Consider the following 43,268-nt stretch of genomic DNA (forward strand, 5'->3'; position numbering starts at 1 on the left):
AGAACGGGGTGAACCCCCGTCACTATCTGATCGATGTGCTTGAGCGCATCCAGGATCATCCCGCCAATCGCCTCCAAGAACTGCTGCCCTATCACTGGGCACCGCTGGCCCAGAGTTGCGGGGAGCATGCCAGCCCCGACTGACGGCTGGCTATACGGGGGCTACCGGACGGATACGACGATTCCATCATCCCCGGGGCGTGGTCAAAACCCTTTTGCGACAGGGCGCATCACCCGCACTTGCTCTCCCCGCAGTTGAGGCAGGTGAGGCAGTTGTCCATCATCACCACCGCGCGGGTGTGGCACTTGTTGCAGAGCTGGGCGCCGGCGGGGAAGCCGTCCTGGCCTTCCGGGGTCTGGCCGGCCTGCTCCATGGCGGTCTCGTACTGGGCCCGTTTCTCCTCCACCAGGCGGCGCTGGTGCTCGTCCAGGCCGTCGTCCTTGATGAGCCCGATCATGCGCATGTGGCTCTCGATGGCATCGCCGATCTCCGCCACCAGGGAGGGCATGTACTTGCCCCCCTTCTTGAAATAGCCCCCGCGGGGATCGAACACGGAGCGCATCTCCTCCACCAGGAAGGTGACATCCCCGCCCTTGCGGAACACGGCGGAGATGATGCGGGTGAGGGCCACGATCCACTGGAAGTGGTCCATGTTCTTGGAGTTGATGAAGATCTCGAAGGGGCGGCGCAGTTCGTATTCCGTACCCGGATTGAGGATGATGTCGTTGATGGTCACGTACAGGGCGTGTTCGGACAGGGGGGTCTTGAGCTTGTAGGTGGAGCCCAGGAGCATCTCCGGCCGTTCCAGCTTCTCGTGCATATGGATCACCTTGGGGGCGGCCTCCCGTTCCGCCGCCGGTTCCGGCTGCTGACCCTGTTCCTTGCCCGCATCCCCGGTGGTCGGCTTCGGGGCCTCCTCCTGCGGGTTTTCTTCCTTGTAGATTCCGAAATCCACGATGGGTTTGTCAATCTTGATGCTCATCTCGGTTCGCCCCGGTTTCAGAATTTGCCGTAGTACCCTTCTTTGAGGGCCTCGTAGAGGTTGGCGGCGTTGTGCATCTCGCCGTCGTATTCGATCTCTTCGTTCCCCTTGGCCAGTACCACGCTGCCATCCTCCAGCACGAAGCGGTAGGTGGTGTTCTCCAGGTCCTTTTCCTTCACCAGCACCCCCTGGAAGGCCTCGGGGTTGAAACGGAAGGTGGTGCACCCCTTGAGCCCCTGTTGCCAGGCGTAGACATAGATGTCCTTGAAGTCCTCGAAGGGATAGTCCGAGGGGACATTGGCGGTCTTGGAGATGGAGGAGTCGATCCATTTCTGTGCCGCAGCCTGCACGTCCACATGGGCCTTGGGGGTGATGTCATCGGCGGTGATGAAGTACTCCGGCAACTGCGCCTCGGGTTCCTCCGAATAGGGCATGGCCTTTTCGTTCACCAGGGTGCGGTAGGCCAGCAGTTCGTAGGAGAAGACATCCACCTTTTCCTTGGTCTTGCGCCCGGAACGGATGATGTTGCGGGCATAGTGGTGCGCGAACGAGGGCTCGATGCCGTTACTGGCGTTGTTGGCCAGGGACAGGGAGATGGTCCCCGTGGGGGCGATGGAGCTGTGATGGGTGAAGCGGCAGCCCTCATGGGCCAGGGCCTCCACCAGCTCCGGGTCCACCTGGGCCATGCGGCGCATGTAGCGGCTGTAGCGGGCGTGCAGCACCCGCCCCTGGACGCGATCCCCCACCTGGATGCCGTCCTCGGCCATCTCCGGGCGCAGGCGCATCATGGCCGGGGTGACCTCGAACTCCTCCTCCATGATGGGGGCGGGGCCCTTCTCCCGGGCCAGTTCCAGGCCGGCCCGCCAGCCCGCCAGGGCCATCTCCCGGGTCACCTCCTCGGTGAAGGCCAGGGAGTCCGCATCGCCGTACTGCATGCGCAGCATGGTGATGGCCGAACCCAGGCCCAGATAGCCCATGCCATGGCGGCGCTTGCGGGTGATCTCCTCCCGCTGCGGGCCCAGGGGCAGACCGTTGATCTCCACCACGTTGTCCAGCATGCGGGTGAACACCGCCACCACCTCGCGGAAGGTCTCCATGTCGAAGCGGGCCTGGTCGGTGAACGGGTCCTGCACGAAGCGGGTCAGGTTGATGGAGCCCAGCAGGCAGGCGCCGTAGGGCGGGAGGGGCTGTTCACCGCAGGGATTGGTGGCGCGGATCTGCTCGCACCACCAGTTGTTGTTCATCTCGTTGACCTTGTCGATGAGGATGAACCCCGGTTCGGCATAGTCGTAGGTGGAGGTCATCACCATGTTCCACAGGTTGCGCGCCGGGATCCGCTTGTAGATGCGGCAGGCCACCAGACCTTCGTCATTGGTGATGTAGCCCTCCTTCAGGGGCCATTCCCGCCACAGCACCTGTTCCGGGTCGTCCAGGTCGATGCCGTCCTGCTCCGCCTCCTTGGGGCCCAGGGGGAAGGCCAGGGGCCATTGGGCGTCGTTCTGCACCGCCTCCATGAAGTCGGCGGTGATGAGCAGGGAGAGGTTGAACTGGCGCAGGCTGCCGTCGCTGCGTTTGGACCGGATGAAGTCCATCACGTCCGGGTGGCCGATGTCGAAGGTGCCCATCTGCGCCCCGCGGCGCCCCCCCGCCGAGGAGACGGTGAAGCACATCTTGTCGTAGATCTCCATGAACGACAGCGGCCCGGAGGTGTAGGCGCCGGCACCGGAGACATAGGCACCCCGGGGACGCAGGGTGGAGAAGTCATAACCGATGCCGGCGCCCGATTTCAGGGTCAGCCCCGCCTCGTGCAGCTTTTCCAGGATGTCGTCCATGGAGTCGCCGATGGTGCCGGAGACGGTGCAGTTGATGGTGGAGGTGGCGGGCTTGTGATCCCAGGCGCCGGCATTGGCGATGATGCGCCCGGCGGGGATAGCCCCGTGGCGCAGGGCCCAGAGGAATCGCTCATACCAGGTCTCCCGCGCGCTGGGGTCCTGTTCCACATCCGCCAGGGCACGGGCCACGCGCTTCCAGGTGTCGTCCAGGGAGGCGTCCAGCGCCTCCTCCGTGCGGGTCTTGAGCCGGTATTTCTTGTCCCAGATGTCCAGGGAGGCGGGCTGCATGGCCACCTCGCCCGAAAAGGGGGCGGAAAGGGGTTGTACGGCCTTGAGTTTCATGGTGCGGGGGTCCTCTCTTGGTACCACTTGTTGTGCCTTGCGCACAGGAAAGACACAACATGATGGCTTTTGGATCCCCGAAGGCTAGAGGCTGGGAGGGGAGATTTCAATCTGGACAAACCTCCCCCTTTCTGTTCCGCGGACACGATCCGAAACGAGAATCCCGGCATTTCAGGGGGTTCCGGCGAAGACCGGTGATGGCAGGAGGAGCCATGGATCCGACGAACGGTCGGGATCCCTTGTACGGGGGGGCATCGGGAGGGGGATGGAGGACCCGCGCCTCCTGCTGGGGCGCGGGTCTGGATGGCCCTCCCTCCCCGTCGGGAGGGAGGGCGATGCAGCGCCTCAGGCGCTGGTGATGAGGGTATTGAGACGGCGCACGAAGTCGGCGGGGTCCTCCAGCTGCCCCCCCTCCGCCAGGATGGCCTGGTCCAGCAGCAGCCGGGCCCAGCCCCCGAAGCGTTCCGTGTCGGTCTCCTGGTCCATGCGCTGGATGAGGCGATGCCCGGGATTCACCTCCAGCACCGGCTTGGTATCGGGCAGGCTCTGGCCCGCCTGCTTGAGCAGCTGCTGCATGTACAGGGCCATCTCGTTCTCCGAGAGGACGATGCAGGCGGGGGAATCGGTGAGCCGGTGGGAGAAGCGCACCTCCTGCACCCGTTCGCCCAGGGCCTCCTGGATGCGCGGCAGCAATTCCTTGACCTGTTCCTCCGCCTCCTGCTGGGCCTTCTTCTCCTCCTCGGTCTCGGTCTCGCCCAGGTCCAGATCCCCCTTGGCCACGGACTTGAGGGCCTTACCCTCGAATTCCGTCAGGTGGGCCACCAGCCATTCGTCCACCCGGTCGGAGAGCAGCAGCACCTCGATGCCCCGCTTGCGGAAGACCTCCAGGTGGGGGCTGTGCAGGGCCGCCGTGTGGTTGTCGGCGGTGATGTAGTAGATGGTGTCCTGCCCCTCCTTCATGCGGGCCACGTAGTCGGCCAGGGAGACGTTCTGCGTGGCCTCGCCGGTATGGGTGCTGGCAAAGCGCAGCAGCCGGGCGATCTGTTCGCGGTTGGCGTAGTCCTCTGCCGGTCCCTCCTTGAGGACACGGCCGAAGGCATCCCAGAAGGTCTGGTATTTCTCCGGTTCATTCTTGGCCATGTCCTCCAGAAGCCCCAGGACCTTCTTCACCGAACCGGAACGGATGCCGTCGATGATGCGGTTGTTCTGCAGGATCTCCCGGGAGATGTTGAGGGGCAGGTCGTTGGAGTCCACCACCCCGCGCACGAAGCGCAGGTAGGCAGGCATGAGCTGCTCGGCGTCATCCATGATGAAGACCCGCTGCACGTAGAGCTTGATGCCGTGGCGCCGGTCCCGATCCCAGAGGTCGAAGGGGGCCCGCTTGGGGATGTACAGCAGGGAGGTGTACTCGTGACGCCCCTCCACCCGGTTGTGGGTCCAGGCCAGGGGCTCCTCGAAGTCGTGGGCCACGTGCTTGTAGAAGGCCTGGTACTCCTCGTCGGAGATCTCGCCCTTGGGCCGGGTCCACAGGGCCGAGGCCCGGTTCACGGTCTCCCATTCCTCCGTGGCGTTGCCCTCGTCATCCCGCTTGGGCATGCGGATGGGCAGGGGGATGTGATCGGAGTAGCGGGTGATGATGTGCCGCAGCCGCCAGTCGTCCAGGAACTCGTCCTCCCCTTCCTTCAGGTGAAGCACCACCTCCGTGCCCCGTTCGGGCCGTTCCACCGTCTCCACAGTGAACTCCCCGGTGCCGTCGGAGCTCCAGCGCACGCCATGCTCCGCCCCCATACCGGCGCGGCGGGTGGTGAGGGTGACCCGGTCGGCGACGATGAAGGCGGAATAGAAGCCGACCCCGAACTGTCCGATGAGATGCGCATCCTTCTGCTGGTCGCCGGTGAGCTGACCGAGGAATTCCCGCGTGCCGGAACGGGCGATGGTGCCGATATTCTCGATCACGTCGTCCCGACTCATGCCGATGCCGTTGTCCCGGATGGTGACGGTGCGGGCCTCCTTGTCATAGGCCACCTGGATCTGGAGCTCCCCCTCTCCCTCCATGAGGGCATCATCGGAAAGGGCCTCGAAGCGCAGCTTGTCGCAGGCATCGCTGGCATTGGAGATGAGCTCGCGCAGGAAGATCTCCTTGTTGGAGTACAGCGCGTTGATCATCAGGTGCAGCAGCTGGCTCACCTCGGTCTGGAAGGATCGGGTTTCCTTATGGGTGTCGACGCTCATGGATGCTCCACTGGATGGGGATGGGTTTTGGATGTCGGCGCAAGACATGGGGATGACGGCAGGGATTTCAAGGGGGCGATGCAAAAAGGCCCGGGGATCCCCGGGCCTGATGGCCTTGGTGGCGATGTCCGTCCCTGGGCGCAGCGGGGCTCACAACCCCCTGCGCTCCCCTTCCCCGGGCTCGATGCCGGGGTTGACCGGGGATTCCGGGTCCAGGAGATAGGCCATGATATGGGAGATGGACTCCTGGCTGAGGAAGTCGTTGACCCCGAAACGCGGCATGTTGGTGCACGGGAAATAGGCGTGGGGATTGTAGATCATCTCGTACACGAAACGCCGCACCGACTCGCCCTGGCCCCGCAGTTCGCCATAGTTGGTGAGGCTCGGCCCCAGGTTGCCGTAGCCCAGTTCGTCGGGATCCATCTGATGGCAGGCGTAGCAATTGCCCCCGGCGGTGCGATCGGGATCGTCGTTGCGGTGGCCGACGCGGTAGCCGTAGCCGCTGCGCGCCAGTTCCGCCCCCTTGCGCCAATCCCCCAGCTGGATGCCGTCCTCGGGATAGCGGATGCTCTCCCGGGCCCTGCGTACGATGCGCCCGGCCACATCCGCTGGGGGACGGTTGCGGGTCTCGCTGCACAGACGCTGGATCTCGTCCTGTTCCATGCGCTGACGGGCATCGCCCCCCTCTTGCACGGGCTGGTCCAGACGGAAGCTACCGGATTCGAACACCAGGTATTCGGCGTAGGCCTCCGGTGTCATCTCCAACGGATCGGGCCCCTGGGACCGCTCCGATGTCTCCTGCTGGGCGCAGCCGACGATCCCGGCCAGGGCCAGGAGAGCGGTGACCATCACGGTTCGATGATTCCATGGATACATGCTCATCCCCCCTCAACGCTTCAGATCCGGCAGGGTGGCCACATGGCCCCGGGCCCGGTCTGTCCAGAAGGACAGGATGGCGATGGAGGCCTCCGAGCCGAAGTTCAGGCCGGCCTGGCGCATCTGCCAGTAGCAGCCCCGCACACGATGCTGCGAGGAACGCACCACGCCGTGGCCGATGCGGTAGGCGGGCCAGGAGATGGCCTTGGCCCATTCCTCGGGCTGATGCACCGAGGGCAGATAGGAGAGACGGATGCGCTTGCGCTGCTCGCTGTGGCAGCTGACGCAGCCGAAATCCATCTTCCCGGCACGGCGGTAGAACAACACCTCGCCGGCGTCCCGGGTGAGCTTCTCCATGGGATGCTCCATGGGGGGATCCCACTTCATGCCATCGGACTGGCTGGCGATGTAGGTGTAGAGGGCCACCAGGTCGGCGGTGTGGTCGGCGGAGGAGTGCTTGCGGGCGATGGGCTCATCCTCCTCGGTGAAGCCCTGAAGGGTCTTCATGCAGTAGATGATACGGCTCTCCAGGTCCATGACCCGGCTGGCGTCCTCAAAGTAGCGGGGCATCTGCACATAGGCCCCTTCGAGCACCCCCGGCCCGAGCCCGAAATCGCAGGCCTCCAGGGAGGCGTTCTTCGGGCCGCGCTTCTCGTGGAACAGCTCCTCCCCCTTCCACAGGGTCAACTCCGCCGGATTGCTCTCCGCCAGCATCATGAGCTGCTGGCGCTTGGTGAGATACGGCGAATCGGATGCCACCGCCGGGACACAGGCCAGTCCCGACAGCAGGATCGAATACCACAGCAGTCGCCTGAGCATCTTTCTCTTCCTCCGCACATGTATGGACATGTGGCCCCCCTGAGGTCTCCCTGGTGCCGAGGGGACCGGGACTGCGGCTGGCCACGGCCCCGCCCGGCAGACGGGATTCGGGCAGACCCGGGAACAAGGGTGCGAGGATGATTGAAAAATGTCAATCCCTAAAGGAATAAGATCATAACCGGGGCGCATGGAGGATCAGCGGGCGACCCCTTCATGCCCCAGCAACCATCGCTTCACCGCCAGGGGACGGCCACTGACGGCCCCGGCATAGCCGCCGGGCCCGTCGGCGGCGACGACACGGTGGCAGGGAACGATGATGGGCAGGGGATTGGCGCGGCAGGCCGCCGCCACCGCCCGCGGGCCGGTGCCCAGCACCCGGGCCAGTTCGCCGTAGGTGCGCACCTGCCCCGGGGGGATCCGCCCCAGGGCGGCCCAGACGCGGCGCTGGAAGGCCGTGCCGCCGGGGGCAAGGGGCAGAAAGAAGGGGGATAAGGGATCCCGGAAATAGTCATCGAGTTGCACCAGGGCCCGCTGCACGGGGGGCGTCGTCGCCTCCCGGACCCCCAAGGCTGGGGCCTGCGGGGACAGGAACTCGAGGCGGTACAGGGCCTCGGCGTCGGCGTACAGGGCGATGGGACCCACTGGGGTGTCCAGGATGGCGCCGAGGGGGCGTGCATCCGCTGGCGGGTTGGGGGCCTGGGTCATGGGGTGTGCATCCATGGGAACGGATGCGCTCACCATACAACATTGCCCGCCCGGACCTTTGGGTCCGGGCGGGCAATGGGGGACGCTAGTTGCTTCCCTGGGGGGAAGGACGTTACTTGACGTCTTCCTTGATGCGGGCGGCCTTGCCGGTACGGCCACGCAGGTAGTAGAGCTTGGCCCGGCGCACCTTACCGCGGCGCTTCACCTGGATGTCTGCCACGGACGGGCTGTAGGTCTGGAAGACCCGCTCCACCCCTTCCCCGTGGGACATCTTGCGCACGGTGAAGGCGGAGTTGATGCCGCGGTTGCGCTTGGCGATGCACACGCCCTCGAAGGCCTGCAGACGCTCGCGGTTGCCCTCCGTCACCTTGACCTGCACGACCACGGTATCGCCGGGCGTGAAATTGGGCACCTCGCGGTTCATCTGCTCGGCTTCCAGTTGTTGGATGATGTTGCTCATGTTTCGACCCCTGTCAGTCACTGCTCGGCGCGGCCTGCGTGCTCGCGCGGTCGCGTTGATAGTCTTCCAGCAGGCGGCGGTCCGCCTCGCTCAACTGCATTCCGTCCAGCAGATCGGGCCTGCGCTCCCAGGTCCGCCCCAGGGCCTGCTGTCGCCGCCAACGGGCGATGCGGCCATGGTCGCCGCTGAGCAGCACCTGGGGCACCGCCCTGCCCGCATACATCTCGGGACGGGTGTAGTGGGGGCAGTCCAGCAGGCCCTCGGAGAAGGAGTCCTGCGCCGCCGACTCCGCATCCCCCAGCACCCCGGGGAGGAGGCGGGCGCAGGCGTCCACCATCACCATGGCCGCCAGTTCCCCGCCGGAGAGGACGTAGTCCCCGATGGACCACTCCTCGTCCACCTCCAGCTGGATCAGGCGCTCGTCGATGCCCTCGTAGCGGCCCGCCAGCAGGATCAGCCGTTCGGTCTGGGCCAGGCGGCGCACCGCCTCCTGATCCAGCACCCGCCCCTGTGGGCTCATGTACAGCACCCGCGCGGGACGGGGATCGGCCCCCCGGGCCGCCTGGATGGCCTGGCGCAGGGGTTCCGCCTTCATCACCATGCCGGGTCCGCCGCCGTAGGGGCGGTCGTCCACCGTGCGATGGCGGTCGTGGGTGTAGTCCCTGGGGTCCCAACAGTGCAGGGACAACCGCCCCTGCTCCCGGGCCCGGCCGGTGACGCCCCACTCGGCCACCGAAGCGACCCAGCGGGGAAAGACGCTGACGATATCGAAGCGCACGCCTAGAAGTCCGGGTCCCAGTCCACCCGAATCTCCCCTGCCTCCAGCTGCACGCTCCGGATCACTGCCTCCCGCACATAGGGGATCAGCCGCTCCCGATCCCCGTGCACCACCAATACATCGTTGGCACCGGTCTGCAGGAGATGGTCCACCCGACCCAATTCCAGCCCCTGGAGATTCACCACCCGCAGGCCCACCAAGTCGGCCCAGTAATACTCATCCTCGGGCAGGGGGGGCAGCTGCTCCCGGCCGATGGCCAGATGGCAGCCGATACAGGCGGCTGCGGCATCCCGGTCGTCCAGCCCCTGGAACTTGGCCACCAGTCCCTTGCCGTGGGCCCGCCCCGCCTCCACGTGCACCTCCGACCACTGGCCGTTTCGCTCCATGTACAGCGGGTTGTACTGGATCAGCTGGGTGCGTGGCTCGGTTTCCGAAAAGATCCTGAGCCAGCCCCGCACGCCATAGACACCGGCGATGTGCCCCACGACGATGCGGTCCATCCGGCCCTTACCCCTGCCTGCGGGCGCCTCAGGCGCCGGCGTTCTGCTTCTGGAATTCCTTGAGCAGCTTGGAGACGCGCTCGGAGGCACGGGCCCCCTTGGACAGCCAGTGCTGCACGCGCTCGGCGTCCATGTGCAGGCGCACCTCCTGACCGCGGGCCACGGGGTTGAAATACCCCAGCCGTTCGATGTAACCGCTGTCCCGGCGACTGCGGGAATCGGTGACCACGATCTTGTAGAAGGGCGCCTTCTTGGCGCCTCCGCGAGCGAGTCGAATCGTAACCATCTGCGCTTAGCCCTGCTTGATCTGGTATCTGGACAGGGGGCGACCCCCCGAGAAACCGGGCATTATACACGCGCGGCGCCCGGGAACAAGTGGCCCCCGGAGGGGGGTGGCGCCTCAGAACGGCAGGCGCCCCCCGGGCATCTGCCCCTTGAGGGATTTCATCATCTTGCCCATACCCCCCTTGGAGAACTGCTTGACCATCTTGCTCATCTGCATGTGCTGCTTGAGCAGGCGGTTGACGTCCTGCACCTGGGTGCCGGAACCGGCGGCGATGCGGCGCTTGCGCGAACCCTTGATAATCTCCGGATGGCGCCGTTCTTTCGGGGTCATGGAATTGATGATGGCCACCATGCGGCCCATATCCTTGTCATGGGCCTTGTTGCGCACGGCCTCAGGCAGATCCCCCGCCCCGGGCAGCTTCTCGATGAGGGAGTTGACCCCGCCCATCTTCGACATCTGCGTGAGCTGATCGCGCAGGTCTTCCAGGTCGAAGCGCTTGCCCTTCTTGATCTTGCGGGCCAGTTTCTCCGCCTTGTCCTGGTCCACCTGACGGGTGGCCTCCTCCACCAGGCTGACCACATCGCCCATGCCGAGGATGCGTGAGGCCACGCGCTCGGGGTGAAAGGGCTCCAGGGCCGTGGGCTTCTCCCCCATGCCCAGGAACTTGATGGGCCGGCCGGTGATGTGGCGCACCGACAGGGCGGCCCCGCCGCGGGCATCCCCGTCCGCCTTGGTGAGCACCACGCCGGTGAGGGGCAGCGCGTCGCTGAAGGCCTTGGCGGTGTTGGCGGCGTCCTGCCCCGTCATGCTGTCCACCACGAACAGGGTCTCCACCGGGTTCAGGCCCTCGTGCAGCCGCCGGATCTCCTCCATCATCTCGGCGTCCACGTGCAGGCGCCCCGCGGTGTCGATGATGAGCACGTCGCGGTACTGGCGGCGGGCATGGTCCAGGGCCGCCTCGGCGATGGCCAGGGGGTCGTCGCCGGCGTCACTGGGGAAGAACTCCACCCCCACCTCCCCGGCCAGGGTCTCCAACTGGCGGATGGCCGCCGGGCGGTAGACGTCGCAACTGGCCACCACCACCTTCTTGTCCTGGCGCTCCCGCAGCCAGCGGGCCAGTTTGGCCACCGTGGTGGTCTTGCCGGCCCCCTGCAGCCCGGCCATGAGGATCACGGCGGGGGGCTGGGCGTTGAGGTGGAGGCCGTCGTTGGCATCCCCCATGACGTGCACCAGCTCGTCGTTCACCACCTTGATCAGGGCCTGACCCGGGGTGATGCTGGCCACCACCTCCTGACCCACGGCCCGCTCCTTGACCCGGGAGATGAACTCCCGCACCACCGGCAGGGCGACGTCCGCCTCCAGCAGGGCCTTGCGCACCTCGCGCACGGTGTCCTGGATGTTCTCCTCGGTGAGCCGGGACTGGCCACGGAGGCGCTTGAGGGTGCCTTGAAGGCGTTCGGATAGGCTATCGAACATGACGCATCACTGACGGGACGGTGTAGTGGGCCATTGTATCGGGAAACGCCTCCGCTGCCGAGACAAGGGTGGACGACCGCCTTCACCGGTGGGGTGTTTTGTGCAATGATTCCCCTTTGGATTCCAAGGTTTGGTGCCTTCCATGCTGCTTGCCACCATCGGTTTTGTCGCCACCGTGCTCTACTTCACCGGCGGGGCCCTGCTCATGCAGCGGCTGCGCCTGGCCGCCGCCGGCGGTCGCGCGAGCACACGCAGCCGCATCGCCCTGTTCTCGGTCTGGGGCGGTGCCATCCTGCTGCACGCCCTCATTATCTATAGCTTCAGCTTCTCCCCCGGGGGGCCGGGCATGGGGGTCTTCGGCATCGTCTCCATGACCGCCTGGATCATCGCCGTCTTCCTCTTCCTCTGGTCCCTGAACCACCCCATCCATGTCCTTGGCATCGTGCTCCTGCCCTTCGCCGGGGTGACGGTGGCCCTGGAGATGGCCCTGGCGGGGGCGACCCCCATGGTGGACGTGATGGAACCCGGCCTGCGGGCCCACACCCTGCTGTCCATGATCGCCTTCAGCCTGCTCACCATCGCCGCCATCCAGGCGGTGCTGCTGGCGGTGCAGAACCGCAGCCTGCACAATCACCGCCCCGGCGGACTCATCCGCGCCCTGCCCCCTTTGTCCATGATGGACTCCATGCTCTTTCACATCATCGGCTGGGGGTTCGTCTTCCTCACCGCGGCCCTGATCACCGGCGTCTTCGTCTGGGACGACGTGATGACCCGCTCCCTCATGCACAAGGTGTTGTTCGCGGTCATCGCCTGGTTCGTCTTCGCCATCCTGCTGTTCGGCCGTTTTCGTTTCGGCTGGCGGGGGCGCAAGGCCGTGCGCTGGACCCTGGCCGGCTTTGCCTGGCTGGTGGTGGCCTACGTGGGCAGCCTGGTCATCGTCGAGATGATGATGCCCGCCTGATCCCCATGGCATGCTTGACAGGCCACGACCCCGATCCGTCTAATGCCCTGCATGGACCGCCCATCGCCCTGCGGATAAACGCGTCTTGAACGAACTCCCCCTGAGCGTCCTCGCCCTGGTCCTGGTGGCGCTGTTCTTCTGCTCGGCCTTCTTCTCCGGGTCGGAGACGGCGCTCATGTCCCTCAACCGCTACCGCATGCGCCACCTGGCGCAGGCGGGTCACGGCGGTGCCCGCCGCGCCCAGAGGCTGCTGGAGCAGCCCGACCGGCTCATCGGCCTGATCCTCCTGGGCAACAACTTCGTCAACATCCTCATCACCCAGGTGGCCACTTACATGGGCTACCGGGTCTACGGGGACGCCGGGGTCGCCATCGCCACCGGGCTGCTCACCCTGACCCTGCTGGTCTTCGCCGAGGTGGCCCCCAAGACCCTGGCGGCCACCCATTCCGACCGCGTGGCCTATCCCGCCTCCTACGTCTATGTCCCCCTGATGGTGGTGGCCTACCCCCTGGTGTGGACCGTCAACATGGTGGCCAACGGGGTGCTGCGGGCCCTGGGGATGCGCCCCCGGGAAGGGTCGCACCACGCCCTCTCCAGCGAGGAGCTGCGGGTGGCGGTGAACGAGGCGGGCACCCTCATCCCGGCACGGCACCAGCGCATGCTGGTGAACCTGCTGGACCTGGAGAAGGCCACGGTGGAGGACATCATGGTGCCCCGCAACGAGATCGTGGGCATCGACCTGGAGGACGACTGGGACGAGATCGAGGCCCAGATCATCCACAGCCAGTACACCCGTCTGCCGGTCTACCAGGGAAGCATCGACCATATCCTGGGGTTCATCCACCTGCGCCGTGTGCTCCCCCTGGTGCACCAGGGGGATTTCGGCCGGGAGCAGCTCCGCCGACACCTGCGGGAGCCCTACTTCATCCCCGAGGGGACCAACCTGAACCGCCAGCTGCTCAACTTCCAGCGGGAGCGTCGGCGCATCGGGCTGGTGGTGGACGAGTACGGCGACATCCAGGGTCTGGTGACCCTGGAGGATCTCCTGGAGGAGGTGGTGGGGGAATTCACCACCGACCCGGCGGACGTCTCCCCGGAGATCACGCCCCAGGCGGACGGCAGTTACCTGGTGGATGCCTCCATCCAGCTGCGGGAGCTGAACCGGGTCCTGGGCACCACCTTCCGTCTCGACGGGCCGCGCACCCTCAACGGGTTGCTGCTGGAATACCTGGAGACCATCCCCGAGGCCAGCACCAGCGTGCTCATCGACGGCTACCCCGTGGAGATCGTGCACGTGAAGAGCAATGCCGTGAAGACGGCCCGCATCGGGCCGCGGCTGAAGCGCCCGCCGGCGGAAACGGACAGCGCCTGATCCCTATGGCCCGACCCCGCACCCGCTACCAGTGCACCGCCTGCGGGGCCGTATCCCCCAAGTGGATCGGCCAGTGCCCGGAGTGCGGCGCATGGAACCGCATGGAGGAGATGGTGGAACCCGCCGCCGGGGAGGGGCGTTTTGCCGGTTACGCCGGCGACGCCCCCTCCCGGGTGCAGCGCCTGGGGGACGTACAGGGAAGTGGCCAGACCCGCCTGGCCACGGGCATCAGCGAGCTGGACCGGGCCCTGGGGGGCGGACTGGTGGCCGGGTCCGTGGTGCTCATCGGCGGCGACCCGGGCATCGGCAAGTCCACCCTGCTGCTGCAGACCCTGGCCACCCTCCCCCAACTGCCCAGCCTCTATGTCACCGGCGAGGAATCCCCTGAGCAGGTCTCCCTGCGGGGCCGACGCCTGGGGCTGCCCTGCGACGACCTGCGCCTGCTCACGGAGACCTGCGTCGAGCGTATCGTGGCCCATGCCCGCAGCGAGGCCCCCGGGGCCATGGTGGTGGATTCCATCCAGACCCTGTACTCGGAGCAGCTGCAGTCGGCGCCGGGCTCCGTATCCCAGGTACGGGAGAGCGCCGCCGTGCTGGTGCGCCACGCCAAACAGACCGGCACCGCCCTGTTCATCGTCGGCCACGTGACCAAGGAGGGCCAGATCGCCGGACCCCGGGTGCTGGAGCACATGGTGGACACGGTGCTCTACTTCGAGGGGGACCCCGGAGGCCGCTACCGCATCCTGCGGGCGGTGAAGAACCGCTTCGGGGCGGTGAACGAGCTGGGGGTCTTCGCCATGCTGGAGACGGGCCTCAAGCCGGTGAGCAACCCCTCGGCCATCTTCCTCTCCCGCCATGAGGAACCCGTGCCGGGCAGCGTCATCATGGTCACCCGGGAGGGGACCCGCCCCCTCATGGTGGAGGTACAGGCCCTGGTGGCGGAGAGCCACGCGCCGCAGCCGCGGCGCATCACCGTGGGCCTGGAACAGAACCGGCTGGCCATGCTCTTGGCGGTGCTGCACCGCCACGGGGGGCTTGCCCTGTTCGACCAGGATGTCTTCGTCAACGTGGTGGGCGGGGTGCGGGTGAGCGAGACCGCCGCCGACCTGCCCATGCTCCTGGCCGCCCTCTCCAGCTTCCGCGACCGGCCCCTGCCCCACGACATGGTCAGTTTCGGCGAGGTGGGCCTGGCGGGGGAGATCCGCCCCGTGCCCAACGGCGAGGAACGACTGCGGGAGGCGGTCAAGCACGGCTTCACCCGCGCCGTGGTGCCGGCCGCCAACCTGCCCCGCAAGGGCATTCAGGGCATGGAGATCACCCCCGCCCGCCGCCTGGCGGAGGTGCTGGAGGTGGTTTGAAACCGCCGGCCGGGTGCCTCAGCCCCCATGGTGCTCCTGCTCCAGATCGGCGATGGGGCGGTCGCTGAACAGGTAATCCCGCAGATGGCGGTTGAATGCGGGATCCCTGCGCCGGATCCACTCCAGGAGCATGGCGGCATGCTCCTTCTCCTCATCGCGGTTGTGGGCGAGGATGGCGGTCAGTTCCGAATCGGTGCAGGTATCCACCCGTTGCTGGTACCAATCCACCGCCTCCAGTTCCTCCATGAGGGAGACGATCGCCCGGTGCATGTCCCGGGTGTGGGCCGTCAGATCCTCCACCGGTTCGTGGTACCCTTCGCTTGCCATGATGCCTCCTCCAGGCTCCGGAATGGATGAAACCCCATTCAGACCCATTCCGGTCCTGGCGTCAACCAACCCGGCATCCCATGCACGGGGTTTTCGATGCGGGGCGATTTGGATACCGTATCCTCTTTTTGCAAGACGAGATCCGCATGACCTCTGCCGAACCCCCATGCGATAACCCGCCGGCCGATCTGGCTGGATTCGAGAAGGACCTGGAGGCGCTGGAGCGCCTGGTGGAGCGCATGGAACAGGGGGAACTCCCCCTGGAGACCGCCCTGCAGGAATTCGAGCGGGGCATCGCCCTCACCCGGCGCTGCCAACAGGCGCTGCAGCAGGCGGAACAGAAGGTGCGCCAGCTCACCGGGGAGGATGCGGAAACCGATTTCGATACGCCCGCACCGCCGGGCCCGGACGGAGAAGACTGAGTGCATCCACGCATCCCCGAACTGCAACAGCGGCTCGAGAGCGCCCTGGAGGGTTGGCTGCCGGAGGGCCGCATCCTGCCCGCACGCCTGCACGAGGCCATGCGCTACAGCGCCCTGGACGGGGGCAAGCGCATCCGCCCCGTGCTCACCTACGCCACCGGCCTGGCCCTGGGGGTCCCGCTGGAACAGCTGGACGGTCCCGCCTGCGCCGTGGAACTGATCCACGTCTATTCCCTGGTGCACGACGACCTCCCGGCCATGGACGACGACGACCTGCGCCGCGGCAAGCCCACCTGCCACAAGGCCTATGACGACGCCACCGCCATCCTGGTGGGGGACGCCCTGCAGGCCCTGGCCTTCCAGATCCTGGCCGCCGATCCTGCCATGGTCCCGGACCCGGCGGCCCGCCTGCGCATGGTGGGGCGACTGGCCCATGCCGCCGGCTCCCGCGGCATGGTGGGGGGGCAGGGGATCGACCTGGTCTCCGCGGGGCGGCAGCTGGACATCGCCGAGCTGGAGGACATGCACGTCCACAAGACCGGCGCCCTGATCCGGGCCGCCGTCGCCCTGGGGGCCCTGAGCCGGCCGGATACGGCGCCGGAGGTGATGGAGGGCCTGGACCGCTTCGCCAAGTGCATCGGCCTGGCCTTCCAGATCCAGGACGACATCCTGGACGTGGAGGGGGACACCCAGACCCTGGGCAAGACCCAGGGCTCCGACCAGGCCCGGGACAAGGCCACCTACCCCGCCCTCATCGGCCTGGAGGATTCCAAGGCGCAGGCGCGGGAACTGGTAGACCGGGCCCTGGACGGGATCGCCGGACTGGGGGACGAGGCGGAGCTGTTGCGCTGGATTGCCCGCTACATCGTCGAGCGCATCCACTGACCCCATCGCTTGCACACCCGCACGCCCCCGCTGATAATGAAGGTTTTCGCCCGATGGCAGAGCAATGACCCCGACGGATCCCTACCCCCTGCTCTCCCGCATCCACTCGCCGGAGGACTTTCGCGACTGGCCGGTGGACGAGTTGCCCGCCCTGGCGGATGAACTGCGCGCCTTCCTGCTGGAATCCGTCTCCCGCACCGGGGGCCACCTGGCGGCCAACCTGGGGACGGTGGAGCTGACCATCGCCCTGCACTACACCTACCACACCCCCCACGACCGGCTGGTGTGGGACGTGGGCCATCAGAGCTACACCCACAAGATCCTCACCGGCCGCAGGGAGGGGATGCCCACCCTGCGCCAGAAGGACGGCCTCTCCGGCTTTCCCAAACGCGACGAGAGCCCCTACGACACCTTCGGCGTGGGCCACTCCAGCACCTCCATCAGCGCCGCCCTGGGCATGGCCCTGGCGGCCCGCCAGCAGGGGGAACGGCGCAAGGCCGTGGCCATCATCGGCGACGGCGCCATGACCGCGGGCATGGCCTTTGAGGCCCTGAACCACGCCGGTGACGAGAAGGCCGACCTGCTGGTGGTGCTCAACGACAACAAGATGTCCATCTCCCCCAACGTGGGGGCGATGAACCGCTACTTGGCGCGTCTGCTCTCCGGTCCCATCTATTCCTCCATGCGCGAGGGCAGCAAACGGGTGCTGGACCGGCTGCCCCCCATGCGCGAATTCATGCGCCGCGCCGAGGAACACGTCAAGGGCATGATCACCCCGGGCACCCTGTTCGAGGAACTGGGGCTGAACTACTACGGCCCCGTGGACGGTCACGACCTGGAGGGGCTGGTGAAGATGCTGCGCAACCTCCATTCCATGGAGGGGCCGCAGCTGCTGCACGTGGTCACCCATAAGGGCCACGGCTACGAGCCGGCGGAGAAGGACCCGTGCACCTACCACGGCGTGGGCCGCTTCGATCCCGAGCGCGGGGTCCAGAACGGCAAGGGGAACGCGGCCCCCACCTACACCGAGGTCTTCGGCCAGTGGCTGTGCGATCAGGCCGCCGCGGATGAGCGCCTGGTGGGGATCACCCCCGCCATGTGCGAAGGCTCGGGCATGACCGAGTTCGCCCAGCGCTTTCCCGACCGCTACATCGACGTGGGCATCGCCGAGCAGCACGCCCTCACCCTGGCGGCCGGCATGGCCTGTGAAGGCATGCGCCCGGTGGTGGCCATCTATTCCTCCTTCCTGCAGCGGGCCTACGACCAGTTGGTGCACGATATCGCCCTGCAGGGGCTACCGGTGGTGCTGGCCGTGGACCGGGCCGGTGTGGTGGGCCCCGACGGCCCCACCCACGCCGGCAGCTTCGACCTGTCCTTCCTGCGCTGCATCCCGGACCTGGTGATCATGGCCCCGGCGGACGAGGCGGAATGCCGCCGCATGCTCTCCACCGGGTTCCTGCTGGAGCGCCCCTGCGCCGTGCGCTACCCCCGCGGCCGCGGCCCGGGGGCGGCCCCCGAGGAGGGCCTCATCCCCCTGCCCCTGGGGCAGGCCCAGATGCGCCGCCAGGGGCGGCGGGTGGCCATCCTGGCCTTCGGCACGCCCCTGGCGGCGGCGCTGGAGGCGGGGGAGCGGCTGGATGCCACGGTGCTAAATATGCGCTTTGTCAAGCCCCTGGACGAGGCCCGGGTGCTGGAGGCGGCCCGTGGGCACGAACTCCTGGTCACCGTGGAGGACAACGTGGTGGCCGGCGGTGCCGGCAGCGCCGTGGCCGAGTGCCTGAACGCCCACGGCGTATCCGTCCCGCTGCTGCAGCTGGGCCTTCCGGACCGCTTCCAGGGCCAGGGCACGCGGGAGGAACTGTTGCAGGATGCGGGCCTCACCGCGGACGATGTGGAGGCCGCCATCGTCGCCCGCCTGGGGACGGACCAGGCTTGTGCCCGTCCCGCCGGCCGCGTATTATCCAAGTAATACACTAAAGAATCCCCGCAGTGCCCACATACACCCTCAAGGTGCTGACCGACTTTGCCTCGGCGCACACCCTAAGAGACTATCCCGGAGACTGCGCCCGGCTCCACGGCCACAACTGGAAGGTGGAGGTGGAGGTGCGGGCCACACGGCTGGACCGCCTGGGTATGGCGGTGGATTTCAAGACCGTGAAGGCCCTGGCCCGGGAGATCGCCGGGCGCCTGGATCACCGCTACCTCAACGACCTGGAACCATTCCGGGACATCAATCCCACCGCGGAGCATATCGCGGCGTGGTTCTTCCAGGAGATGGCCGGGCGCCTGGACTCCCCCGGGGTGCAGGTCAGCGCCGTCACCCTATGGGAGACGGAGCGCGCCTGTGTCCGCTACTCGGAAGACTCCTGAGGAAAAGCCCCCCATGAGCACCCTCGTCCCCAAAGTCATCCAGTCCGCCATACCGGACGTGCAGTCCAGCGCCGACACCCGGCGCATCCCCATCAACAAGGTGGGCATCAAGGACATCCGCCACCCGGTGCGGGTACGCGACCGCAGCGGCGGGGAGCAGCACACCGTGGCCCGCTTCGCCATGTACGTGAACCTGCCCCATGACTTCAAGGGCACCCACATGTCCCGCTTCGTGGAGATCCTCAACGCCCACGAGCGGGAGATCACCGTGGAGACCTTCAAGCTCATGCTGCACGAAGTGGCCCGGCGCCTGGAGGCACAGGCGGGGCATATCGAGATGAGCTTCCCCTACTTCGTCAACAAGCCGGCGCCCGTGTCCGGGGTGTGCAGCCTGATGGACTACGACGTGACCTTCATCGGGGAGATCCGCGACGGGCAACCGCAACTGATCATCCGGGTGCTGGTGCCGGTCACCAGCCTCTGCCCCTGCTCCAAGGGGATCTCCGACTACGGCGCCCACAACCAGCGCTCCCACGTCACCGTGGAGGCGCGGGTCCGGGACTTCGTCTGGGTGGAGGAACTCATCGATCTGGTGGAGGAGGAGGCCTCCTGCGAGCTCTGGGGGCTGCTCAAGCGCCCCGACGAGAAGTACGTCACCGAGCACGCCTACGACAATCCCAAGTTCGTGGAGGACCTGGTGCGGGACATCGCCGTGCGCCTCAACGCCGATGACCGCATCGCCGCCTACTCCGTGGCCTCGGAGAACTTCGAGTCCATCCACAACCACTCGGCCTACGCCCTCATCGAGCGGGACAAGGAGAGCGATCCCCCGGCGGCCTGAGGCCGCGCCGGAGGTCGGGGAGGGGGTCAGCGGGTCTGCGCCTCCACCCCCTCGCCACGGAAGACATCCCGCACCCGCTCCAGCAGGGCCCGGGACATGTCCGCGGACAGGGCCCCGCCGTCACCATCACGGGCGGAGACCACCACCCCATCGTCCCGGCGCTGCAGATGGAGGCGGTAACGGGCGCCCTCCTCCAGGGCGGGGCCATCCCCATTCCCCAGGAGCCGGGAGAGGAAGCCGCCCGACGGGCGTTCCTGCTCCGCAGGCCGGTAGATCACCTCGTAGCGCCCGGCCTCCCGGTCGTAGTCCTGCACCAGGAGCGAGGCCCGGTCCAGGACCACCCCCATGCGCCGCCAGACGGGGTCATAGTCCCCGCGCACCCACAGTTCGGGGCCCTTTTCTCCGTCCCGCAGCACCACCTCCGGCGCCCCTTCAGCGGCCTCCGCCAGCGCCTCGGCCGCACGCTCCGGATCCTTCCCCAGATGGGTCATGATGCGCACCAGCATGCGCGCCTCCGCCTCCGGGTCCGGCGGGGCCACGGCCCAGCGCACCAGATCCTCCCGCTCGGCCACCTCCACGAGACCGCGATGGCTGACGAAGACCGCGGCCCCATTGCCCGCGGGCTCCACCCGCAAACGGTAGCGATGGCGCACGCCGGCGTCGTAGGTGTTGCCGAAGATCCCGGAGAAGAGCCGGCGCAATCCACCCTCCACGGGGGCATCCGCACCGGATTCGATCCAGCCGGTCTCCAGGATCCCCCGACGGGGGTCATTGCGCTCCAGCTCGATCCCCTCGGACTCGAAGAACGCCTCCAGATGACGCCACAGGGCCTCGGGGGATATCCGCTCCACCTCCAGCCAGCGCACGCTGCCCTCGCGGTGCAGAGTCATGCCCTCGGGCTCGGGGAGGACCTGTTGGGTCCCCTCCCCCGCATGCGCGCCACCGGATGCAACCGGGGCGCCGCCCACCTCCGGGATGCGGAAGGCGGGATCCGACTGGGGCATGACCAGATCCGGGGGCACCACCAGGTCGGGATCGAGCCCCTCCCGGCCGGCGCTATCGCGTTCACCCAGGGTTCCACAACCGGATGCCAGGAGGGCAACGGCCAATACCGGCCACAGGGGCCGGGACACTGCGAGCAGCGGGGATGCGTTCATGGATCTCAACGGGTCAGGGGGATGTCCGCCGCCTGCAGGGCGCGGCGCAGGGGTTCGCGGTGCATTTCCGAGAGCGGGGTCAGGGGCAGACGGATGCCCGGCGGGATGCGACCCATCTCGTACAGTGCCCACTTCACCGGGATGGGATTGGATTCCACGAACAGGGCCCGGTGCAGATCCCGGATCGGGGCCTCTGCCGCCTCGGCGGCGTCCCGGTCCCCGGCCACGGCCGCCTGGCACATGGCGTGCATGGCCGCAGGGGCCACATTGGCCGTCACCGAGATGCTGCCCCGCCCCCCGGCCAGCATGAATTCCCGCGAGGTGGGATCCTCGCCGCTGTACAGGTCCAGCCGGTCACCGCACAGCTCCAGCAGCCGGGGCACGCGCTCCACCTCCCCCGTGGCCTCCTTGAGGCCCACGATGTTGGACACGGGGGCCAGGCGCGCCACCGTCTCCGGCAGCAGATCCACCCCCGTGCGGCCGGGGACGTTGTACAGGATCTGGGGGATGGGCACCGCATCCGCCACCGCCTTGAAGTGGCGGTAGAGCCCCTCCTGGATGGGCTTGTTGTAATACGGGGTCACCAGCAGACAGGCATCGGCCCCGGCCTCCATGGCCAGACGGGTGAGCTCCACGGCCTCCGCGGTGGCATTGGCCCCGGTGCCGGCGATCACCGGTACCCGGCCGCGCGCGCACGCCACCACCTGGCGCACCACGGCGCAATGTTCGGACACGTCCAGGGTGGCCGATTCGCCGGTGGTGCCCACCGCGACGATGGCGTCCGTCCCGGCCTCCACGTGGAACTCCACCAGCCCCTCCAGCGCCTCCCGGTTCAGGGAACCGTCCTCATTCATGGGCGTGACCAAGGCCACCATGCTGCCGTGAAACATCGAAACCTCCGCACCAAAAGCAGCCTCACATAGTAAAGTGCCCCCCTGCCCCCATCAAGCGCCGCCCCGTAGGCAGTCCCCCGGCGAACTGCTACCCTTGACCTCGGATACCGGGCAACATGCACCGGTCCTCCCCACCAGCCGCAAGGAACCCGCTTCAGCCCCCATGCCCCATGCCGCCCGTCACCACCGCGCCAACCGCCTCCTCATCAACGTCATGGGGGACTACCGCCCCGGCCTGCTGGATCGCCTGACCCGGGCGGTCATGGAGGCCGGCTGTCACATCCGGGACGGACACAGCGCCCTTTTGGATGACGCCTTCTCCGCCACGCTCCTGGTCTCGGGCAACTGGAACACCCTGAGCAAGCTGGAGGGGGCCCTGGAAGGTCTGCGCCCCCAGGGGCTCGAGATCCAGTGGCGGCGCACGGCGCCACCGCCCCGGGAGAACCACAGCCTGCCCTATTCCGTGGACGTCATCGCCATGGACCAGCCGGGCATCCTGCATCAGCTGGTGGCCTTCTTCTCCGCGCGCAGCGTCAGCGTGCAGGAGATGGATACCCGCAGCTACACCGCCGCCCCCTCCGGGACCCCCATGTTCACGGCCCACCTGGCGGTGGAGATCCCCGTGAGCGAGCACATCGCCGCCCTGCGGGATGACTTTCTCGACCTGTGCGACGAACTCAACCTGGACGGGGTGATCGAACCCTACAAGGCCTGAAGCGCCGGGATTCGCCCCGGGCTGCGGCCGCCAAGCCCAAAGAGGAGGCCTTCGGACCATGTCTCAGGTGGAAGTGGGCAAGCCCGTACCCGATTTCACCCTACCGGCCACGGGGGGTGTCGAACTCCGTCTCTCGGACCTTTTGGGGTCGCAACACCTGGTGCTCTACTTCTACCCCCGGGACGACACCCCCGGATGCACCACCGAGGGCCGGGACTTCACCGAGCACTACGCCCGGCTCACCGAGGCGGGGGCCACGGTGCTGGGCATCTCCCGGGACGGCATCCGCTCCCACGAACGCTTCAAGGACAAGTACGGCTTCCCCTTCCAGTTGCTCTCCGACGAGCAGGAGACCGTATGCGAGCTGTTCGGCGTCATGAAACAGAAAACCATGTACGGTAAACCGGTGCGAGGCATCGAGCGCAGCACCTTCCTGGTGGACCGGGACGGCATCCTGCGCCACGAATGGCGCAAGGTGAAGGTGCCGGGACACGTGGAGCAGGTGCTCGCGGCCCTGAAAACCCTGTAGCCCAACCCCGGAGACCGCGACCATGGTGGACATCGCATGGTGAAGAAGGACATCCACGGCAAACGCCTGTTCGTTCTGGACACCAACGTGCTCATGCACGATCCCACCGCCCTGTTCCGCTTCAAGGAACACGACATCTACCTGCCCATGGTGGTGCTGGAGGAACTGGACCGGGGCAAGAAGGGGATCTCCGAGGTGGCGCGCAACGTACGCCAGGTGAGCCGCTTCATCGACGACCTCATGGGGGAGGCCAGCCATGCGGACATCGCCCGGGGGCTGCCCCTGGATGCCGGGCACTTCGAGGGTCCCGCCGCCTTCGGCGCCAGCGGGCGCCTGCACTTCCAGACCCGGAGCCTCACGGGGCAACTGCCGGACACCCTGCCGGGCACCACCCCGGACAACACCATCCTCAACACCGCCCTGTCGCTGCAGAAGGAGCGTCCCGACCAGTGCGTCACCCTGGTGTCCAAGGACATCAACCTGCGCATCAAGGCGGCGGTGCTGGGGATCCATGCCGAGGACTACTACAACGACCAGGTGCTGGACGACGTCAACCTGCTCTACACCGGCACCTGCGAGCTGCCGGCGGACTTCTGGGACCGTCACGTGCAGACCATGGACTCCTGGCAGGAGGAAGGGCGCACCTTCTACCGCATCAGCGGCCCCATCACCGAGCAGTGGCATCCCAACCAGTTCCTCTACCGGCCCGACGACCCCGCCTTCGTCGCGGTGGTGCGGGAGATCCAGGGGGACACGGCCCGGGTGGAGATGGCCCGGGACTACACCGGGACACGCCACACGGTGTGGGGGATCAACGCCCGCAACCGGGAGCAGAACTTCGCCCTGAACCTGCTCATGGATCCGGAGGTGGACTTCGTCAGCCTGGTGGGGACCGCCGGCACCGGCAAGACCCTGCTCACCCTGGCGGCGGGACTGGCCCAGACCCTGGAGGAGAACCGCTACCGGGAGATCATCATGACCCGGGTGACCGTACCGGTGGGGGAGGACATCGGCTTCCTGCCGGGGACGGAGGAGGAGAAGATGACCCCCTGGATGGGGGCCCTGATGGACAATCTGGAGGTCCTCACCCACTCGGAGAGCGGCGGCGACTGGGGCCGGGCCGCCACCAACGAATTACTGATGAACCGGGTGAAGATCCGCTCCATGAACTTCATGCGCGGACGCACCTTCCTCAACCGTTTCATCATCCTGGACGAGGCCCAGAACCTCACCGCCAAGCAGATGAAGACCCTCATCACCCGGGCCGGCCCCGGCACCAAGGTGGTGTGCCTGGGCAACATCGCCCAGATCGACACCCCCTATCTCACCGAGACCTCCTCGGGCCTCACCTACGTGGTGGACCGCTTCCGCCCCTGGGCCCACGCCGGACACGTCACCCTGCTGCGGGGCGAGCGCTCCCGCCTGGCGGATTACGCCTCGGAGACCCTCTAGGCGGGCCCCTCCTCCCGGGGCCGTTCCTCATCGCCGTAGCGGGGCCAGGAACGGATCACCGCCTGGATGAGGGTGGCCAGGGGGATGGCGAAGAAGACCCCCCAGAGCCCCCACAGCCCGCCGAAGAGGATCACCGCCGCGATGATGGCCACGGGGTGCAGGTTCACCACCTCCGAGAACAGCAGCGGCACCAGCACGTTGCCGTCCAGGAACTGGATGATGGCATAGGCCACCAGCACGTAGGTGAACTCGTTGCCCAGCCCCCACTGGAAGTAGGCCACCATGGCCACCGGCAGGGTGACCACCGCCGCCCCCACATAGGGGATGATCACGGAGATCCCCACCATGAAGGAGAGCAGCAGGGCGTAGTTGAGATCCAGGAAGATGAAGGTCAGGTAACTGGCGGCCCAGACGATGAGGATCTCGATGAACTTGCCGCGCACGTAGCTGGCGATCTTCAGGTTCACCTCTTCCCACACCTCGTTGGCCAGGCCGCGGTCCCGGGGCAGGAAACCGGTGATCCAGCCCAGGATGGCGTCCCGGTCCTTGAGCAGGAAGAAGACCATCAGGGGCACGATCACCAGGTAGACCATGATGGTGGCGATGTGCATGGCCGAGGCCAGGGTCAGATTCACCACCTGCTGCCCCAGGGCGATGGTCTGGGCGCGGATCGCGCCCATGATCTCCCGCACCTGTTCCTCGGAGACGATCTGGGGATAGCGCTCGGGAAGCTGCAGCAGCAGGTTCTGGCCGTGGGCCACCATGTTGGGCAGCTCCTCCACCAGCTGGGTGATCTGCTGGCCGAGCACGGGCACCACCAGCAGCAGGGTGGCCACCAGCAGGGCCAGGAACACCAGAAACACCAGGATCACCGCCACCATGCGCGGGAGGCGCCACATCTGCAGATGGCGCACGGCCCCCTCCAGCAGATAGGCGAAGACGATACTGGCCAGCAGCGGGGCCAGGAGCCGGCCGGCGAAGATGACCACGGCGAACCCCAGCGTCAGCAGGAAGGCCAGGATCACCACCTGGGGATCGGAGAAATGGCGGTCATACCAGCGCCGCAGGATATGCATCATTCTTCCTCCCCGCACAACCGGCGGTAATGGCGGGCGAAGAGGGTCTCCAGTTCGTCGATCACCTCCTGCGCCGGGCGCCCCTGCATCACGTGCTGGCTCATGAGCGCCGAGGTCTCGTTCAGCAGCCGGGACTTGTCCAGCATGGGATAGGTGGCGGAGAGTCGTTTCATGGCCTTGACCACCGTCTCCTCCCGGGGCCGCGGGATCGCCTCCGGTTCCGGCAACGGGGCCTCCTCGGCGGGATGGCGTTGGGCCAGGAACTCGGCGAAGGAGACCAGGGTCTCCCGCTGCGCCTGGGGCAGACGCCGCAGGATCCGTCGCAGGCGCGTCTCCGGATCCCTGGGGGCGGCATGGTTTACGGACATCACCAGGATTCACTCCACCTTCAGGCTGAAGACCGGCATCTTGCGGCGCTCCCGCATCAACTGCAACTCCGACACCAGGGCCGCCACCACCCGGTCCGTGGTCTCCTGCATGGCGGGCCATCGGGCCCGGGCCTGGTCCAGGCAATCGCCGATGTCCGCAGGCGGCTCATGGTGCGGGTCCATGACCAGGTCCTCCAGCATACCCGGCTTCATCTCCGGCCGACACAACAGGCCATAGGTGAGTGCATCGGGGCGTATCGCCAGCCAGCGGCCCCGGTCATCCACCAAGAGGGGCTCCAGCCCCGGCGGCGGATCCACCTGACCCTGGCGCAGCACCAGCACCTCGCGGCCGTCCAGAGCCTCGGCCAGGGCATCCCCCGCGCCGGCTTCGGTACGGCGGGCGGTGCAAAAACCGCAGGTGGAGCCCGCGTCCTCCCGGGGGAGGCCGCCAGCCGCCCGGGCCACCAGGAGCCCCCCCAGACCCAGTCCCACCACGGGGCGCCGGGCCGCGCGGAAGGCCTGGATCAGGCCCAGTTCCTCCTCCAGGGCGGCCGGCCATTGCGGTCCCCCCAGGAGCCACAACCCATCGAACTGGGCCGCCGACCCGGGCAGGTCCGGCCCCACGAAGGGCCGGAAGTACCGAAAGCCGATGTCCCGCTGCTCCAGCTGGGTCTCGATCAGCCCCAGGAACTCCGCATAGCTGTGCTGCACCACCGCATACTGCTTCATCACCGGCTCCTGCGTCCTTCGGGGCCCCGGCCTCAGGCGGCAGGCGGTTGCGGTGCCCCGGTCTGTCCCTCACAGTAGTCGCGCGCAAAGCCCAGAAGTTCCTCCATGGCCCGCATGCGGAACTTCTGGCGCTGATGCACGAAGGAGAATTGCCGCGTCAGGGGTGGATCCAGGGGGATGGCCACCAGGCGCCCCAGGGCCAGCTCCTTGTCCAGGGTGGCACGGGAGAGGATGGAGACCCCCATGCCCGCCTCCACGGCCCCCTTGATGGCCTCGGGGCTGCCCAGCTCCAGACAGACGGCCAGGGCGTTGCGGCCCAGGCCCTGTTGCTGCAGATAGTCCGCAATCACCTCCCGGGTCCCGGACCCCTCCTCCCGGCAGATGAAGGGATGAGGCATGAGCTCCGCGACGCCGAGCACCGACCGGTCGGCCAGGGGATGCCCCGGCGGCACGATGGCCACCAGTTGGTCCAGGCGGCACCGCTCCACGTGCAGGTTGCGGTTCTGCACCGGCCCCTCCACCACCCCCAGGTCGATGACGTTGTTCTCCACCATGGAGAGGATGCCCTCGGAGTTGGAGACCCGCAGGCGCACGTTCACCTCCGGATACCTGCGCTTGAACTGGCCCAGCAGGGCCGGAAGCATGTACTCGGCGATGGTGGTGCTGGCCCCCAGGGACAGGGCACCGCTGACGTCCCCTGTGATCTCCCGGATGGCGTTCTCCATCTCCTCGTAGATCTCGAAGATGCGCTCGGCATAGGTATAGGCGGTGCGCCCCGCCTCGGTGAGGCTCACGCGGTTGTGGGCACGGTCGAACAGGCGGGTGTTGAAGTGCTCCTCCAGCTGGCGCACCTGAAAGGTGACCGCCGGCTGGGTCATGTGCAGGGCCTCCGCCGCCCGGGTGAAGGACAGCAGCCGCGCCACCGTATAGAACACCTTCAGTCTTCGATCTGCCATGATGCCGAAACCAGCCGGCCCGGGGGCCGGGGAATGAGGGCTGCCGGATGCTGCGGCCCCGCTGGGGGCGGGGCTGCGGGGATGAGAGCCCGCCCGGGGTCACGCCCCCGGACGGGGTGAAGGGAAGATGGCGGCCTCAGGGAGCCCCGGGTCCCTGGCCGTCCCCGGACGGCCCCGCCTGCTGGGCGCGCAGGTCCGCGTGCACCTGGCGCATGAAGGCGTCCAGGTGGTCCAGGAATTCCGCTCGCTTCTCTTCAGGAACCGGTTGCGCCGCCAGGAGATAGCCGGTGACGGCGGCCATGTACTGCACGGCCACGAGGGGATCGTGGCAGCGTTCATCATGGGCCACCAGGACTTCCTGGAGTTTCTGGACCAGTTCCCCGGTCAGTTGCAGTGTCTCGCTCATGGGGGTGAGGGTACAGGGGGCGGGCCACCCGGCTCAAGGCCGGGCGGCCCGCCGCGTTCAGGCGGCCCGGGCCGCCTCGGGGAAGGTGAGCCCCTGCTCGTCGGCGTCCACCTGGATGGTGTCGCCGGGACCGTATACCCCCTGCAGCAGGCGCTGGGCCAGGGGGTTCTCCAGCTGCTGCTGGATGGCCCGCTTGAGGGGCCGCGCCCCGTAGACCGGATCGAAACCGGCCTCGCCCAGGCGATCCAGGGCGGCATCGCTGACCTCCAGGGCCATGTCCCGGTCCGCCAGACGCCGGCGCAACTGCTCCAGCTGGATGAGGGTGATGGCACGGATCTGTTCACGCCCCAGGGGGTGGAAGACCACCACCTCGTCCACGCGGTTGATGAATTCGGGGCGGAAATGACCGCCCACCACCTCCATCACCGCCGACTTCATCTGCGCGTAGTTCTCCTCTCCGGCCATGTCCTGGATGATCTGGGAGCCCAGGTTGGAGGTCATGACGATCACCGTGTTGCGAAAATCCACGGTGCGCCCCTGGCCGTCGGTGAGGCGGCCATCATCCAGCACCTGCAGCAGCACGTTGAAGACATCGGCATGGGCCTTCTCCACCTCGTCCAGCAGGATCACGGAGAAGGGCTTGCGCCGCACCGCCTCGGTGAGATAACCGCCCTCCTCGTAGCCCACATAGCCGGGGGGCGCGCCGATGAGCCGGGCCACGGAGTGCTTCTCCATGAACTCGGACATGTCGATGCGCACCATGGCCTCCTCGGTGTCGAACAAAAAGGCGGCCAGGGCCTTGGTGAGTTCGGTCTTGCCCACCCCCGTGGGGCCGAGGAACAGGAACGAGCCGTTGGGCCGGTTGGGGTCCGAGAGCCCGGCGCGGGCGCGGCGGATGGCATTGCACACCGCATGCACCGCCTCGTCCTGGCCCACCACCCGCCGGGTGATGGCCTCCTCCATGCGCAGCAGCTTGTCCCGCTCGCTCTCCAGCATCTTGGACACGGGGATGCCGGTCCAGCGGGAGACCACCTCGGCGATCTCCTCGTCGGAGACCTTGTTGCGCAGCAGGCGCATCTCCGACATCTCCGCCTGGGCGGCCATGTCCAGCTGGCGCTCCAATTCGGGGATGCGGCCGTACTGCAGCTCCGACATACGCCCCAGGTCGCCGGCACGACGGGCGGTTTCCAGTTCCACCCGGGCCCGTTCCAGTTCCTCCTTGATGGCGGCGGTGCCGGAGAGGGCGGCTTTCTCCGATTTCCAGATCTCCTCCTGGTCGGAATACTCCCGCTCCAGGCGATCGATCTCCTCCTCCAGGGCCTCAAAGCGCCGACGCGAGGCGTCGTCCGACTCCTTTTTCAGGGCCTCGCGCTCGATCTTGAGCTGGATCAGGCGGCGCTCCATGCGGTCCATGCTCTCGGGCTTGGAATCGATCTCCATGCGGATGCGGCTGGCCGCCTCGTCCACCAGGTCGATGGCCTTGTCCGGCAGCTGGCGATCGGTGATGTAGCGGTGCGACAGGGTGGCGGCGGCGACGATGGCCGGGTCGGTGATCTCCACCCCGTGGTGCACCTCGTAGCGCTCCTTCAGGCCCCGCAGGATGGCGATGGTGTCCTCCACGTTGGGTTCGTCCACCAGCACCTTCTGGAAGCGCCGCTCCAGGGCCGCGTCCTTCTCGATGTACTTACGGTACTCGTCCAGGGTGGTGGCGCCGATGCAGTGCAGTTCACCCCGGGCCAGGGCGGGCTTGAGCATGTTGCCCGCATCCATGGAGCCCTCGGCCTTACCGGCCCCCACCATGGTGTGCAGCTCATCGATGAACAGGATCACCCGCCCCTCCTGCTTGGCCAGGTCGTTGAGCACCGCCTTCATGCGTTCTTCGAAGTCCCCGCGAAACTTGGCCCCGGCGATCAAAGAGCCCATGTCCAGGGCCAGCAGGCGGCGGTCCTTGAGCCCCTCGGGCACCTCGCCGTTGACGATGCGCTGGGCCAGCCCCTCGACGATGGCGGTCTTGCCCACGCCGGGCTCGCCGATGAGCACCGGGTTGTTCTTGGTGCGCCGCTGCAGCACCTGGATGGTGCGGCGGATCTCATCGTCCCGGCCGATCACCGGGTCCAGCTTGCCCTGTTCGGCCCGTTCGGTGAGGTCGATGGTGTACTTCTCCAGGGCCTGGCGCTGCTCCTCGGCATTGGGATCCTCCACCCGCTGGCCACCGCGCAGGGCGTCGACGGCCTCCGCAAGCTTCTCCTTGGTAGCCCCGGCCCGGGTCAGCATCTCCGCCAGCGGCCCCTTGGTCTCCAGTGCGGCCAGGACGAACAGCTCGGAGGAGATGAACTGGTCCTTGCGCTCCTGGGCCTTCTTGTCGCAGAGATTCAGCAGCCGGCCCAGGTCGTTGGAGATGTGCACCTCGCCGGCCGAACCCTCCACCCGGGGGAGCCGCTCCAGGGCCTCCCCCAATTGGGAGCGCAGCAGGTTGACATTGACCCCGGCCCGGGCCAGCAGGGGCCGCACGGCGCCGCCTTCCTGGTCCAGCAGGGCGATCATCATGTGCACCGGCTCGATCATCTGGTGGTCCCGGCCCACGGCCAGGGACTGGGCATCGGCCAATGCCGTCTGGAATTTGCTGGTGAACTTGTCCATGCGCATGACGGCAAAACCCTCTGGTCAATTTCTTGGATTACAGGACAAGATGGGGCCGCGCGCCAGGGTTTCAAGCGGCGCACCCGCAGGGGAGGAACACCGGGGTGAACTTGCCGCTGCGGGGCCGATCTGATATACGTCATGGTCCTTTTCCGGGGCCGTGCGCTAGATTCGGACCGTGCCGGGGCACCGGTCCCGGCGAACCCGCCCTTCCCACACAGCGCGCCCGCTGCGGTACGATCCCGCAAGGGCGGTGAATGCGAGCCGGCGGCCTCCCGCCCCCCTGGACCGAGACCGACCGTGGCGCCGCCGGGTACGCCATTGCTTTCAGAGGATCGCCCGTGTCATCACCCAGCCGACGTCCGGCATCGCGAGGAGGAGGGCCCGTGGATTCCGGTAGACCGCCGGTGACCTCCCGCGATACCCCGGCGCAGGGTACGGCCCACGACCGGGCGGTGGCCGACCTGCTGGGTCGCATCAAGAACTGGCAATTCCGGGACGGCACCCTGCTGCGGGCCAGCGTGCCCCTGCCGCCCGTCGACCCCCTGCTCTGGCTGCAGGCCCATGAGCAACCCCCGCGCTGCTACTGGCGCAACCGGGACCACACCCTCACCCTGGCGGGTCTGGGTTCTGCGTGCACCCTGGAGGCCCGCTCCGAGGCCCACTATGCCGCCGTGCTCCACCGCATCAACACCCTCATCGGTGACGAGGATGCCTTCTTCGTCGGCGGGGTCTCCTTCGACGGCCGTCCCGGCCGGGAGGCCTGGGCGCGGTTTCCCGCCGCCCTGTTCGTGCTCCCCGCCATCGAGCTGCGCCAGGACGAGGCCGGCTGCCGCCTGGCGGTGAACCTGTGGGCGGAGTCGCAGCAGGCATTCATGCGGGAAAAGACCCGCCTCATCACCGCCCTGTGCCAGTTGCGCTTCGATGCGGATCCTCCTTGGGAACCGCCGGTGCGCATCTCCCGGCGTGAGGACCACATGGACTTCCCCGCCTGCGCCGAACACATCGGTGCCATCCTGGAGCGCATCGCCGGCGGATCCCTGCGCAAGGCCGTCCTGGCCCGGCGCGTGCAATTGCACCTGGATACCCCCCTGCCCGTCTTCACCACCCTGCGGCGGCTGCGGGCCGGCAGCACCGACAGCTTCTGCTTTGCCCTGGAGCGCGACGGCCAGTTCTACATGGGCTGCTCCCCCGAACGCCTCTTCAGCCGCATCGACCGCCACGTGTGCACCGAATCCCTGGCGGGCACCGTGCGCCGCGGCGAGACCCCGGAGGAGGACCGGCGCCTGGAACGCCTGCTCCTGGACGACCCCAAGCTGGTGCACGAACACGAACTGGTGACCCGCTACGTGCACGACCAGATCGCCCCCTGGGTCACCCGTGCCGAGACCCCCGAGCACGCCGGCGTGGTCAAGCTGGACCGCATCCAGCACCGCTACCTCCCCCTATGCGGGACCCTGCGCCCCGGGGTCATGGACGAACAGCTCCTGCGCACCCTGCATCCCACCCCGGCGGTATGCGGCTTCCCCCGCCGCGAGGCCCGGGAACTGATCCTGGAGCGGGAACCGGTCCCCCGGGGCTGGTACAGCGGCACCGTCGGTGTGGTCTCCCCCCGGCACTCGGAATTCGCCGTGGCCATCCGATCGGCCCTGGTGGAGGGCAACCGCATGATGCTCTACTCCGGCGTGGGCATCGTGGATGGCTCCCGCCCCGAGGCGGAATGGAACGAACTGGAGGCGAAACTGGAAACCCTCCTCTGTGCGGTGGAAAACTGACGCCATGCGGGCCCCCTTCAGCCACATCAACGAGGCCTGGTCGCGGCTGATCCTGGAGCGGCTGTACGACCATGGCGTGCGGGACCTGTGCATCGCCCCCGGAAGCCGCAGCGCCCCCCTGACCCTGGCCGCCGCAAACCTGCAGCGCCCTGACCTGGCCCTGCACACCCACTTCGACGAACGCGGCCTGGGCTTCTTCGCCCTGGGCCTGGCCAAGGCCCGGGGGCGCCCCGTGGCCCTGATCACCACCTCGGGCACCGCCGTACCCAACCTGCATCCGGCCCTGGTAGAGGCCTTCCAGACCCACGTGCCCCTGGTGGCGGTCACCGCCGACCGGCCGCCGGAGCTGCTCCACTGCGGGGCCAACCAGGCCATCGAGCAAAGCGGTCTCTTCGCCCGCCACGTGCGCGCGGCCGCGGACCTGCCCCCCGCAGACGAGGCCGTGTCCGCCGGCTGGCTCAGCCAGGCCCTGGACCGGGCCTGCGCCGCCCTGCACGGCCCGGACCGGGGCCCCGTGCATATCAACGCCCCCTTCCGCGATCCCCTCTACGGCACCTCGCAGCGGGCGGACTTCGGGCCCTGGCGCTCCGACGTGCGCCCCGTTCCCGAAACGCCCCCCCCTGCCCCGGCGATGGCACGCCCCGAAACGCCCCCGCAGACGCCGGCGCTGCTGGTGGCGGGTCAGCTCCTGCCGGAGGAGGCCCGGGCCGTGCTGCGCCTGGCCGAACGCACCGGCACCCCCGTCCTGGCGGACATCGGCAGCCAGCTGCGCCTGCTGGATCATCCCCGCATCCTGCCCTATGCGGAACTCTGGCTGGCCACGCCCGCGGGGCGATGCGCCCTTGCAGGGATCCGCCAGGTGATCCAGTTCGGCGGGCGCCTCACCGGCAAGCGTCTGAACCAATGGCTGGCCGGTTTTGAAGGGGAACACTGGCTGGTGAGTGAGCACAGTGACCATCTCGACCCCCAACGCCGCGCCCGGCATGTACAGGCCCCCATCCCGGACTTCTGCGACGCACTGCCTCTGCCGCCCTCCCCACCGCTGGAAACGGCGGAGCCGACCGTAAACGCCTGCCTGGAAGCCACCCTGGAGGCCCGTTTCTCGGAACTCACGGCGGTGCGGCTCATCACCCAGAGACTGCCCCGCGGCATGGCCCTCCTCCCCGGCAACAGCATGAGCGTGCGCCTGCTGGACCTGGTTGCCGCCCCCGGGGACGGCAACCCCGTGCTCACCAACCGCGGCGCCAGCGGCATCGACGGCCTGGTGGCCACCGCCGCCGGTTACGCCCGGCATCACGGCGCTGGCGTCACCCTGGTGCTGGGGGACCTGTCCCTGCTGCACGATCTCAACAGCCTGCACCTGGCGGCACGCAGCCCGTCGCCACTGGTGATCCTGGCCCTGAACAACGACGGCGGCGCCATCTTCCAGCTGCTGCCGGCCCGGGATCAGGGCCCCCATTTCGAACCCTTCTTCCAGCTCCCCCACGGTCTGGACTTCGCCCAGGCCGCGGCCCAGTTCGGTCTGGACTACGCCCGGCCGGATACCCCAGAGGCCCTGGCCGCCACCTATGACGCCGCCTGTACCCGAACCGGGGCGACCCTCATCGAGCTGTGTTTCCCGCCGCACCACGGCGCCGATCACCTGAACCTGCTGCTGCAACGCCTGCAGGAGACGGGGAACGGCTGAGGCGATGACGGCCCCGCAGCGGATCTCCGGCACCGCATCCGGTCGGCCCGTGGTGGTCTGCCTGCACGGCTTCATGGGCCGGGGTGCCGACTGGCGGGCGGTGGCCGCTGCCCTGGGGGACGCATTCGACTGCCGCCTCCCGGACCTGCCGGGCCACGACGGCCATCTGCCCCCCTGGCTGGCCGAGGGGGCGGATTTCCACCGCTACTGCCGCCGCACCTGGGAGGCCCTGGTCCCGGACCTGCCGCAACGGTTCGTGCTCGCGGGGTATTCCATGGGCGGGCGTATCGCCGCCGCCCTGGCCCTGCAGCACCCGGGGCGCATCGCCGCCCTGGTGCTGGAAGGGGCCCACCCCGGCCTGACGGACACCGCCTCGCGCCAGGCCCGCCGCCGGCAGGACGCCGCCTGGATCCGGCGCTTCCAGCAGGACCCCTGGCCGGATCTGCTGCAGGACTGGTACCGCCAGCCGGTCTTCGCCGACCTGGATGCGGCCACCCGCCGGCGATTCATCCAGGCCCGCGCCGGCCACGATCCCCGCACCCTGGCCCGGGTCCTGGAGGCGGCGGGTCTTGCCGGCCAGCCGGACCTGCACCCACAACTGGCGGCATTGAAGGCACCGGTCTTCTACATCGCCGGTGAAAAGGACACCCGCTTCAGCGCCCTAGGGGAGGACCTGGCGGCCCGCTGCCCCGGGGTGACCCTTGTCAAACTCAAGGGCCTGGGGCATAACTGCCACGCCCGGGCCCCGGAAGCGGTGGCCGGCGTGCTCGCCCGCGCCGCCCGGGCCACCCCAACCCAAGCCATCCATCCCGACGAGAGCCCATGACCACAGCAGCCGAATCCAGCATCCAGCCCGCCGCCGACTGGCAGGACCACTCCGGGGACTATCAGGACATCCTCTACCACAAGGCGGAAGGGATCGCGAAGATCACCATCAACCGCCCCGAGGTGCGCAACGCCTTCCGCCCGCGCACCGTCATGGAGATGCAGCGCGCCCTGGCCGACGCCCGCTTCGATGCCGACATCGGCGTCGTCATCCTCACCGGTCAGGGGGATCTGGCCTTCTGCTCCGGCGGCGACCAGCGGGTGCGCGGGGATTCCGGGTACAAGGACGATGACACCGGCATGCACCATCTGAACGTGCTGGACCTGCAGCGGCAGATCCGTTCCTGCCCCAAGCCCGTGATCGCCATGGTGGCCGGCTACGCCATCGGCGGGGGGCATGTGCTGCACCTGATCTGTGACCTCACCATCGCCGCCGAAAACGCCCGTTTCGGCCAGACCGGTCCCAAGGTGGGCTCCTTCGACGGCGGCTTCGGCGCCAGCTACATGGCCAGCGTGGTGGGGCAGAAGAAGGCCCGGGAGATCTGGTTCCTGTGCCGGCAGTACGACGCCGCCCAGGCCCTGGATATGGGGCTGGTGAACACCGTCGTACCCCTGGAACGGCTGGAGCAGGAGACCGTGGAATGGTGCCGCCTGATCCTGGAACACTCCCCCGTCGCCCTGCGCATGCTCAAGTCCGCCTTCAACGCCGGCGTGGACGGTCAGGCGGGCATTCAGGAGCTGGCAGGCAACGCCACCATGCTCTTCTACATGACCGAGGAGGGCCAGGAGGGGCGCAATGCCTACCTGGAGAAACGCAAGCCCGACTTTACCCGCTTCCGGCGCCAGCCCTGAGGCCCTGGCCCCGCCAGGGTCCTGGCGGGGCCAGTGTGTGCGTCCCCATGTCTAGCCTGCATCGCCTGCACCTGTGGCGTTTCCGTCTCTCCCTCACCGCCCCCCTGGATCTGGGGGCGGTAACCCTGGACCAGCGGGAGGGACTGCTGCTGCAATGGGAACGGGACGGGGCCCCCTGCGTGTGGTCCGAGATCAGCCCCCTGCCGGGCTTCAGCCCCCATGACCTGGAGACCTGTCAGCGGGCCCTGCAGGAGCGGCTCCGGCGCCCGGGGTCCCTGGCGGCGCGTCTGGGGGGGGACATCCGGGAGCTGCCCGCTGAGGTCCGCTTCGGCATCGAGGCCGGCCTGCTGCAGTGCACCACCCCCCTGCCCCCAGCGCGCCCCCTGCCCCGCTGCCGGCTGCTGCGCCATGATGATCCGGCGCGCTCGGGGCCGGCCCCGGGGTCGGCCTGCATCAAGCTCAAGGTGGGCCGCGCCGCCCCCCGGTCGGACCGGGAGACCCTGCGCGCACTGTTGCAACGCCTAAAGCCGGGTCAGCGTCTGCGCCTGGACGCCAATCGCAGCTGGTCCCTGGAAGATGCACGAACGGTGCTGGAGGGGATGGATCCGCAGCGCATCGAGTTCGTGGAGGAGCCCCTGCGCCCGGGACTGGACTACGCCCCCTGGCCGGGGATCAGCGCCGTCCCCTTCGCCTGGGACGAGACCCTGCGGGTGGACTCCGCCCCCTTCCCGGCCCGGGCCCTGGATACCCCGGGCCTGGGTGCCCTGGTGCTCAAACCCATGCTCACGGGCCTTACGGAAACCCAGCGCCTGATGGCCGCCGCACGCGCCCGGGGGCTGCAGGTGATCCTCAGCGCCGCCTACGAGAGCAACCTCACCCTGGACCTATACGCGCGTCTGGCGGATCATTGGGGGCTGCCCGGCCCCCACGGCCTGGACACCTTCTCGGTACTGGGCGAGGCCCTGCTGGCCCCCATCGACAGCCAGCCGGAACACCAGCAACACCCCCTATGCCCACAGGAGGCCCTTGAATCCCTCGGGACCTGGACATGAGCACCCTGCCCACCGACACCCTGCCCCGGCTGCTGGAGGTTCGGGCGCGCACCCATGCCGCTGCCCCGGCCGTGCTCCGTCCCGATGCCCCGGCCCTGGATTTCTCCGCCCTGGCCTCCCGGGTGGCGGATCGCGCCCGGATCCTAAGGGCCGATGGGATCGCCCCCGGCGACTGGGTCGCCCTGCGCACCCGGGCGGATCTCCTGGGCCTGGTGGACCTGTTGGCGATACCGGCGGCGGGGGCGTACCTGCTGCCCATCCATCCCAAGATGCCCGCAACACCCCTGGATACCCTGCTGCGGGAGCAGGCGATCCCCTGGATCCTAAGCGAACCCGGGACCACGGTGACGGCCACCGATTACGGCGGCGGGGAACCACCCTCCCGGTCCGAGGGCCTGCACGCCCCCTGCACCGGGGTGCTCACCTCCGGATCCACCGGCCGCCCCAAGGTGGCCGTGCACAGCCATGGCAATCACCTGTACAGCGCCCTGGGGGCCAATGCCGTGAACCCCCTGGGGCCGGGGGATCGCTACCTGCTCTCCCTGCCCACCTTCCACGTGGGCGGCCTGACCCTCCTGGTGCGGTGTCTGCTGGGCGGGGCCGCCCTGGTGCTGGGGGGGCGCGCTGAGGACGCGGCCTTCCTGGAGCACATGGGGGTGACCCATGTCTCCATGGTGGAGACCCAGCTGCAGCGTCTCCTGTCCGGGAAAGCCCTTCCCTCTGGATTGCGCACCGTGCTGCTGGGGGGCGGTCCGGTACGTCCGCATCTGCTGGAGGAGGCCCGCGGCCGGGGACTTTCCTGCTGGATGAGCTACGGCCTTACGGAGATGACGGCGCAGGTGGTGACCCACGATCCCCAGGGCCGGGCCCACATCCTGCCCCATCGGGAATGCCGGGTGGATGCCAACGGCGAGATCCTGGTGCGGGGCGATACCCTCTTCCTGGGCTACCTGGAGGGCGGAATGATCCGCTCCGCCACCGACGCGGAAGGCTGGTTCCATACCCGCGATTTGGGGCATTGGGAGAACGGAGGCCTGCACATTACCGGGCGGGCCGACAACCAGTTCATCAGTGGAGGGGAGAACATCCAGCCGGAGGCGGTGGAGGCGGTCCTGCACCGTCATCCCCGCATCCTCCGGGCGGTGGTGGTCCCTCGTCCCGATGCCGAGTTCGGTCAGCGGCCGGTGGCCTTCCTGGAGACGGACGGGGGGCTGGACGATTCGTCCTTGCGGGACTGGCTACGGCAACACCTCCCGCCCCACATGCTCCCCGTGGCCTTCCTGGAGCTGGAACCCACCCCGGACCTGAAGGTGCGCCGCGGCGAGCTGGCCCGCCGTGCCGCAGCCGGCGGCGCGGAGGCCCCATGAGCGCACCCTGGCAACGGCCGATCCCGCCCCAAGGCTTGGACCACCTGATCCCGGGCACCCTCATGGAGGCCCTGGGCATCCGCATCCTCGGGGTGGAGGGGGATACCCTCAGCGGTACCCTGCCCGTGGACCGGCGCACCCGCCAGCCCTTCGGGCTGCTCCACGGCGGCGCCAGCGTCGCCCTGGCGGAGACCCTGGGCAGCCTCGCCGCCTGGCTGGCCTGTCCCGAAGGATGCGTGCCCGCCGGGCTGGAGATCAACGCCAGTCACCTGCGCGCCGTGTCCGAGGGGACGGTGACCGGCCATGCCCGTCCCGTACGCCTGGGCCGCCGCCATCAGGTGTGGACCGTGGAGATCATGGACGAAGCGGGCCGGGCGGTGTGCACCTGCCGGCTCACCGTGGCCATCCAGCCCCAAAGAGACTGAGCACGGTATTTTTTGCATCGGGCGCCGTGGCGCCCATAATGGGGATATTCCCGCACGATGCGCAGGAGTTTCCCCATGCACACCCCGAGCAAGCAGGTCCCCGAACCGGACAAGGATGTACAAGTAGACCCCCGCCCCATCACGCTGGTCTTTGGCGCCAGCGGCTACATCGGCTCCAACCTGGTACCGCGCCTGGCCGCCGCGGGCAAGGCCCGGATCCGCGCCGTCTCCCGGCGGGCGGAGGTGCTCCAGGCCCGGGGCTGGGAAGGCGTGGAGTGTATAGCCGCCGATGCCCTCAAGCCGGCGACCCTGGACGCGGCCCTGCAGGGGGTGCGTACCGCCTACTACCTGGTGCACTCCATGGGTTCCGGACGGGACTTCGGCCGCCTGGACCGGGAGGCGGCGCACCATTTTGCCGAGGCGGCGGCCCGGGCCGGGGTGGAACGCATCATCTACCTGGGGGGACTGGCCCCGGCCTCGGCCCGCAGCGAGCACATCGTCTCCCGGCGCCAGACCGGCGATACCCTGCGGGAAGGCCCGGTACCGGTGACGGAACTGCGCGCGGGCATCATCGTCGGTCCGGGATCCGCCGCCTTCGAGGTGATGCGGGATCTGGTGCTGCACCTGCCGGTGATGGTCACCCCCAAGTGGGTCTCCCGGCGTTCCCCGCCCATCGCCCTGGAGAATCTCCTGGAATACCTGCAGCGGGCCCCGGACATCCCGGAGGCGGCCGGTTGCATCCTGGACGTGGCCGGCCCGGAGTACCTCACCTATGGACGCATGATGCACATCCTGGCCGAGGAGGCGGGTCACCGGCCCCCGGTGATCCTCCCTGTCCCCCTGCTCTCCCCGCGGCTCTCCTCCTACTGGCTGCGGCTGGTCACCTCCGTGCCCACCCCCATCGCCCGGGCCCTGGTGGACGGACTACGCGAGGACTACATCGCCGATGACGAGCGCACCCGCCAGCTCATACCCCAGCGGCTGCTGGATTTTCGCGAGGCGGTCCGGGCCGCCTTTGAGGCAGAGCGGCAACACGCCGTAGCCGCCCGCTGGACCGAGGGGGCCTTCATGTTCCGGGACTATCGTCTGGACTACAGCTACTACGCCAAACACGCCGGCGGCAGCGCCCTCGCCCGGGCCACCCCGCAACAGGTGTGGTCGGTGATCACGGCCATCGGCGGCGACAACCGCTACTTCGCCTATGAACCCTTGTGGCGCATCCGGGAGGCGGTGGACTGGATGCTGGGCGGTCCCGGGCGCAACTACGGCCGCCGGGATCCACTGGAGCTGCGCGTGGGGGACATGGTGGATTCCTGGCGCGTGGTGGGGCTGGAACCGAAACGGCGCCTCACCCTGGGCTTTGGCATGCGCGCCCCGGGGGCGGGGGTGCTGGAGTTCGAACTGACCCCCGTGGACGGGGGTACGCGCATCGACGTGGTCAACCACTGGCATCCGGCGGGCATGCCGGGCCTGATCTATTGGTACACTATGGCCCCGGCCCATGCCTTCCTCTTCAGGGCCATGGCAAAGAACATCGCGCAGCGGGCCGAGGCCCTTGACGACGTCGCTTGACCCCGCCGCCCCGCTCTGACATAACCCGGCCACCCCCGCGGGAGACGGCCACCGGGGCCGTGGCGGTCGACATCCCAAGCCATAGTGGAGCCGTTCATGCCGGTCATCGAACATGACATGCTCTTCCCGGCGGAGCCCGAGAAGGTCTATGCCCTCATCCGCCGGGTGGACGAATTCCCGCGTTACGCAGATGCGGTCCAATCCGTCGTCCCCCTGGACGAACGCACCTACCGCTGGACGGTGCATGCCAACGGGATGCAGTTCCACTGGGACGTGGCCATCGTCCAGGAGGACCCGCCCCGGGGCCTGAAGTGGGAGTCCCGCAGCGGCATCCGCAACACCGGACGTTACCGCCTGACCCCCGCCCGCGGCGGCACCCGGGTGCAATTGACCATCGAATATCACCTGCACAACCGTTTACTGGACAAGACCGTGGGACGGGTGGCCAAACCCATCGTCCATCACATCAGTGAGCAGGCCTTCCAACGCATCCGCCAGCGCCTGCTGGAGGAAGCCCGTGGGCAGGACGGCCCGTCCGAAAACCACACCTAAAATCCCTGCGGCCACCACAGCCCACCCTTCACCCTCATCCGGACACCCCATGGACAGACAACAACGCATCATCCAGATGTTCAACGACATCTCCCCCACCTATGACCGGCTCAACCGCATCCTGAGCTTTGGCATCGACCAGCGCTGGCGGCGCAATGCCTGCCAGGCGGCCCTCCAGAACCACGGTCGTCCGGTGCGGCATCTGGTGGACGTGGCCACGGGCACCGGGGATCTCATCCTGTGCTGGCGCGAGGCGGGCCGGGCCACCGGCACCCCTATTCAACAGGTCACCGGCGTGGACCCGGCCCAAGGGATGCTGGAACTGGCCCGGCGCAAGGTGAAGAATGCCCGATTCATCGAGGCCCCGGCCACCTCGCTGCCCTTGGAGGACGAGGCGGCGGACATGGTGAGCATCAGCTACGGCATCCGCAACGTACTGGATGTGGACGGGGCCCTGCGGGAGTTCCACCGTGTGCTGGAACCCGGCGGCCATCTCCTGATCCTGGAGTTCATGAGCCCGGCCCGGCCGGGACTGGTGGACCGCATCGGCCGGTTCTACATGTCCCGTCTCCTGCCCAAGGTGGGGGCCTTCATCTCCCGTGATCCCGAGGCCTACAGCTATCTCCCGGAATCCATCCAGGGCTTTCTCACCAGCCAGGCCTTGGTGGAGAAACTGGAGGCCGCCGGTTTCGAGATGGTCCAGGTCAAAGACGACACCTTCGGCATCTCCACCCGTTTCGTGGCCCGGCGGCCGCCGCGGGACTGAACAAAGCATCGAAACCCTAATCCCGGGGCCCGGCGCAGAGCTGCCAGCCCCTCATTCCCGATCCGACAAGAGGAGAATCCACATCATGCGGGTGGCGATCATTGGCGCTGGAATCAGCGGCCTGAGCACGGCCTTCTATCTGAAACGGAACCGGAGTGACGCCGAGGTACACGTCTTCGAGGCCAACGAGCACCTGGGCGGGACCATGCACACGGTGAACCGGGACGGCTTCCTCTTCGAGGAGGGCGGCAACGGCTTTCTCAGCAACAAGCCGGATATGCTCAAACTGGTGAATGAAAGCCAGGCCACCGACATCCTCATGCGCAGCGAGGACGCCGCGCGCCGGCGCTTCATCTACACGGACCGGATGCACCCCTTCCCGGACGGACCCGGCAAGTTCATCCGCTCGCAACTGCTCACCCCCGCGCAGAAGCTGCGGATCCTCGGCGAGGTCTTCGTCCCGCCGAAGCGGGACGATCAGGACGAGACCCTGCAATCCTTCGGGTACCGGCGTCTGGGCAAGGCCTTTACCGATGTCTTCCTGGACGCCATGACCGCAGGCATCTATGGCACCACCGCGGACCGGGTCTCCGTGCAGGCGGCCTTCCCCCTGGTGGTCAACCTGGAACGGGAATACGGTGGTCTGTTCAAGGGGATGATCAAGCGCCGCAAGCAGAGCGCCGGCCCGGGTGGGGTGCTCATGAGCTTCAAGGGCGGCATGACCACCATGGTGGACCATCTGCAGCAACAAGTGGACGCCCAGTGGCATACGGGGGCTCCGGTGGAGGCGATCACCCGCGATGGTGAAGGCTACCGGGTTCAGAGCGCCGGGGATGCCTTGAAGGTGGATCAGGTGATCGTGGCCACCCCCGCCTATGCCGCCTCCGAACTCCTGCAGCCCCTGGACTCGGAGCTCTCCAGCCAGTTGGCGGCCCTGGACTATTCCCCCATCGCCGTGGTGGGCTTCGGCTGGAAGGAACTGGACCATCCCCTGGACGGCTTCGGGCTCCTCACCACCGCAAACGCCGATCTCCCCGTCCTCGGAGTGCTCTGGGACAGCAGCATCTTCCCCGACCGGGCCCCGGAGGGCATGAAGAGCGTACGGGTGATGCTGGGAGGCCAGCGGGCCCCGCACAAGGTGGATCAGGATCCCGAAACCCTCATCCAGGAGGCCCTGGAAGGCGTACGCAAGGGACTTGGTATCGAAAAGGCCCCGGACACCACCTTCGTCAAGCGCTGGCCCAAGGGCCTGCCCGGCTACCCGGTGGGACATATCCAGGCCGTGGATGCCATCATGGAGCGGGCCAGCCAACATCGGGGCCTGCACCTCACCGGCAATGCCTACCGCGGCATCGCCATGAATGACTGTGTGCGCAACGGCCGTCTGACCGCGGAGGCCGCCGCCATGGTCGGACGAGTGAACTAACCCAGCTTGCCACCTCCCCCCGCCCCTATCAGCATGGGGCTGGGGGCAGGCAGGTGTGTAAGGAATGAATTGATTTGCACAAAAGAAAAACCCCCGGAGGCGAAGCCGTCCGGGGGTTTAGGTATAAGGGCCTGGCAGTGACCTACTTTCGCATGGGGAGGCCCCACACTATCATCGGCGCTGAGTCGTTTCACTTCCGAGTTCGGGATGGGATCGGGTGGTTC

Annotated in this window: 43 protein-coding genes and 1 rRNA gene; 23 read left to right on the top strand and 21 right to left on the bottom strand. The window is 67.9% G+C overall.

Going from position 1 to position 43,268, the window contains the following annotated elements:
• Positions 1 to 143: transposase domain-containing protein (locus BM214_RS10890; RefSeq protein ID WP_143096381.1), on the top strand; the 143-nt coding region annotated here is incomplete at its 5' end.
• Positions 144 to 229: 86 nt separating this feature from the next.
• Here the strand turns inward: BM214_RS10890 and BM214_RS10895 are convergent.
• From BM214_RS10895 to ffh, 11 genes are all read right to left on the bottom strand, one after another.
• Positions 230 to 982 (bottom strand): TSCPD domain-containing protein, encoded by a 753-nt coding sequence (locus BM214_RS10895; protein ID WP_090487006.1) that lies wholly within the window; start codon positions 980 to 982, stop codon positions 230 to 232.
• A 17-nt stretch (positions 983 to 999) separates the two neighbouring features.
• Positions 1,000 to 3,156 carry an adenosylcobalamin-dependent ribonucleoside-diphosphate reductase gene (locus tag BM214_RS10900; RefSeq protein ID WP_090487009.1) on the bottom strand — a complete coding sequence of 719 codons (2,157 nt, stop codon included), beginning with the start codon at positions 3,154 to 3,156 and terminating at the stop codon, positions 1,000 to 1,002.
• Positions 3,157 to 3,501: 345 nt separating this feature from the next.
• Entirely contained in the window at positions 3,502 to 5,388 is a 1,887-nt protein-coding gene (gene htpG, locus BM214_RS10905; RefSeq protein ID WP_090487013.1) for a molecular chaperone HtpG, read from the bottom strand.
• 150 nt (positions 5,389 to 5,538) lie between these two features.
• Positions 5,539 to 6,237: a sulfur oxidation c-type cytochrome SoxX gene (gene soxX / locus BM214_RS10910; RefSeq protein WP_090487016.1), complete on the bottom strand. Its 699-nt coding sequence runs from the start codon at positions 6,235 to 6,237 to the stop codon at positions 5,539 to 5,541.
• Positions 6,238 to 6,276: 39 nt separating this feature from the next.
• Positions 6,277 to 7,083: a sulfur oxidation c-type cytochrome SoxA gene (gene soxA, locus BM214_RS10915; protein ID WP_090487019.1), complete on the bottom strand. Its 807-nt coding sequence runs from the start codon at positions 7,081 to 7,083 to the stop codon at positions 6,277 to 6,279.
• A 195-nt stretch (positions 7,084 to 7,278) separates the two neighbouring features.
• Positions 7,279 to 7,788, bottom strand: a complete 510-nt coding sequence (locus BM214_RS10920) for a methylated-DNA--[protein]-cysteine S-methyltransferase (RefSeq protein WP_090487021.1) — start codon at positions 7,786 to 7,788, stop codon at positions 7,279 to 7,281.
• A gap of 112 nt (positions 7,789 to 7,900) precedes the next feature.
• A complete protein-coding gene (gene rplS, locus BM214_RS10925; RefSeq protein ID WP_090487024.1) occupies positions 7,901 to 8,248 on the bottom strand; it encodes a 50S ribosomal protein L19 in 348 nt (115 codons plus the stop codon).
• Positions 8,249 to 8,261: 13 nt separating this feature from the next.
• Positions 8,262 to 9,026: a tRNA (guanosine(37)-N1)-methyltransferase TrmD gene (gene trmD / locus BM214_RS10930; RefSeq protein ID WP_090487027.1), complete on the bottom strand. Its 765-nt coding sequence runs from the start codon at positions 9,024 to 9,026 to the stop codon at positions 8,262 to 8,264.
• A 2-nt stretch (positions 9,027 to 9,028) separates the two neighbouring features.
• Positions 9,029 to 9,526 (bottom strand): ribosome maturation factor RimM, encoded by a 498-nt coding sequence (rimM, locus tag BM214_RS10935; protein ID WP_090487030.1) that lies wholly within the window; start codon positions 9,524 to 9,526, stop codon positions 9,029 to 9,031.
• A 28-nt stretch (positions 9,527 to 9,554) separates the two neighbouring features.
• Positions 9,555 to 9,812 (bottom strand): 30S ribosomal protein S16, encoded by a 258-nt coding sequence (gene rpsP, locus BM214_RS10940; RefSeq protein WP_090487033.1) that lies wholly within the window; start codon positions 9,810 to 9,812, stop codon positions 9,555 to 9,557.
• A gap of 114 nt (positions 9,813 to 9,926) precedes the next feature.
• Positions 9,927 to 11,288, bottom strand: coding sequence for a signal recognition particle protein (ffh, locus tag BM214_RS10945; protein ID WP_090487036.1), 1,362 nt, complete (start codon positions 11,286 to 11,288; stop codon positions 9,927 to 9,929).
• A gap of 142 nt (positions 11,289 to 11,430) precedes the next feature.
• Between ffh and BM214_RS10950 the strand changes: the two genes are divergently transcribed.
• The 3 genes from BM214_RS10950 (at position 11,431) to radA (ending at position 14,979) form a co-directional block, all read left to right on the top strand.
• The gene (locus BM214_RS10950) at positions 11,431 to 12,249 is read left to right on the top strand and encodes a cytochrome C assembly family protein (protein WP_090487039.1); all 819 of its coding nucleotides are present in this window, start codon (positions 11,431 to 11,433) and stop codon (positions 12,247 to 12,249) included.
• A gap of 85 nt (positions 12,250 to 12,334) precedes the next feature.
• A complete protein-coding gene (locus BM214_RS10955) occupies positions 12,335 to 13,621 on the top strand; it encodes an HlyC/CorC family transporter (protein ID WP_090487042.1) in 1,287 nt (428 codons plus the stop codon).
• 5 nt (positions 13,622 to 13,626) lie between these two features.
• Positions 13,627 to 14,979: a DNA repair protein RadA gene (gene radA / locus BM214_RS10960; RefSeq protein ID WP_090487045.1), complete on the top strand. Its 1,353-nt coding sequence runs from the start codon at positions 13,627 to 13,629 to the stop codon at positions 14,977 to 14,979.
• An 18-nt stretch (positions 14,980 to 14,997) separates the two neighbouring features.
• Here radA and BM214_RS10965 read toward each other — a convergent pair whose 3' ends face one another.
• Positions 14,998 to 15,306, bottom strand: a complete 309-nt coding sequence (locus tag BM214_RS10965; protein ID WP_090487046.1) for an encapsulin-associated ferritin-like protein — start codon at positions 15,304 to 15,306, stop codon at positions 14,998 to 15,000.
• 146 nt (positions 15,307 to 15,452) lie between these two features.
• Here BM214_RS10965 and BM214_RS10970 point away from each other — a divergent pair, with 146 nt between their 5' ends.
• The 5 genes from BM214_RS10970 (at position 15,453) to folE2 (ending at position 19,824) form a co-directional block, all read left to right on the top strand.
• Positions 15,453 to 15,728, top strand: coding sequence for an exodeoxyribonuclease VII small subunit (locus BM214_RS10970; protein WP_090487049.1), 276 nt, complete (start codon positions 15,453 to 15,455; stop codon positions 15,726 to 15,728).
• Positions 15,729 to 16,613 (top strand): (2E,6E)-farnesyl diphosphate synthase, encoded by an 885-nt coding sequence (gene ispA / locus BM214_RS10975; protein ID WP_090487051.1) that lies wholly within the window; start codon positions 15,729 to 15,731, stop codon positions 16,611 to 16,613.
• 64 nt (positions 16,614 to 16,677) lie between these two features.
• A complete protein-coding gene (dxs, locus tag BM214_RS10980; protein WP_090487054.1) occupies positions 16,678 to 18,582 on the top strand; it encodes a 1-deoxy-D-xylulose-5-phosphate synthase in 1,905 nt (634 codons plus the stop codon).
• Positions 18,583 to 18,602: 20 nt separating this feature from the next.
• Complete coding sequence (queD, locus tag BM214_RS10985) at positions 18,603 to 18,983, top strand: 6-carboxytetrahydropterin synthase QueD (RefSeq protein WP_090487058.1); 381 nt, start codon at positions 18,603 to 18,605, stop codon at positions 18,981 to 18,983.
• 13 nt (positions 18,984 to 18,996) lie between these two features.
• Entirely contained in the window at positions 18,997 to 19,824 is an 828-nt protein-coding gene (folE2, locus tag BM214_RS10990) for a GTP cyclohydrolase FolE2 (RefSeq protein WP_090487060.1), read from the top strand.
• A 26-nt stretch (positions 19,825 to 19,850) separates the two neighbouring features.
• Here folE2 and bamC read toward each other — a convergent pair whose 3' ends face one another.
• On the bottom strand, positions 19,851 to 20,981 hold the full coding sequence (bamC, locus tag BM214_RS10995; RefSeq protein ID WP_090487062.1) for an outer membrane protein assembly factor BamC: 1,131 nt from the start codon (positions 20,979 to 20,981) through the stop codon (positions 19,851 to 19,853).
• Between the two features lie 5 nt (positions 20,982 to 20,986).
• The gene (dapA, locus tag BM214_RS11000; protein ID WP_090487065.1) at positions 20,987 to 21,871 is read right to left on the bottom strand and encodes a 4-hydroxy-tetrahydrodipicolinate synthase; all 885 of its coding nucleotides are present in this window, start codon (positions 21,869 to 21,871) and stop codon (positions 20,987 to 20,989) included.
• A 166-nt stretch (positions 21,872 to 22,037) separates the two neighbouring features.
• Here dapA and BM214_RS11005 point away from each other — a divergent pair, with 166 nt between their 5' ends.
• The 3 genes from BM214_RS11005 to BM214_RS11015 are packed head-to-tail and all read left to right on the top strand — an operon-like array spanning position 22,038 to position 24,570.
• Entirely contained in the window at positions 22,038 to 22,589 is a 552-nt protein-coding gene (locus BM214_RS11005) for a glycine cleavage system transcriptional repressor (RefSeq protein ID WP_090487068.1), read from the top strand.
• Between the two features lie 58 nt (positions 22,590 to 22,647).
• Complete coding sequence (locus tag BM214_RS11010) at positions 22,648 to 23,118, top strand: peroxiredoxin (protein WP_090487071.1); 471 nt, start codon at positions 22,648 to 22,650, stop codon at positions 23,116 to 23,118.
• Between the two features lie 36 nt (positions 23,119 to 23,154).
• On the top strand, positions 23,155 to 24,570 hold the full coding sequence (locus tag BM214_RS11015) for a PhoH family protein (protein WP_090487073.1): 1,416 nt from the start codon (positions 23,155 to 23,157) through the stop codon (positions 24,568 to 24,570).
• Here the strand turns inward: BM214_RS11015 and BM214_RS11020 are convergent.
• From BM214_RS11020 to clpB, 6 genes are all read right to left on the bottom strand, one after another.
• Positions 24,567 to 25,649: an AI-2E family transporter gene (locus BM214_RS11020; protein WP_090487076.1), complete on the bottom strand. Its 1,083-nt coding sequence runs from the start codon at positions 25,647 to 25,649 to the stop codon at positions 24,567 to 24,569. The two genes, BM214_RS11015 and BM214_RS11020, sit on opposite strands and share 4 nt — an antisense overlap.
• Entirely contained in the window at positions 25,646 to 26,014 is a 369-nt protein-coding gene (locus BM214_RS11025) for a Crp/Fnr family transcriptional regulator (protein ID WP_090487080.1), read from the bottom strand. The genes BM214_RS11020 and BM214_RS11025 overlap by 4 nt, the downstream gene beginning before the upstream one ends.
• A 9-nt stretch (positions 26,015 to 26,023) precedes the next feature.
• A complete protein-coding gene (locus BM214_RS11030) occupies positions 26,024 to 26,743 on the bottom strand; it encodes a type 1 glutamine amidotransferase family protein (RefSeq protein ID WP_090487082.1) in 720 nt (239 codons plus the stop codon).
• A 32-nt stretch (positions 26,744 to 26,775) separates the two neighbouring features.
• A complete protein-coding gene (locus BM214_RS11035; RefSeq protein ID WP_090487084.1) occupies positions 26,776 to 27,699 on the bottom strand; it encodes a selenium metabolism-associated LysR family transcriptional regulator in 924 nt (307 codons plus the stop codon).
• A gap of 136 nt (positions 27,700 to 27,835) precedes the next feature.
• Positions 27,836 to 28,105: a hypothetical protein gene (locus BM214_RS11040; RefSeq protein ID WP_090487087.1), complete on the bottom strand. Its 270-nt coding sequence runs from the start codon at positions 28,103 to 28,105 to the stop codon at positions 27,836 to 27,838.
• A gap of 57 nt (positions 28,106 to 28,162) precedes the next feature.
• Positions 28,163 to 30,751 carry an ATP-dependent chaperone ClpB gene (clpB, locus tag BM214_RS11045; RefSeq protein WP_090487089.1) on the bottom strand — a complete coding sequence of 863 codons (2,589 nt, stop codon included), beginning with the start codon at positions 30,749 to 30,751 and terminating at the stop codon, positions 28,163 to 28,165.
• A gap of 380 nt (positions 30,752 to 31,131) precedes the next feature.
• Here clpB and BM214_RS11050 point away from each other — a divergent pair, with 380 nt between their 5' ends.
• The 11 genes from BM214_RS11050 (at position 31,132) to hemG (ending at position 43,044) form a co-directional block, all read left to right on the top strand.
• Positions 31,132 to 32,520: an isochorismate synthase gene (locus tag BM214_RS11050; RefSeq protein ID WP_244887982.1), complete on the top strand. Its 1,389-nt coding sequence runs from the start codon at positions 31,132 to 31,134 to the stop codon at positions 32,518 to 32,520.
• A gap of 4 nt (positions 32,521 to 32,524) precedes the next feature.
• On the top strand, positions 32,525 to 34,207 hold the full coding sequence (gene menD / locus BM214_RS11055) for a 2-succinyl-5-enolpyruvyl-6-hydroxy-3-cyclohexene-1-carboxylic-acid synthase (protein WP_090487093.1): 1,683 nt from the start codon (positions 32,525 to 32,527) through the stop codon (positions 34,205 to 34,207).
• A 4-nt stretch (positions 34,208 to 34,211) separates the two neighbouring features.
• Positions 34,212 to 35,033 carry a 2-succinyl-6-hydroxy-2,4-cyclohexadiene-1-carboxylate synthase gene (gene menH / locus BM214_RS11060; RefSeq protein WP_090487095.1) on the top strand — a complete coding sequence of 274 codons (822 nt, stop codon included), beginning with the start codon at positions 34,212 to 34,214 and terminating at the stop codon, positions 35,031 to 35,033.
• The gene (menB, locus tag BM214_RS11065; protein ID WP_090487101.1) at positions 35,030 to 35,884 is read left to right on the top strand and encodes a 1,4-dihydroxy-2-naphthoyl-CoA synthase; all 855 of its coding nucleotides are present in this window, start codon (positions 35,030 to 35,032) and stop codon (positions 35,882 to 35,884) included. Before menH ends, menB begins: the two co-directional genes overlap by 4 nt.
• A gap of 47 nt (positions 35,885 to 35,931) precedes the next feature.
• On the top strand, positions 35,932 to 36,936 hold the full coding sequence (gene menC / locus BM214_RS11070) for an o-succinylbenzoate synthase (protein WP_090487103.1): 1,005 nt from the start codon (positions 35,932 to 35,934) through the stop codon (positions 36,934 to 36,936).
• Entirely contained in the window at positions 36,933 to 38,303 is a 1,371-nt protein-coding gene (locus BM214_RS11075) for an AMP-binding protein (RefSeq protein ID WP_090487106.1), read from the top strand. The genes menC and BM214_RS11075 overlap by 4 nt, the downstream gene beginning before the upstream one ends.
• A complete protein-coding gene (locus BM214_RS11080) occupies positions 38,300 to 38,728 on the top strand; it encodes a hotdog fold thioesterase (RefSeq protein ID WP_090487109.1) in 429 nt (142 codons plus the stop codon). Before BM214_RS11075 ends, BM214_RS11080 begins: the two co-directional genes overlap by 4 nt.
• A gap of 75 nt (positions 38,729 to 38,803) precedes the next feature.
• A complete protein-coding gene (locus BM214_RS11085) occupies positions 38,804 to 40,300 on the top strand; it encodes a DUF2867 domain-containing protein (protein ID WP_090487112.1) in 1,497 nt (498 codons plus the stop codon).
• Between the two features lie 96 nt (positions 40,301 to 40,396).
• Complete coding sequence (locus tag BM214_RS11090) at positions 40,397 to 40,852, top strand: SRPBCC family protein (RefSeq protein WP_090487115.1); 456 nt, start codon at positions 40,397 to 40,399, stop codon at positions 40,850 to 40,852.
• Between the two features lie 49 nt (positions 40,853 to 40,901).
• A complete protein-coding gene (gene ubiE / locus BM214_RS11095; RefSeq protein WP_090487117.1) occupies positions 40,902 to 41,618 on the top strand; it encodes a bifunctional demethylmenaquinone methyltransferase/2-methoxy-6-polyprenyl-1,4-benzoquinol methylase UbiE in 717 nt (238 codons plus the stop codon).
• Between the two features lie 85 nt (positions 41,619 to 41,703).
• Complete coding sequence (gene hemG, locus BM214_RS11100) at positions 41,704 to 43,044, top strand: protoporphyrinogen oxidase (RefSeq protein ID WP_090487120.1); 1,341 nt, start codon at positions 41,704 to 41,706, stop codon at positions 43,042 to 43,044.
• Between the two features lie 129 nt (positions 43,045 to 43,173).
• Here the strand turns inward: hemG and rrf are convergent.
• A 5S ribosomal RNA gene (rrf, locus tag BM214_RS11105) occupies positions 43,174 to 43,268 on the bottom strand; the annotation flags it as partial.

The sequence above is a fragment of the Ectothiorhodospira mobilis genome, assembly GCF_900114895.1.
GTDB classification, from domain to species: Bacteria; Pseudomonadota; Gammaproteobacteria; order Ectothiorhodospirales; family Ectothiorhodospiraceae; genus Ectothiorhodospira; species Ectothiorhodospira mobilis_A.

Excerpts from the sequence above, each read along its gene's own strand:
- BM214_RS10895 (WP_090487006.1), bottom strand. The coding sequence starts at position 982 with ATGAGCATCAAGATTGACAAACCCATCGTGGATTTCGGAATCTACAAG.
- BM214_RS10900 (WP_090487009.1), bottom strand. The coding sequence starts at position 3,156 with ATGAAACTCAAGGCCGTACAACCCCTTTCCGCCCCCTTTTCGGGCGAG.
- htpG (WP_090487013.1), bottom strand. The coding sequence starts at position 5,388 with ATGAGCGTCGACACCCATAAGGAAACCCGATCCTTCCAGACCGAGGTG.
- soxX (WP_090487016.1), bottom strand. The coding sequence starts at position 6,237 with ATGGTCACCGCTCTCCTGGCCCTGGCCGGGATCGTCGGCTGCGCCCAG.
- soxA (WP_090487019.1), bottom strand. The coding sequence starts at position 7,083 with ATGCTCAGGCGACTGCTGTGGTATTCGATCCTGCTGTCGGGACTGGCC.
- BM214_RS10920 (WP_090487021.1), bottom strand. The coding sequence starts at position 7,788 with ATGACCCAGGCCCCCAACCCGCCAGCGGATGCACGCCCCCTCGGCGCC.
- rplS (WP_090487024.1), bottom strand. The coding sequence starts at position 8,248 with ATGAGCAACATCATCCAACAACTGGAAGCCGAGCAGATGAACCGCGAG.
- rimM (WP_090487030.1), bottom strand. The coding sequence starts at position 9,526 with ATGGACCGCATCGTCGTGGGGCACATCGCCGGTGTCTATGGCGTGCGG.
- rpsP (WP_090487033.1), bottom strand. The coding sequence starts at position 9,812 with ATGGTTACGATTCGACTCGCTCGCGGAGGCGCCAAGAAGGCGCCCTTC.
- ffh (WP_090487036.1), bottom strand. The coding sequence starts at position 11,288 with ATGTTCGATAGCCTATCCGAACGCCTTCAAGGCACCCTCAAGCGCCTC.
- BM214_RS10950 (WP_090487039.1), top strand. The coding sequence starts at position 11,431 with ATGCTGCTTGCCACCATCGGTTTTGTCGCCACCGTGCTCTACTTCACC.
- radA (WP_090487045.1), top strand. The coding sequence starts at position 13,627 with ATGGCCCGACCCCGCACCCGCTACCAGTGCACCGCCTGCGGGGCCGTA.
- BM214_RS10965 (WP_090487046.1), bottom strand. The coding sequence starts at position 15,306 with ATGGCAAGCGAAGGGTACCACGAACCGGTGGAGGATCTGACGGCCCAC.
- BM214_RS10970 (WP_090487049.1), top strand. The coding sequence starts at position 15,453 with ATGACCTCTGCCGAACCCCCATGCGATAACCCGCCGGCCGATCTGGCT.
- dxs (WP_090487054.1), top strand. The coding sequence starts at position 16,678 with ATGACCCCGACGGATCCCTACCCCCTGCTCTCCCGCATCCACTCGCCG.
- folE2 (WP_090487060.1), top strand. The coding sequence starts at position 18,997 with ATGAGCACCCTCGTCCCCAAAGTCATCCAGTCCGCCATACCGGACGTG.
- bamC (WP_090487062.1), bottom strand. The coding sequence starts at position 20,981 with ATGAACGCATCCCCGCTGCTCGCAGTGTCCCGGCCCCTGTGGCCGGTA.
- dapA (WP_090487065.1), bottom strand. The coding sequence starts at position 21,871 with ATGTTTCACGGCAGCATGGTGGCCTTGGTCACGCCCATGAATGAGGAC.
- BM214_RS11005 (WP_090487068.1), top strand. The coding sequence starts at position 22,038 with ATGCCCCATGCCGCCCGTCACCACCGCGCCAACCGCCTCCTCATCAAC.
- BM214_RS11010 (WP_090487071.1), top strand. The coding sequence starts at position 22,648 with ATGTCTCAGGTGGAAGTGGGCAAGCCCGTACCCGATTTCACCCTACCG.
- BM214_RS11015 (WP_090487073.1), top strand. The coding sequence starts at position 23,155 with ATGGTGAAGAAGGACATCCACGGCAAACGCCTGTTCGTTCTGGACACC.
- BM214_RS11020 (WP_090487076.1), bottom strand. The coding sequence starts at position 25,649 with ATGATGCATATCCTGCGGCGCTGGTATGACCGCCATTTCTCCGATCCC.
- BM214_RS11025 (WP_090487080.1), bottom strand. The coding sequence starts at position 26,014 with ATGTCCGTAAACCATGCCGCCCCCAGGGATCCGGAGACGCGCCTGCGA.
- BM214_RS11030 (WP_090487082.1), bottom strand. The coding sequence starts at position 26,743 with ATGAAGCAGTATGCGGTGGTGCAGCACAGCTATGCGGAGTTCCTGGGG.
- BM214_RS11035 (WP_090487084.1), bottom strand. The coding sequence starts at position 27,699 with ATGGCAGATCGAAGACTGAAGGTGTTCTATACGGTGGCGCGGCTGCTG.
- BM214_RS11040 (WP_090487087.1), bottom strand. The coding sequence starts at position 28,105 with ATGAGCGAGACACTGCAACTGACCGGGGAACTGGTCCAGAAACTCCAG.
- clpB (WP_090487089.1), bottom strand. The coding sequence starts at position 30,751 with ATGCGCATGGACAAGTTCACCAGCAAATTCCAGACGGCATTGGCCGAT.
- menD (WP_090487093.1), top strand. The coding sequence starts at position 32,525 with ATGCGGGCCCCCTTCAGCCACATCAACGAGGCCTGGTCGCGGCTGATC.
- menH (WP_090487095.1), top strand. The coding sequence starts at position 34,212 with ATGACGGCCCCGCAGCGGATCTCCGGCACCGCATCCGGTCGGCCCGTG.
- menB (WP_090487101.1), top strand. The coding sequence starts at position 35,030 with ATGACCACAGCAGCCGAATCCAGCATCCAGCCCGCCGCCGACTGGCAG.
- menC (WP_090487103.1), top strand. The coding sequence starts at position 35,932 with ATGTCTAGCCTGCATCGCCTGCACCTGTGGCGTTTCCGTCTCTCCCTC.
- BM214_RS11075 (WP_090487106.1), top strand. The coding sequence starts at position 36,933 with ATGAGCACCCTGCCCACCGACACCCTGCCCCGGCTGCTGGAGGTTCGG.
- BM214_RS11080 (WP_090487109.1), top strand. The coding sequence starts at position 38,300 with ATGAGCGCACCCTGGCAACGGCCGATCCCGCCCCAAGGCTTGGACCAC.
- BM214_RS11085 (WP_090487112.1), top strand. The coding sequence starts at position 38,804 with ATGCACACCCCGAGCAAGCAGGTCCCCGAACCGGACAAGGATGTACAA.
- BM214_RS11090 (WP_090487115.1), top strand. The coding sequence starts at position 40,397 with ATGCCGGTCATCGAACATGACATGCTCTTCCCGGCGGAGCCCGAGAAG.
- ubiE (WP_090487117.1), top strand. The coding sequence starts at position 40,902 with ATGGACAGACAACAACGCATCATCCAGATGTTCAACGACATCTCCCCC.
- hemG (WP_090487120.1), top strand. The coding sequence starts at position 41,704 with ATGCGGGTGGCGATCATTGGCGCTGGAATCAGCGGCCTGAGCACGGCC.